Source organism: Silvibacterium sp. (assembly GCF_047605705.1).
In the GTDB taxonomy this organism is placed as follows: Bacteria; Acidobacteriota; Terriglobia; order Terriglobales; family Acidobacteriaceae; genus Silvibacterium.
Genome location: NZ_JASGFD010000023.1, coordinates 1 through 57,671, shown reverse-complemented (window position 1 = coordinate 57,671; position 57,671 = coordinate 1). Strand labels below are relative to the sequence as shown.

Annotated in this window: 36 protein-coding genes and 1 riboswitch (1 of these 37 running past the window's edge); of the genes, 19 read left to right on the top strand and 17 right to left on the bottom strand. The window is 63.4% G+C overall.

The window, feature by feature from the left end; genetic code table 11:
- A protein-coding gene (locus QM649_RS10315) for a hypothetical protein (RefSeq protein WP_415198954.1) crosses the window boundary here: on the bottom strand, positions 1-427 show its 5' portion. Its footprint begins 932 nt before the window's first position; only the first 427 of its 1,359 coding nucleotides appear in the window; the start codon lies at positions 425-427; its stop codon lies off the left edge, out of view.
- A 224-nt stretch (positions 428-651) separates the two neighbouring features.
- Between QM649_RS10315 and QM649_RS10310 the strand changes: the two genes are divergently transcribed.
- The 4 genes from QM649_RS10310 (at position 652) to QM649_RS10295 (ending at position 12,671) form a co-directional block, all read left to right on the top strand.
- Entirely contained in the window at positions 652-4,170 is a 3,519-nt protein-coding gene (locus QM649_RS10310; protein WP_415198953.1) for a carboxypeptidase regulatory-like domain-containing protein, read from the top strand.
- A 100-nt stretch (positions 4,171-4,270) separates the two neighbouring features.
- Positions 4,271-7,153 carry a glycosyl hydrolase gene (locus QM649_RS10305; protein WP_415198952.1) on the top strand — a complete coding sequence of 961 codons (2,883 nt, stop codon included), beginning with the start codon at positions 4,271-4,273 and terminating at the stop codon, positions 7,151-7,153.
- A 282-nt stretch (positions 7,154-7,435) separates the two neighbouring features.
- Complete coding sequence (locus QM649_RS10300; RefSeq protein WP_415198951.1) at positions 7,436-10,945, top strand: carboxypeptidase regulatory-like domain-containing protein; 3,510 nt, start codon at positions 7,436-7,438, stop codon at positions 10,943-10,945.
- Positions 10,946-11,075: 130 nt separating this feature from the next.
- A complete protein-coding gene (locus QM649_RS10295) occupies positions 11,076-12,671 on the top strand; it encodes a DUF5597 domain-containing protein (RefSeq protein WP_415198950.1) in 1,596 nt (531 codons plus the stop codon).
- Between the two features lie 54 nt (positions 12,672-12,725).
- Here the strand turns inward: QM649_RS10295 and QM649_RS10290 are convergent, their stop codons facing one another.
- The 7 genes from QM649_RS10290 to QM649_RS10260 all read right to left on the bottom strand — a co-directional run bounded on the left by QM649_RS10290 (position 12,726) and on the right by QM649_RS10260 (position 20,573).
- A complete protein-coding gene (locus tag QM649_RS10290; protein ID WP_415198949.1) occupies positions 12,726-13,343 on the bottom strand; it encodes a PepSY-associated TM helix domain-containing protein in 618 nt (205 codons plus the stop codon).
- Entirely contained in the window at positions 13,324-14,886 is a 1,563-nt protein-coding gene (locus QM649_RS10285; protein WP_415198948.1) for a DUF2271 domain-containing protein, read from the bottom strand. The genes QM649_RS10290 and QM649_RS10285 overlap by 20 nt, the downstream gene beginning before the upstream one ends.
- A gap of 38 nt (positions 14,887-14,924) precedes the next feature.
- Positions 14,925-15,797: an EF-hand domain-containing protein gene (locus QM649_RS10280; protein WP_415198947.1), complete on the bottom strand. Its 873-nt coding sequence runs from the start codon at positions 15,795-15,797 to the stop codon at positions 14,925-14,927.
- A 64-nt stretch (positions 15,798-15,861) separates the two neighbouring features.
- A complete protein-coding gene (locus QM649_RS10275; RefSeq protein WP_415198946.1) occupies positions 15,862-16,542 on the bottom strand; it encodes a Fe2+-dependent dioxygenase in 681 nt (226 codons plus the stop codon).
- A 162-nt stretch (positions 16,543-16,704) separates the two neighbouring features.
- The gene (locus tag QM649_RS10270) at positions 16,705-17,397 is read right to left on the bottom strand and encodes a tetratricopeptide repeat protein (RefSeq protein ID WP_415198945.1); all 693 of its coding nucleotides are present in this window, start codon (positions 17,395-17,397) and stop codon (positions 16,705-16,707) included.
- Positions 17,398-17,405: 8 nt separating this feature from the next.
- Positions 17,406-20,081, bottom strand: a complete 2,676-nt coding sequence (locus QM649_RS10265; protein ID WP_415198944.1) for a TonB-dependent receptor domain-containing protein — start codon at positions 20,079-20,081, stop codon at positions 17,406-17,408.
- A 231-nt stretch (positions 20,082-20,312) separates the two neighbouring features.
- Positions 20,313-20,573: a hypothetical protein gene (locus QM649_RS10260; RefSeq protein ID WP_415198943.1), complete on the bottom strand. Its 261-nt coding sequence runs from the start codon at positions 20,571-20,573 to the stop codon at positions 20,313-20,315.
- 501 nt (positions 20,574-21,074) lie between these two features.
- Between QM649_RS10260 and QM649_RS10255 the strand changes: the two genes are divergently transcribed.
- Positions 21,075-22,514: an arylsulfatase gene (locus QM649_RS10255; RefSeq protein WP_415198942.1), complete on the top strand. Its 1,440-nt coding sequence runs from the start codon at positions 21,075-21,077 to the stop codon at positions 22,512-22,514.
- A gap of 332 nt (positions 22,515-22,846) precedes the next feature.
- Here the strand turns inward: QM649_RS10255 and QM649_RS10250 are convergent, their stop codons facing one another.
- The gene (locus QM649_RS10250) at positions 22,847-23,689 is read right to left on the bottom strand and encodes a rhamnogalacturonan acetylesterase (protein WP_415198941.1); all 843 of its coding nucleotides are present in this window, start codon (positions 23,687-23,689) and stop codon (positions 22,847-22,849) included.
- Between the two features lie 423 nt (positions 23,690-24,112).
- Here QM649_RS10250 and QM649_RS10245 point away from each other — a divergent pair, with 423 nt between their 5' ends.
- The 4 genes from QM649_RS10245 (at position 24,113) to QM649_RS10230 (ending at position 31,868) form a co-directional block, all read left to right on the top strand.
- Positions 24,113-25,642 (top strand): sulfatase-like hydrolase/transferase, encoded by a 1,530-nt coding sequence (locus tag QM649_RS10245; RefSeq protein ID WP_415198940.1) that lies wholly within the window; start codon positions 24,113-24,115, stop codon positions 25,640-25,642.
- A gap of 78 nt (positions 25,643-25,720) precedes the next feature.
- Complete coding sequence (locus QM649_RS10240) at positions 25,721-28,999, top strand: carboxypeptidase regulatory-like domain-containing protein (RefSeq protein ID WP_415198939.1); 3,279 nt, start codon at positions 25,721-25,723, stop codon at positions 28,997-28,999.
- Positions 29,000-29,295: 296 nt separating this feature from the next.
- Positions 29,296-30,294, top strand: coding sequence for a formylglycine-generating enzyme family protein (locus QM649_RS10235; RefSeq protein ID WP_415198938.1), 999 nt, complete (start codon positions 29,296-29,298; stop codon positions 30,292-30,294).
- A gap of 337 nt (positions 30,295-30,631) precedes the next feature.
- A riboswitch (SAM-I-IV-variant riboswitch) is annotated at positions 30,632-30,739 on the top strand.
- Positions 30,740-30,794: 55 nt separating this feature from the next.
- Positions 30,795-31,868: a threonine aldolase family protein gene (locus tag QM649_RS10230; RefSeq protein ID WP_415198937.1), complete on the top strand. Its 1,074-nt coding sequence runs from the start codon at positions 30,795-30,797 to the stop codon at positions 31,866-31,868.
- 512 nt (positions 31,869-32,380) lie between these two features.
- Here QM649_RS10230 and QM649_RS10225 read toward each other — a convergent pair.
- The 3 genes from QM649_RS10225 to QM649_RS10215 all read right to left on the bottom strand — a co-directional run bounded on the left by QM649_RS10225 (position 32,381) and on the right by QM649_RS10215 (position 35,349).
- Complete coding sequence (locus QM649_RS10225) at positions 32,381-32,560, bottom strand: hypothetical protein (RefSeq protein ID WP_415198936.1); 180 nt, start codon at positions 32,558-32,560, stop codon at positions 32,381-32,383.
- Positions 32,557-33,717 carry a PepSY-associated TM helix domain-containing protein gene (locus QM649_RS10220; RefSeq protein ID WP_415198935.1) on the bottom strand — a complete coding sequence of 387 codons (1,161 nt, stop codon included), beginning with the start codon at positions 33,715-33,717 and terminating at the stop codon, positions 32,557-32,559. Before QM649_RS10220 ends, QM649_RS10225 begins: the two co-directional genes overlap by 4 nt.
- Before the next feature lie 615 nt (positions 33,718-34,332).
- Positions 34,333-35,349, bottom strand: a complete 1,017-nt coding sequence (locus QM649_RS10215) for a tetratricopeptide repeat protein (RefSeq protein ID WP_415198934.1) — start codon at positions 35,347-35,349, stop codon at positions 34,333-34,335.
- Positions 35,350-35,830: 481 nt separating this feature from the next.
- On the opposite strand from QM649_RS10215, the gene QM649_RS10210 reads away from it, so the two are divergent.
- Positions 35,831-39,709, top strand: coding sequence for a carboxypeptidase regulatory-like domain-containing protein (locus QM649_RS10210; RefSeq protein WP_415198933.1), 3,879 nt, complete (start codon positions 35,831-35,833; stop codon positions 39,707-39,709).
- 311 nt (positions 39,710-40,020) lie between these two features.
- On the opposite strand, the gene QM649_RS10205 is transcribed toward QM649_RS10210, so the two are convergent.
- Entirely contained in the window at positions 40,021-40,701 is a 681-nt protein-coding gene (locus QM649_RS10205; RefSeq protein WP_415198965.1) for a superoxide dismutase, read from the bottom strand.
- Positions 40,702-40,985: 284 nt separating this feature from the next.
- Here QM649_RS10205 and QM649_RS10200 point away from each other — a divergent pair, with 284 nt between their 5' ends.
- From QM649_RS10200 to QM649_RS10180, 5 genes are all read left to right on the top strand, one after another.
- Positions 40,986-43,241, top strand: a complete 2,256-nt coding sequence (locus QM649_RS10200) for a hypothetical protein (protein ID WP_415198932.1) — start codon at positions 40,986-40,988, stop codon at positions 43,239-43,241.
- A gap of 510 nt (positions 43,242-43,751) precedes the next feature.
- Positions 43,752-44,846 carry a Rieske 2Fe-2S domain-containing protein gene (locus QM649_RS10195; RefSeq protein WP_415198931.1) on the top strand — a complete coding sequence of 365 codons (1,095 nt, stop codon included), beginning with the start codon at positions 43,752-43,754 and terminating at the stop codon, positions 44,844-44,846.
- A 17-nt stretch (positions 44,847-44,863) separates the two neighbouring features.
- Positions 44,864-45,751 carry an ankyrin repeat domain-containing protein gene (locus QM649_RS10190; RefSeq protein WP_415198930.1) on the top strand — a complete coding sequence of 296 codons (888 nt, stop codon included), beginning with the start codon at positions 44,864-44,866 and terminating at the stop codon, positions 45,749-45,751.
- A gap of 738 nt (positions 45,752-46,489) precedes the next feature.
- On the top strand, positions 46,490-46,999 hold the full coding sequence (gene fldA, locus QM649_RS10185) for a flavodoxin FldA (protein WP_415198929.1): 510 nt from the start codon (positions 46,490-46,492) through the stop codon (positions 46,997-46,999).
- Between the two features lie 81 nt (positions 47,000-47,080).
- On the top strand, positions 47,081-47,665 hold the full coding sequence (locus tag QM649_RS10180) for a GNAT family N-acetyltransferase (RefSeq protein ID WP_415198928.1): 585 nt from the start codon (positions 47,081-47,083) through the stop codon (positions 47,663-47,665).
- Positions 47,666-47,989: 324 nt separating this feature from the next.
- On the opposite strand, the gene QM649_RS10175 is transcribed toward QM649_RS10180, so the two are convergent.
- On the bottom strand, positions 47,990-48,547 hold the full coding sequence (locus QM649_RS10175) for a carbonic anhydrase (RefSeq protein ID WP_415198927.1): 558 nt from the start codon (positions 48,545-48,547) through the stop codon (positions 47,990-47,992).
- A 217-nt stretch (positions 48,548-48,764) separates the two neighbouring features.
- Here QM649_RS10175 and QM649_RS10170 point away from each other — a divergent pair, with 217 nt between their 5' ends.
- The gene (locus QM649_RS10170) at positions 48,765-49,562 is read left to right on the top strand and encodes a helix-turn-helix domain-containing protein (RefSeq protein WP_415198926.1); all 798 of its coding nucleotides are present in this window, start codon (positions 48,765-48,767) and stop codon (positions 49,560-49,562) included.
- Between the two features lie 236 nt (positions 49,563-49,798).
- Positions 49,799-50,605 carry an alpha/beta fold hydrolase gene (locus QM649_RS10165; RefSeq protein ID WP_415198925.1) on the top strand — a complete coding sequence of 269 codons (807 nt, stop codon included), beginning with the start codon at positions 49,799-49,801 and terminating at the stop codon, positions 50,603-50,605.
- 245 nt (positions 50,606-50,850) lie between these two features.
- On the opposite strand, the gene QM649_RS10160 is transcribed toward QM649_RS10165, so the two are convergent.
- The gene (locus QM649_RS10160; RefSeq protein WP_415198924.1) at positions 50,851-52,461 is read right to left on the bottom strand and encodes an MFS transporter; all 1,611 of its coding nucleotides are present in this window, start codon (positions 52,459-52,461) and stop codon (positions 50,851-50,853) included.
- A 60-nt stretch (positions 52,462-52,521) separates the two neighbouring features.
- On the opposite strand from QM649_RS10160, the gene QM649_RS10155 reads away from it, so the two are divergent.
- Complete coding sequence (locus tag QM649_RS10155) at positions 52,522-53,352, top strand: AraC family transcriptional regulator (protein WP_415198923.1); 831 nt, start codon at positions 52,522-52,524, stop codon at positions 53,350-53,352.
- 109 nt (positions 53,353-53,461) lie between these two features.
- Complete coding sequence (locus QM649_RS10150; protein ID WP_415198922.1) at positions 53,462-54,139, top strand: type 1 glutamine amidotransferase; 678 nt, start codon at positions 53,462-53,464, stop codon at positions 54,137-54,139.
- Positions 54,140-54,661: 522 nt separating this feature from the next.
- On the opposite strand, the gene QM649_RS10145 is transcribed toward QM649_RS10150, so the two are convergent.
- Together QM649_RS10145 and QM649_RS10140 are read right to left on the bottom strand one after the other, a co-directional pair.
- A complete protein-coding gene (locus QM649_RS10145) occupies positions 54,662-57,127 on the bottom strand; it encodes an ABC transporter permease (protein ID WP_415198921.1) in 2,466 nt (821 codons plus the stop codon).
- A 166-nt stretch (positions 57,128-57,293) separates the two neighbouring features.
- A partial coding sequence (locus QM649_RS10140; RefSeq protein ID WP_415198920.1) for a LytR/AlgR family response regulator transcription factor occupies positions 57,294-57,671 on the bottom strand: 378 nt, incomplete at its 5' end.

Sequence of the window (57,671 nt, the reverse complement as noted above, 5' to 3'; positions counted from 1 at the left end):
TCGAAGCAGTCACGGCCGCTGCCGCATCTCGCCACTGAAAGACCGGCGTATAGCCGCCGCGAGGAATCGAGAAGATCAGCGTCTCGTCCGCGCCCTCTGTCTCGAAGTAGCGTTCGATGCGCTTGCGGAGCTCACTCGCGTTGACGCGAACAATATTGTCCTGGCTGCGGTCATAGTCCGGCGACCGGCCGAAGACGTGCACGCCGATCGCATGCTCGTGGATCTCCGCGCCGCTGGGATCGAGCGAGCCGTAACCCACATACTGGAGAAAATCGCGAAGCCGCGCCGAGCGGGAGAACTGCGAGCTGCGAGCCACGCGGTCGATCAGCGCGCGCCGCTGCTCTATCGATGGCGCCGCATGCGGAGACGAACCACCAGCAGAGGATATGCCGGCGACATCTTCTCCGAGATTGATAGCAGTAGCCACAGCGGAACCGAGAGTGCCGGAAGTGTAGCATCCGCAGAGGTCAGACCGCATCCACCGCGCAAAGAACCCTGACAAATCAAGGGTTAAATCAACTTCTAACGGTAAAGACCACCTGTAATCTTCCGGTAAATTCACTTGCTGGTCCACATTCGGCGCACGCAGCATGACCTCCGTTGTCAAAAAAGACCCGCTCCTTTGCAGCACTTTTTCGGAGGCATCATCGGATGAACAGACTTCAGGCCATCTGGCTGGCAGTCGCAATCACTCTCGTCGCTTTTCTCGGCCCGGCAACCGCCCGGGCGCAGAGCTATCTCGGATCGATCCGCGGCACTCTGACCGACGCAAGCGGAGCCGTTGTCCCCGGCGCGGAGATCGTCGCGGAAGAGACCACCACGCACTTCAAGACGACGGAGAAGTCGAACGGCGACGGCGCTTACACCTTCGCCTCGCTCAACCCCGGCACCTATACCGTCACCGTTACGGCAGGAGGCTTCCGCACCGCCGCCCAGACCGGCATCGTGCTCATCGCCGGCAACGTAGAGCAGGCGGACTTCAGGCTCATCCCCGGCGCGCAGACCGAGGTGGTGAAGGTGCAGGCCGAGCAGAACACCCTGATGGACACCGCCTCGCCGAACATCGCCACCACGCTCGATGCGAAAGAGGTCACCAGCCTGCCTAACAACGGCCGCAATCCGTTCGTAATGGCAACGCTTGCAGCCGGCGTGGATACCACCGAGTACACGCAGGCCAAGGCCAGCCAGTTCACCAATCCCTTCAGCGGCGTCGCCGTGCAGATCGAGAGCGAAGGCAGCAGCGGTCACAACCGTCTCACCCTCGACGGCATCCCGGACGATCCTGCCGAGCGTCTCTCCGGCGCTTCCTACACCGGCTTCGTGCCCTCGCCGGAAGCCGTGCAGGAGGTCAAGGTGCAAACCTCGATCTTCGACGCGCAGGTCGGCCACGGCAACGGCACGGTGACGAACACCATCATCCGCGGCGGCGGCAACGCCTATCACGGCGCGCTTTACTATGCCTTCCAGAACACCTACCTCAACGCGAACACCTACGAGAAGGTTCCGGACCAGGACGCCACCAACCCCGCGCTCCGCACTCCGCGTAACAACGATCAGCTCAGCCAGACCGGACTCGTCATCAACGGACCCGTGCGTATTCCGCATCTTTATGACGGCCGCGACAAGACCTTCTTCATGTTCGCCTTTGAGCGCTACGCCTCGCACACGGCCATCAACTACAGCTCGCGCGTGCCCACCTCGGCCGAGCGCGCCGGCGACTTCTCCGCGCTCTGCACCGGCGGCTTCGATGGCAACGGACTCTGCCAGTCCGGCGTGCAGCTCTACCAACCCAACTCGCCCGTGGATGCCAACGGCAACCGCACCGCCTACTATGCTGATAACAACATCGCCTCGGCCATCAATGCCTCTTCTGCCGCGCTGGTCGATTACTTCCCGCAGGCCAACGTCGTGAATGCCTCGGCGCTCACCGTGCCCAACTATATTTCGACGCAGACCTCCTACCCCAGCACCTACCCGTCCTTCATCGGCCGCGTCGATCAGTCGATCGGCTCGAAGAACAAGCTCTCTGCCATCCTCTTCCGCTCCGGCCTCACGCAGAACTACCCGCTGCAGGGATTCCCCAAGGGCATCGGCCCCAGCGGCTATGGCTATCACGTCTATCGCAACAATCGCGGCGGCAGCATCGACGATGTGCAGCAGTTCTCCAACTCGCTGGTGCTCGACTCGCGCCTCGGCGTCATGTGGCATCCCTTCGGCCTGGTCTATCCCGGCAATGAGAACTACGATCTCTCGCAGCTCGGCATCTCGTCGGCAGGCCTGCCTTACACCAGCTTCCCCGGCCTCACCTTCAACTCGGATAGCTATGCCGGCCTCGCCGGCGGCTCGGGTGGACAGATCAGCACCAACCTCACCGGCGCGCTCTCTGAGATCCTGACGCAGACCATCGCGCGCCACACGCTGCGCTATGGCTTTGACGGCGAGCTCATCCGCTACAACGTGCAGAACCCCGAGAGCGGCCTCGGCGCCTACGAGTTCGATCGCCGCTTTACGCAGCAGAACTCCGTCACCGTGAACGTCGGCGCGGATGCCAGCTCCGGCGATCCCTTCGCATCCTTCCTGCTCGGCTATGACTCTTCGATGTCCTACAACATCGAGGCCGCCTACGCGCTGCAGCAGATCTATACCGCGCCCTTTGTGCAGGACGACTGGCGCGTGACCGACAAGCTGACCGTGAATCTCGGCGCGCGCTGGGATTATGAGTCGCCCTTCACCGAGCGCTACAACAAGCAGGTCACCGGCTTCTGCTTCACCTGCTCCAGCCCGCTGCAGGCCGCGGTGCCCGACCTCACGCTCAACGGCGGCCTCGAGTTCACGAGTGCCTCCAATCGCCATCCATACCCATCGGACTGGAATAACTTCCAGCCGCGCATCGGCGCCGCCTATGCCGTCTCGCCGAAGACCACTGCCCGCGCAGGCTTCGGCATCATCTACTTCAATACGCTCGAGTCACCCATTGGCACCGGCTTCAGCCAGACCACCAGCTACAACAACTACGTGACCAGCGCGCCGCTCTATTCCATCAGCACCCCGTTCCCCTCGGGAGTGCAGCTGCCCACCGGCAGCTCGCTCGGACTCTCCACCGGCCTCGGCCAGAGCATCAGCTTCGTTGACCAGAACCACGTGCAGCCGAAGAGCGCGCAGTGGTCGGCCAGCGTGCAGCAGCAGATGCCTGGCGATTACGTCCTCCAGATCGCCTACGTCGGCACGCGCCCCACGCGTCTTGAGGTGAATCACAACATCAACTATCTGCCGCAGCAGTATTACGACAAGGGCGCAGCCGAGATCACCTATCTGAACGCGCAGGTAGCCAACCCAATGGCGGGAGCCTTCAGCGGCACCACGACGCTGAACAACGCAACCATCGCGCAGAACCTGCTGCTGCTGCCGTATCCGGAGTTCGGCTCGGTCACCGAGGACTACTCCTCCATCGGCAGTGCGCCCTACAACTCGCTGCAGGTCCAGGTGCAGCATTCCATGAAGAACCACTACACGCTGCAGGGCAACTTCACCTGGTCCAAGACCATGGACCACACCGCATACCTGAATGCCTTCGACACCAAGCTCGCGTCCATCGAAGACTCCACTCCGACGCTGGTCGGCAACATCTTCGCCACCGTCGAGCTGCCGCGCTTCGCGCACCACAACGTCTTCGAGCGCCTGCTTCTCGGCGGTTGGGACTTCAACAGCGTCGCCCGCTTCGAGAACGGTCCGCTCATCTCCGCGCCGGGCAGCGTCACCATCATCGGCAACACACGGCAGGCAAACCCCACCTACGGCCGCTACATCAACACCTGCTATGAGAACACCTCGGGCCAACTCGTCCAGTCGACGGCAAGCGCGCCTGCCTGCGACAGCCTCTCACCCACGCCCGCCTATCGCGAGCGGCTGGCCTATACTACGCAGTACAACAGTACGGAGCTCGGTGTCCGCGTGCGTGTGAAGCCGGTAGCCGATGCCTCGCTCTTCAAGCAGTTCCAGATCAAGCAGGGAACCACCTTCGAGATTCGCGGGGAGTTCTTCAACATCCTGAATACACCCATCTTCGGAGGTCCTGGCACGACCATCGGCAGCTCGACCTGGGGTGTGGTCACACTCACCCAGGCGAACGATCCGCGCATCGGCCAGCTCACCGCCCGTCTCAACTTCTGATTGCGTCTGCTGAGAGCGGCGGCGCTCTTTCCCGCGCCGCCGCATCCCTGTTCCTCTCTGTGCCGAATCGTTCCGGCGCAGGAATTCCGAAAGGATTGGCATGTCCCTTGGTCGGATGATCGTTGCCACGATCGTCTTTGCTCACTCGCTGTTCAGCACCGCGCAAACCACGGCCGCACCCGAACAGAACGACACCATCAGCAAGCTTCGCGCAGGCTTTCATCAGCCGCCGCAACAGGCGCGTCTGCGCTGCTACTGGTGGTGGCTCAACGGCAATACCGACAAGCCGACCATACTCCGTGACCTTGAAGAGATGAAGACCAAAGGCTTCGGCGGCGTCATCCTCGTCGACGCAGGCGGAGCTTCGCAGAACGGCAACAGCACCGTTCCGGCGGGGCCGAAGTTCGGCTCGCCCGCGTGGACAGATCTCTACGTCTACGCGCTCAGGGAGGCCGATCGCCTCGGTCTCGAGATCACGCTCAACATCCAGAGCGGATGGGATCTCGGAGGCCCCACCGTGACCGTGCAGGACGCCGCCAAATTACTTACCTTCGCAAGCGTTGATGTGCAGGGCGGTCCAGCGCAGGACGTGCGTCTGCCAGCTCCGCCATCGATGAACGGCTTCTACCGCGACATCGCCGTGCTCGCTTACCCGCTGCATCACGGCGCGGGGCCTGTCTCGGGTCATGGCCCATACGGACGCAGCCTCCTTCTGCGCTCGGCAGCATCGGAGTTCGGCATGAGCATGGAGGGCACGCCATTCCTGCTGGACGATGGCGCCAGCACTGCCTTCAGAAGCGATCCGAAGTACGCCGATGCCTCCGTCGATGAGGTGCGCGTACTGCCTCTCGGCAGCGACGGATCCGTGCATGCGCAGCTTCCTGCCGGCGCATGGGAGATCCTGCGCATCGGATACACAGACTCCGGCGCGAAGGTCTCCACGTCGAGCGATACCTGGAAGGGTCTCGCCATCGACGCTCTCAGCAGCCGCGCCTTCGATGATTACTGGGACCAGAACGTGAAACCGCTGTTGGTTGCCGCGAAGCCCTACTCCAGCCTCAAATATCTCGCGACAGACAGCTGGGAGACCGGCGGCATGAACTGGACCGAGGGCTTTCGCGAAGAGTTCCAGAAGAGCCGTGGCTACGATCCCGTACCGTATCTGCCCATCGTTGCGGGCCGCATTATCGGCGATCCGTCTATCTCCACGCGCTTCCTCACCGATCTGCGCCGCACCGTGGCCGATCTCATCGTGAAGAACTATTACGACCGCTTTGCCGCGCGCGCCGCCGAGTTCGGCCTCGGCGTGCAGGCGGAGAGCGGTGGTCCGCACGTGGCGCCGCTCGATGCGCTCGAAACCTTCCGCAAATCGGCTGTGCCGCAGACCGAGTTCTGGTCGCAGAGCGGCCATCGGCCCGAAGACAAGGGCCGCTACTTCGTGAAGGAGGCCTCCAGCGCCGCGGACATCTACGGCCAGCCCTACGTGGCCGCAGAGGGGGAAACCTCCATCGGTCCGCAATGGTCGGAGTCGCTCTCCGCGGACCTGAAACCGTCTTTCGACATGGCAGTCACCGAGGGCCTCAACCGCCTCGTCTGGCACGAGTTCACCTCGAGCCCCGCATCTGCGGGCATACCCGGCCAGGAGTACTTCGCTGGCACGCATCTGAACCCCAATGTCACGTGGTGGAATGTCGGTGGCCCGTTCTTCGATTACCTGAACCGCGTCCAGTTCATGATGCAGCAGGGCCACGCCGTTCACGACGTGCTGTATTTCTACGGTGGCCAGGCTCCGAACTTCGTCCGCCTCAAGGCCGACGATCCTGCCCACGCGCTGCCCGGGTATGACTACGACGTCACCGATGAAGATGCTCTGCTGCGCACTATCCGTATCGATGGCCCGGAGCTTGTGGGTCCCAGCCTCGCCGGGACAGGCGGTGTTCACTGGAGGGTGCTGGTCCTTCCCTCCACGCGCCGCGTCTCCCTCGCAGTGCTGCAGTTCGTGCAACGGTATCTCGAAGCTGGAGGTTCGGTCGTCTCTCTGCCGCCCACATCGGCAATTGGAAATGTGCCGCAGGCAGAAAAAGCGAAATTCGATCAGTTAGCGTTACAAATCTGGAGCAGCTGCCAAGATGGCGCGCACAGCTATGCGAGAGGCACGGTGTATTGCACCGCCGATGCGCATGCAGCGCTACGGCAGAAGAAGATCGTGCCCGATGTGGAGCTCGCATCCGGTGACGTCCGCATCGCTCCAGTCAGCAGCAACGCGATCGACTGGGCCCACCGCCAGGTCGACGGCGAAAGCATCTACTTCGTCCGCAGTGCGTATGGAGAACAAAAGCACTTCTCGCTTTACCTCCGTGCACAAGGCGAAGCCGAGCTATGGGACCCCGTCGCCGGCAGAGTCTATCGTGCCACGGCGGAAGCAGCTGGTGACCGCACGAGGGTCGACCTGCAGCTGCCGGCATTCGGCTCCGTGTTTCTTGTCTTCCCTGCAAAGAGTAGTGCCGCGCCCGCTCCGGTGAAGGTGCGCGAAGAGAAAGCCGAAGGCACGTGGCAGCTCAAGGTGCCGGGCAGTGAGCCCATCTCGCTCGACGAGCCCAGGCTCTGGAACGAGATCCAGGCCTTCCGCTACTTCTCCGGCACCGCAACCTATAAAGCGAAGCTCGCCACCCCGCATCTCGATCCGGGCGAGACCGCATGCCTGCACTTCCCGCAGATCCACGCCGTCGCCAACTTCCATGCGGACGATCGCGATACCTCCATCGTCTGGACCTATCCCTATGAATATTGTCTCCGCGATCTCAAGGGCAGCAGCATCACCCTCTCGATCGACGTGACGAACCTCTGGCACAACCGCCTCGTAGGCGACGAGGAGCATCCCGAAGGCAGGACCACGCACACCAATATCGTCCTCCCATCCGGAGATCGCACCCTCCTGCCCTCCGGCCTCACAGGACCAGCGGAGTGGTGGATCTACAAGTAGAGAGCGCAAAGTAGAGAGCGCGAGAGAGGCGGGCTTCGTCGTTGCCCGCCTTGACAACCCTTGATGGCGGATCATAGGATTCGGTCCGGCTTGTAATCGTATACATATGCGGTGCTGAAAATCTGATCCAGCAGGGCGCCGATTGAGGCGGGATATTGGCTATCGCTATGTATACGTTTTCTTATGCGATGTATGTATGCGAATACATCGATCCGGCCGCTCCGTTGTCTGGGCAGCCGGAGAAGTAAACAGGCAATCGCAGGTTTTTTCTGGAGCCCATCGATGTCGAGACGCATTTTCCTTCATCTCTTCTCAATCGCACTCGTCTTACTCTCCCTCTCATCTCCGCTCCTGGCGCAGGTTGACCAGGGAACTATTACAGGAACGGTAACGGACCAGACGGGCGCCGTCATTTCGGCGGCGGACGTCACCCTCACCAGCAAGGACACCGGCCTCGTGCTGAACGCGAAGAGCGATCAGAGCGGCGTGTATGTCTTCTCGCCGGTAAAAATTGGCAACTACGTCGTTAGCGCTGGCGCGCCCAACTTCCAGAAGGCGACCCTGAACGGCATCGTCCTCAACCTGGGCCAGCGCCTCGAGGCGAATATCACCCTGCAGCCGGGCTCTGCCACGCAGACGGTCACCGTCGATGCGGGCGCGGCGCAGCTGCTGCAGACCGAGGACTCGTCCACCGGCCAGGTCATCAGCGCGCAGCAGATCAACAACACGCCGCTCAACGGGCGCAACTACGTCTTCGTGGCGCAGCTTGCTGCCGGTGTCGCGCAGTCGAATGGCTCGCGTGGCGAAGGCAACGGCGACTTCAGCGCGAACGGCCTGCGCGCCGAGCAGAACAACTTCATCCTCGACGGTGTCGACAACAACTCGAACCTCATCGACTTCCTCAACGGCGCAACCTATGTCGTAAAGCCTCCGCCGGATGCTCTCGCCGAGTTCAAGGTGCAGACCAGCGATTACACCGCGGAGCTTGGCCACTCGGCCGGCGCGGTGCTCAACGCCTCCATCAAGAGCGGCACCAACTCGCTGCACGGCAACCTGTGGGAGTACTGGCGCAATGACATTCTTGACGCCAAGGACTACTTCTCCCAGACCAAGCCCGAGTTCCGCCAGAACCAGTTCGGAGGCACCATCGGCGGTCCCATCGTGCCGAACAAGCTCTTCTTCTTCGGAGACGTGGAAGCCACGCGCATCATCTTCGGTTCCACCGGCACCTACTCGGTGCCCACGGCGCTCATGCGTCAGGGCGACTTCAGCGAGCTGCTGAGCACCAGCCTTACCGGCAACAGCTCGCCGGTCACGCTCTACCAGCCCGGCACGGACGGCAGCACACTGCTCACCTGCAACGGCCGTCAGAACGTCTTCTGCGCAAACCAGATCAATGCCGTCGCGCAGAAGATCCTGAACATGTATCCCACGCCGAACGCCAACGGCGGCAAGACCTACAACAACTACGTCATCAACACGAACGACGTAAACAACACCGTGAGCTGGGACGGCCGCATCGACTGGAACGCGTCCGCCAAGGATCAGGCCTTCTTCCGCATGAGCAACTCGAACCTGCGCGGCAATTATCCTGCCCCGCTCGGTTCCATCCTCGATGGCGGCGGCTACGGCTCTGACGGCTCGGAAATCAACATGGGCCAGAACTACGTCTTCAGCGAGACGCACGTCTTCAATCCCAAGCTCGTGAATGAATTCCGCTTCGGCTACAACTGGGCGCGCGCGCAGTTCCTGCAGCAGAGCGCGAACACCGATATCGCCTCCGAGGTCGGTCTTGGCGGCATTCCTTACCAGGCCAACAACGGCGGCCTGCCGTCGACCACCGTCAGCGGCCTCACCAGCTTCGGCTCGCCCGGCTACTATCCTTCCATCGAGTACGAGAACGTCTTCCAGATCCTCGATAACGCCACCAAGGTCCTGGGCAATCACACCATCAAGGCCGGTGTCAGCATCCAGAGCGTGCGCGTGGCTGTGACGCAGCCTATCAACCCGCATGGCTCCTATGACTACAGCGGCTTCTTCACCTCGAACCCCGCGGCGAACTACACCGGCTACGGCGTAGCCGACTTCCTCGCCGACTCGATGTACAGCGCCTCCATCTCCAACTTCTTCAGCGTGCACGACATTCACTGGTACTACTCCGGCTATGGTCAGGATGACTGGAAGGTTCGCCCGAACCTCACGCTCAACCTCGGCCTGCGCTACGACTACTACCAGCCCTCGTATGAAGAGAACGACAACCAGGCCTACTGGAACATCGACTCCATCAACGGTCCGGCCTCGGGCACCGCGCAGTTCCTGCTGCCCAAGAACACCAAGGCCACCATCGCTCCGGCCTTCGACAGCCTCATCGCCGCGGACAACATCTCGCTGGTCTACAGCAAGAATCGTTCGCTCGCGCTTGGGCAGAAGCTGAACTTCAGCCCGCGTATCGGCTTCGCCTACACCGCGACGCCGAAGCTTGTGCTGCGCGGCGGCTACGGCATCTTCTTCGGCGGACTTGAGAGCGTGGGTGCTTCGCCGAATCCTTCGTACAACTATCCGTTCGCCTTCTCCTCGAACTTCACTTCGCCGGCCTGCTCCAACGGCGCCTGCTCCACGGACGGCATCAGCCTCGACACCGGCTTTGCCAATGCCATCGCTGCCGGCCTGCAGAACTATCTCTCTACGCCGGGTCTGGTCGGTGGACAGCTGCAGACCAAGACGCCGTACACCGAGCAGTTCAACTTCACCACGCAGTACGCCTTCACCCGCACCATGACGCTGACCACAGCGTATGTCGGCAACGTCTCGCGTCACCTGCAGGCGATCACCGATCAGAATGCGCCCTTCGGCCTCGTCGGTCCGTCCGACAGCTCGCAGGCCATCCGTCCGTTCTCGAGCTTCGGCGGCGCGCAGTACGATCTCTACGAGGGCGTAGGCAGCTACAACTCACTGCAGGTCTCGCTTGAGAAGCATCTCTCGCGCGGACTGCAGTTCCTCGCCGCGTACACCTACTCGCACGCGCTGGATGACACCGGCACCCCGCTCGACGGCGGCACCAACATCTATCGCAATGCAAACCTGTACTCCATCGGCAGCGAATTCACTAACTCGGACTGGGATGTGCGCCATCGCTTCACCCTCTCCGGCAACTACGCGCTGCCCTTCGGCCAGGGACAGCGGTTCCTCAATCACGGCGGCATCGTGAACCAGATCGTGGGTGGATGGTCGGCGGACGTTGCCTTCTACGCTCTCACCGGCAACCCCTTCACCGTCACTCCGGATAACACCGCGGCTGTGGGCGCGAATACTCGCCGCGCTATCCTCACCGGCGATCCCTTTGCCACCGGCGGCGCGGCCTCGGCCAGCAACCCAGGCACCAGCTGCGCGACCTCCACCAAGAGTGTCGCCAACTGGTACAACCCCTGCGCCTTTGCGAACCCGCTCTCCGGCACGCTCATCGCGAACACACAGACGACGGCAAACCCGACCGGCACGCCGATCACCAACCCCACGCTGGCTGAGGCTTACCTCGGCGGCGCCCGGAACCAGATCTACGGTCCCGGTTACCAGCGCGCGAACATGAGCTTCTTCAAGAACTTCCCCACCATCCGCGAGCAGTACCTCCAGTTCCGCGCGGATGTCTTTAACGTGTTCAACACTCCGGCCTTCGGTCAGCCCAGCGTCGAGACCAACGCATCCAGCGGCGGTGAGATCACCAGCACCCGCTCGCTCGGCAACTTCACTCCCAACCCGCGCTTCTTCCAGCTCGCGGCCAAGTACTACTTCTAGTACCACGCATCCGGGTGCCCCACGTCTCGCTTCTGAGACGTGGGGCACACCGGGGTTCAAAGTTCAAGGATCTGTTATCCCTCCATTTCGTTACACTGCGGTCGGGGTGACAAGGGATGGAAAGAATCGTATGAAACGCATCGCCGCCGCTCTCTCGCTCTCCGCACTTCTCGCTTCGCCTCTTGCGCTGCGCGCGCAGGATGGCCCGCGCATCGTCGAGAAAGATGGCCGGCATGCGCTCTTCGTGGATGGCAGGCCGTATCTCATGCTCGGCGGCCAGATCAACAACTCCAGCTCCTGGCCATCGACCATAAAGGATGTGTGGCCGACGATCGAGGGCATGCACGCCAACACCGTCGAAGCCCCCGTCTACTGGGAGCAGATGGAGCCCAGGCCCGGCCAGTTCGACTTCTCGCTCGTCGACATGCTCGTCAATCAGGCGCGCGAGCATCACGTGCATCTCATCCTGCTCTGGTTCGGTACGTGGAAGAACGGCGAGATGCATTACGTGCCCGACTGGGTGAAGACCGACTCCGCGCACTATCCACGCATGATCGACGAACGTGGCCAGCCCATCCAGGTTCTCTCCGCCAATTCACAGGCTAACCTCGACGCCGACCGCACGGCCTTTGTCGCGCTCACGCATCACCTGCACGATCTCGATGCCCAGCAGCACACCGTGCTCATGATCCAGGTGGAGAACGAGTCGGGCGCCATCGGCGCCATCCGTGACCACTCGCCCGAGGCGCAGAAGGAATTCGAAGGTCAGGTGCCGAAGGAGCTTCTCGCCGGCTTGCATAAGCAGCCCGGCACGTGGTCGCAGGTCTTCGGCCCCGATGCCGACGAGACCTTCCAGGCCTACTCGCAGTCCCGCTACATCAACACGATCGCCAAGGCGGGCAAGGCCGAGCTGCCCATCCCCATGTACTGCAACGTGTGGGTCCGCTATCCCAAGGGCTACGTCATCCGCGGCTATCAGGAGCCGGGCTTCGACTATCCCAGCGGCGGCCCGGTACAGACGATGATCGATCTCTGGAAGATCGAGGCCCCGGCGATCGACGTGCTCGCCCCCGACGTCTACAGCAACGATCGCGAATTCGTGAAAGAACTGCTCTCCACCTACGCGCGGCCCGATAACCCGCTGCTGGTTCCGGAGACCGGCCTCGGCGATGACTTCGCTCCCGGCTTCTTTTACGCGCTTGGCAAGGGAGCCATTGGCTTCTCGCCCTTCGGCACCGATCAGACCGCATGGACGCTGCATCCCGGCAAGCTGCCCGAGGCGCATGCGGAAAACTTCGCGCTCATCGAGCCGCTCGATCGCGTGCTTGCGAAGTTAAATTTCGAGGGCAAGGTGCAGACCGCCGTCGAGCAGGAAGGTCAGCCCGAGCAGACGCTCACCTTCGGCCGCTGGCAGGCACTGGTCGGCTTCGGCACTCGGCAGCGCGATGGAGCGCAGCACGCGCCCGGCACCAAGGACTACTCCGGTCGCGCCCTCGTGGCGCAGCTTGGCCCGAATGAGTTCCTCGTTACCGGCATCGAGGCGCGCGTCACCTTCTATCTCGCACCAGGACAGCAGGGCCATATGCAGATCCTGAAAGCGGAAGAGGGAACCTACGACGACGAAACCTGGACGCCCACACGCATCTGGAACGGAGACCAGACCGACCGCGGCCTGAACTTCAACCACGAGCACTACGCCGTGCGCATCAAGCTGGATACGTATTAGGACATATCGCCGGGTGCCCCATGTTTCGCGTCTGAGACATGGGAATCAACCCAGCTAAGGCACAAACAGCCTGTAAAGCAGCACCACGAGAGCCATTCCTCCCGCCGCCGCAAGCAGTCCGGTCGTGCGTCGCTTGTAGAGGAAGAAGATCAGCACCAGCCCGGTGAGCGAGACCAGCGTCAGCAGCACCGCTGACGCATCGATGCCCCACTTCCACGCCGTTCCCGTGTCGCGCCCCTTATGGAGGTCGTTCAGCACCGACCAGAAGCCGTTGCGCGTCTCCACCAGCATGTAGCGTCCGCTCGAGCGCAGAACCGTCGCGTCGGCAGAGTAGCCCGGCCCGCGGAGGGAGACCGTGATCTCGCTGTCGTCCACGCGCATGTCGCTGGGAGCGCCGCTTACGTGATCCACGCTGCGGAAGTGCTGCACCAGCGCAGCCTCATCCGGATTGCTTAATGTGTTCAGCGGCAGCGTGCCGCGGATCAGCCGCGTCTTCGCCGCCTTCGCGAACCATTCCTGGTGATTGAGCGTGAGCCCGGTCACCGCGAAGAACAGGATCACGGCGAAGCTCACCATCGAAAGATAGATATGCAGCCAGCGCGCAACCTTGGCGGTCTTCTGCCGCAGGGTCGCGCGCCGGCTCACAGCGCGATTAGCGCTTGTGGTAGTCAAGCGTGCTCGCTCCCAGTTCCTTCGCCGCGGGCAGGCTCGCCTGCTGCGCCGTTCCGTTGAAGTCGAGCGTATGCTTATGCAGGTCGTAGCCGCCGTTTTCGCGCGCGGCCTCAATGCAGATCGTGTACTTGCCCGCCTTCACCGGCTTGCCTTCGTTGTCCTTGCCGTCCCACACCAGCGTGTACTGGCCCGGCGCGCGCGTGGCAGACGACACCGTGCGCGAGATATCCGTGCCCTCGGTCAGGTTGCGGATCTGGTCATCGCGATACCACTGCTTCAGATCCGGCAGCCAGCGCGCATTCTGCGTCCACAACGCCAGCGTGCGCACCGGATACGCATCGCCGTCCTCCACCCACACCGCAACATACGGCCGGCGATAGCGCGCATCCTCGATGCGCGGCAGGTTGATGCCGATGGTCAACGCAAACGCCGCATCCCATGCGCCGCTCGCCGCCTGCGGGGTAGGCATGGCGAAGGCCGCGCGCTGCACGCCCGCTGGCCGCGGCCAGTCCTTGCTCAAGACCTGCTCGCCGTCCGCCAGCACCAGCATGTAATCCACGCCGGGCAAGGAAGCGGCGAGCTTGCGGCTCTCTTCGACTGGAAGAATCGAGAACGCTGTGGCCAGCGCGCCCGCCGTCACCGCATCCTTCGCCATCACCGTCGATGACAGCACATGGCTCGCAGGCCGCGCCGTCTTCGGATCGAAGAGGTGCGAATACTGCGGAGCCTGCGTCGTGAGCGCTGCGCCGATCTCAAAGCCGCGGCGGTACGATCCGCTGGTCGCCACCGCGCGATCGTGCACGACCACATAATCTATCGGACGATCATTCTCCGCGTCGGCCGTCGGGTCGGCAATCGCCACCATCTGTGTAAGGTTGCCCCGCACGATTACGTCACCGCCGACGTTACACATAACCCCCTTCGCGCCGGCATGCAGAGCCGCCTCCGCCGCACGCGAACTCACATAGCTCTTCGTAAAGGACGCCAGTGCCAGCGGCACATCGCTCAGCCGCGTGGCCGTATGATGTGCGGCATCGAGCGACCAGTGCGGCTGCTGGATAGCCTCCACCGTCATGGCAATCTCGACCTCGGTCGGCACGCGGCCTTCCGCCGTCGCACCGCGCCACAGCCGCGTCGCCGCTTCCACGGAAGGATCGAGTGCGCCGTTCGTACGCTCGCGCCAGCGGTCGAACTGCTGCAGCACATCGAACAGCTCCGGCGATACTGCCACCGGTTCCAGCTTCGTCTTCGCCCAGCGCGATACCTCGCTGTCCGCGCGCCACGTGCTCAGCACTGCGTCGTCGCGATCGAAGGACGCGAGCGCAGCGGCTTCGGCACGCCGCGCCGCAGCTTCGTTGGCCGCGCGCACCGTGATCTCCAGCGAGGTGCCCAGCACATGTTCATGATGAAAGTGCCACGTGCCGGTCTGCAAATCGTTTGCGGATGCAGGCGCGTACGCAGGCTGCGCCGAAGCGCTGATGGCCGCCGTCGCCAGGGGCACGGATGCGGCCATCTTCCAGAAGCGGGAAGAAGAATTATGCATAGGTCGATCGATCCTTTCGAGTCTGTATCCGTCCGCTCTTAGTTCTGCTGAGGACTCTGCGGCTGATTCTCATGCGGCTCGCCGCCTTCGCCCTGTCCGCGATGCTCTCCGCGCCCGCCGCCATTCGGCATCGAGGCAAACATCGCCAGCAGCTCATCCTTGTCGAGGAACCCATCGTGGTTCGTATCGGCCGCGTCGAAGCGCGCCTTCATACCGTCGGGCACCTCGTCGCGGCTCAGCTTGCCGTCGCCATTTGTGTCGAACTCGCCGAGGATGTGCGTCACGCGCTCCTGCGGGCTCGGCTGCCGCACCGCGATTTCGCTGCCGCTCAGGATTCCGTCGTGGTTCGCATCGAGCACCAGCAGGTGCGCCGTCGCTGCGGCAATCTCGTCGGCCGAAATCACGCCATCGTGATTCACATCCAGCGCATCGAGCAACGGATCCATGTGCATCGCGCGCGCCGCATCGCCCGTATCGCGTCCGTGCGGGCCATTCGTCTTCGCGGCCATCGCGCGGATCTCGTCCGGCGTCAGCTTGCCGTCGTGATTCGTGTCGCCACGCTCGAAGATCGACTGCATGCGGGCCGGCAGCTCATCCGGTGTCAGCACGCCGTCGCCGTTGCGATCGAACTTCATCAGCTGCGCCACCAGCTGGTCCGGATTCGCGCCCGCATCGGCGCGGCGCGGCGAAAGCTCATCGGGATATTCGAGCTTGCCGTCGCCATTTGTATCCAGCTTGAGCAGCGATTGCGGCGCCCCCTGCAGCTCCTGCGCGGAGAGCGTGCCGTCGTGGTCGAGATCCAGCGCCTGCAGCACCAGCCGAGGCCGCTGCTGCGGTCCGCCCTGCGCGTAAGCCGCGGTCGCAGCCAGGATCAGTCCGCAGTGAAAAAGAAGAGAAGCCTTGCGTGACACGGTAGAACCTCCACAATGGAAACCGATGGTTGTGTTGAAATAGACGGCGATTCGACGGCTGAGTCTAGACCGTGGCCCATTCGCGCAGAAGATTGTGATAGAGCCCGGTTAAATCCAGCAGCGAAGGATGCTCCGGCACATCGCGGCCAATTTTCTGGATCGCCACATCGAGGTTCAACAGCAGGCTGCGATGCGAGTCCTGCCGCACCATGCTCTGCAGCCAGAAGAAGGAAGACACGCGGCTGCCGCGCGTTACCGGCAGCACGCGATGCAGGCTCGTCGAAGGATAGAGCACCATGTGCCCCGCCGGCAGCTTCACCGAGTGCGCGCCATACATATCGTCGATGATCAGCTCGCCGCCGTCGTACTCCTCCGGGCTGCTCAGGAAGAGCGTCATCGAGAGATCGGTGCGGATCTGTTCGCCCGTCGCCGGAACGCGGCGAATCGAGTTGTCCACGTGATTGCCGAAGGAGTGACCGCCGTTATAGCGGTTGAAGAGCGGAGGAAAAATCTTCGCCGGCAGCGCCGCCGAGATGAACAGAGGATTCCGTTCGAGCGCCTGCACAATCCTGCGCCCCAGTGAAATCGCCACCGGGCTCGTTTCCGGCAGCTGTACATTGTCCTTCACCCGCGCCGACTGGTAGCCAGCCGTTACGCGCCCGTCTACCCAATCCGCCGCATCCAGCTCCTGGCGGAACTGCACGACCTCTTCCTGGCTCAGTACTTCAGGAATCTGAATCAACATCGTCTTACCTCAATCAGAAAATCGTTAACATGTGCTCGAGATGGAGCAGGCGGCCCATTCAAGCCTGCAGCTGGCTTGAGTGGGGAAGTACAGCTCTTTATGCAGGCCACTTCCAGCCGGGTACCCCATGTCTCGCTCTTGAGACATCGGGAGACAGATCCTTCACGCCGCAATCCCATCCGCAAACGCACGAATCTCGCGCTGTCCGTACTGCGCGAGGAAAGCCTTCATCTTTTTGAGGAACGCGGGCGTCGCCGTCTCCGGCACCCGGCGCAGCCAGTAGAGCGCGCCCACCAGGTCGCCTTCGGCAATCAGAAAACGCGCGTAGTTGAACTGCCCGCGAAAGTCTCCGCCCACGGCGGATTTGCGATAAAGTTCGCGCGCCATGGCGCGATCCTGCCGCACCACCCAGCCGTCCTCATAAAATCCGCCCAGCAGGTTGATCGACTTCACATGTTCAAGATCGGCTGCCCGGCGCAGCCAGTGGTACGCCTGTTCGCGATCCTGCGGCACGCCCTCGCCCAGCGTCAGCAGAGACGCGAGGTTGTACATGCCCCAGTCCAGCCCGCGCTCGGCGGCCACGCGAAACCACTTCGCCGCCAGCGTCGCATTGCGCGCAATGCCCCAGCCCTGCTCCAGGCACCGGCCCACCATGTTGATGGCCATCAGGTCGCCGCCCCGCGCCGCGCGCTCGAACCAGTGCAGCGCCGCCGCGGGATTGCGCTCCACGTGCTTTCCATCGAGCAGCATCTGCCCATAAATCACCTGTGCCTGGGACACGCCGCGAACCGCCGCGGCATGCACCAGGTCATAGGATTGCTCTTCTGTGAATACTTCTGTTTCTGCTTGTTGCATGGCGATGGCTAGAACTTCACGTTGAAGGCGAGCGTGCCCTGCCGGCCCGGCGCCATCAGTGCGTAGTGCGTCGCATAGGCCTGCTGGTAGTAGAGCTTGTCGCCCACGTTCTGCACGTTCAGCTGCAGGTTCAGGTGCTTGTTGAACTCGTAGTCGCCGTAGATATCCTCGCGGACATAGCCCGGCACCCACTTGTTGTTCGACTGGCTGCCCCACACCATCGTCATGCCATAGATGCCGCCGCCGGCGTGCAGCTTGCGCAGCACCTGGTAGTTGCTGGTGATGGCCACACCGTGCTTCGGCGTGTTCGGCATCGCATCGCCGTTGGCCAGCCCGCTCGCCGCGCCCGCGCCACCCGCGTTGGTCAGGATCGCATCGAGATACGTGTAGCCGCCCGTCAGCTCCCACTTGCGCGTGATGTTGCCGCTCAGTGTGAGCTCGCCGCCCAGCGTGCGATCCGTGCCGGCTGCGTCGATGGTGCCGTCCGCCTCCGTGATGCGCACGTTCTGAATATCCATGCGGAAGAGATCGGCATGCAGCAGCGCGTGTCCGTGCGCCACTTCGCGCTTCACACCCACTTCCTCTTCGCGGATCTTCTCCGGCTGCAGGTTCGCGTTGATCTGGCTGGTCAAGGCCGAGGTGTCCTGGCCCTGCGCCAGCGAGTTGCCGGTCGGGATCGCCGCCGTGCTCACCGTCGCGTAGAAGCTGGTCTCCGCGTCCGGCTTGTAGATCAGGCTGCCCAGGTAGTTCACCAGATTGTTGTCGACGAAATACTTCGCGCGTACTCCCGCAACTGCCGCGGCCTGGTACTGCGAGCTGTAATCGTCGTAGCGAATGCCGAGCGTGCTCTGGAAGTGCTTGTTGAAGACCACCGTATCGAAGGCATAGACCGACTTCTCCACCGACTTTGACTTGGTGGGGTTGTGGTTCAGCACGATCGTGCCGAAATCCCACCACGGATCACGCATGTTCGGCGCAAAGAGATACGTGCAGTTGTAGCCGGTCGCCGCGCCCACGCCGTTCGGGCAGGTCTCTGCGTTGTTCGAGAAGTTCTTGTCGTTGATCGTGTAAGAGTCGTTGTTGCCGCGCTCCTGCGAGAACTCAAAACCGGCCGCGTACGTGTGCTTGATCGATCCCGTCTTGAACTGGCCGGAGAGATCGGTTTGGTCGTCGGCCGTGAACGTCGTGCTCACGCGATCGTTCGGGCGGCGGAAGACGTAGCCGTAGTAGATGTTGCCCTGGCTGTCGTCCGGCAGCGTCCAGATGTAGTCCTGCGTGGTGGCCTCGTAGCGGAAGCTGTTGCGCAGCAGGCTGCTCGAGTGCCACAGGTCGCGCTCCACGCGTCCCGTGCCCGTCTTGTTCTTTTCCTTGTCGTGATCGCGATCGATCAGGCCATAGAAGAAGTTGCGATGCGGAATCTTCACCGGCTCGCCGTTGCCCGTCTGCAGAATGCGCGGACCGGGATCGACCGTCGGCACCGTCGTCGGGTTGTTGTACGGAATGCCCGAGTCCGGAATGTTGTTGCTGATCAGGTGGTAGTAGTCGAGATACGCACGCGTCGGTCCGCCCAGGCCGATCGCCAGGCTCGGCGCCACGCCCCAGCGATTGTCATGCACGCCGTCGCGGCCGGCCACGTCCTGGTTATGCCACACGCCCGCAAGGCGGCCCGTCACCAGGCGGCCCATCTTCAGGTTGCTGTCCACCGTGCCGCGCTCGTAGTCCGAGGTGCCGGGAACGAAGCTGCCTGCGATGAAGTTGTCGCGGCGCGGCAGCTTGCTGTTCATGTTGATGCTGCCGCCGGCCGTGCCGCGCCCGCCATAGGCGCCGCCCGGGCCCTCGGCCACTTCAATGCTGTCCACGTCGAAGATCTCGCGCGACTGTGCCGCAATGTCCTGGATGCCGTCGATGTACGTGCTCGCCTGCGTGTCCATGCCGCGGATGAACGGACGGTCGCCCAATGGCGTGCCGCCTTCTCCCGCGCCGAAGGTGATGCCCGGCACCGTGCGCAGCGCGTCCATCAGCGTGGTCGACGCCGTGTTCTGCAGTGTCTGCTGGTCGATCACCGTGATCGTCTGCGGCAGATCCTGCAGCGGCGCCGTGTACTTGATCGACGAGGCAGCCTGGCCGTTCACCTGCACCGAGGTGGCGTCGCTGCCGAGATAGAGGTTGATGCGCCCCTCGTCCCGCATGCGCGCCGAAACACCGGTGCCCGCCAGAGCCCGCGTCAGCGCCTCCTGCAGCGTGAACACGCCGGTCACACCCGGCGACTGGATCTGGTTGATCGACTCCTTGGCCACCGAGAAGGGAATACCCGTCTCCTTTTCGATCGCCGCCAGCACATCCTTCAGCGGGCCCGGCTGAACCTGGAAGTGGTGTACTGTCTCGCCCGGCTTAGCCTGCCCGTTCGCATCCGGCGCCGGAGCCTTGCCCGCCTCGGGCGCATCCTTCATCTCGTTCACGGCTGCTGCCGCGTCCGTACTATGCGCCGCAAGACCGGCCAGCGCCAGCGCCGCCACGGCAAACAGCGAGCTCCGCTTCGAGCGTGTCTGCGCTCCGGACTCCGCACGTCCTTCGCTCTCTTCCATGCGGACGGTCGCGCCGCGCCACACGGGAAAATCCTTGCCATCGATAGAAGAGCTACAGATGCCTTCGGTCAAACTCCTGCTGCCTGGTGCCTTTGTCACGATCGGTCTCCTGAATACTGGTACTGCCTGAACAACGGTGAAAAGAACGGTTCATCCGATCTGCCGGCTTATGAGCCGTACATCTCGACAGGCGAAGCCTTCCGTGCCTCCAGAGCGTGACCCTGGACGATATGCGACCATTGTGGTCCTATTTTGAGGCGCAAAAAGGAGCCGGAACTGCCAGCGGCAGCTTCTGCCTCGCCCGGGTGTCTGGGTGTCTGGGTGATTGGCTTACGTTGCAATATCCGACATCTTCAGTCGGATATTTGAAGAGATCATACAACAAAACCCGTGGGGATCGTTATCACGGATGGAAGCGCTGTTTTTCGAGTATTTGTCGCAGTTCGCGGCTTGCGCACTGTCGGCAGCTTCAAAATAAGACAACTTTAGTCCGATATCAAGCAAAAAATCCGCTGCCTCGTTTGTCCATGCCTGCGCGCTCTGTGTGGCGACCGCTTGCGCATGGCAAAGAACACACGCAGCTGCACGCACACTCTGTGCTCTCTCTGGTGAAAGGATGCGATACAGCACAATGCGGCAACCAAAACACTGTCATTCCGACCGGAGCGAAGCGGAGTGGAGGAACCTGCGGTTCTCCTCGAACCAGCGAGGATAGGGGTGCTCCATTCAAGCTTCGCCTGGTGGGTGCTACGCATCTCTCAGCTATCGAAAACACTGTCATTCCGACCGGAGCGAAGTGGAGTGGAGGAACCTGCGGTTCTCCTCAATCCGCGAGGATGCACGCGAGCCCTCGCAAACGCACGCATGCTAACCTGAAACCGTGAAGCCTTTCCGCCAGATCGCCTGTTGTACTGCCTGTTGCGGCTGTGTCCAGTCGTGTCTGGCAGGGGAGTGCGCGCAAGGCTGACGCGGAGATTCCGCGGTTCATCCATCCACCCATCGCCGGATCCCGGCCGATGGGTTTTTCTATTTGCGGTCCTGCCCCACGCGGTACCGAAACATGCGAACCACGCAAGCGGGAGCTGAATCAAATTGCAATTGAATCGGTTACAAATATCCCGGCGATCCTTTCTCGCCTCCTCTGCCGCGGCCTGCATCGCCGGCCTGGCGCAGGCAAAAACCGGGGGCCGGAAGAAGCGTCCCAATATCGTCTTTATCCTCGCCGACGACATGGGCTATGCCGACACCAGCGTCTACGGCCAGAAGAAATTCCGCACGCCGAATATCGACAAGCTCGCCGCCGATGGCCTGCGCTTCATCGATGCCTATGCCGGCGCTCCCGTCTGCGCGCCCTCGCGCAGCGCGCTGATGACCGGGCAGAACACCGGCCACACTCGCGTCCGCGACAATTTTGCGCTCGCCGCCGGCCACGTCGGTTACAAAGGCAAGCAGGAGATTCGCCGCGCCAGCCTCACCACCGAAGACAAGACGGTTGCCGATTATCTGAAGGCCGCGGGCTATCGCACCGGCCTCGCCGGAAAATGGCACCTTGACGGTTACGATCCCGCCGCGGTACCCAACCGCCATGGCTTCGACTGGTTCCGCGGATGGCTCACGCAGACCGGCACCACGCAGGGCTACTATCCCACGCAGTGGTACCACAACGAGGAGCTGATCGATGTGCCCGAGAACGCGAACGACAAACGCGGTCTCTACGAAACCTTTCTCGTCACCGACGACTCGCTCGACTTTCTCCGCGAGAGCGCGAAGGACGACAAGCCGTTCTTCCTCTACGTCGCTTACTCCGCGCCGCACAGCCCGTATCAGGCGCCCGACTTCGGCTCCTACGCAAACGAGCCGTGGGATGACGACGAGAAGACCTACGCCGCGATGATTGAGTATCTCGACCAGGGCGTGGGCAAGCTGGTGAGCTCGCTCAAGGAGCTCGGTCTCGAAGAGGATACGGTCGTCTTCTTCGCCTCCGACAACGGCCCGCGCTCCGAGCCAACACCGCAGCAGACCAAGGTCGTGAACTTCTTCGACTCGCACGGCATCCTTCAGGGCTACAAGCGCGATATGTACGAGGGCGGCATCCGCGATCCGCTCATCGTGCGCTGGCCCGGCAAGGTCGCCGCAGGCAGCACGACAGTGAGCCCGACTTACTTCCCGGACTTCCTGCCGACGGCGCTTGCGCTCGCAGGCGCGCCGCCCGAGGCTACCGATGGCGTGAGCATCGTGCCCGTGCTGCGCAACCCGAAGAGCACGGCGCTCGACGATCGCCTCATGTACTGGGAGTTCTACGAGCCCGTCTACCGCCAGGCTGCGCGCTGGGGCAAGTGGAAGGCCGTGCGCCTCAAGCGGGATGCGCCGCTCGAGCTCTACGACCTCTCCGTCGATCCCTCGGAGGAGCACAACATCGCAGCCCAGCATCCCGACATCGTGAAGCGCCTCGATGACTACACGCGCCAGTCGCACCACGAGTCGCCGGAGTATCCCGGCACGCTCGAGCCGACAGCCTCGGGACAGCCATAATGCTGCACGTGTGAAGCAAAAGGAAGCGGGGAGGCATAAACCTCCCCGCTCTTTTTTGGGCAAAAGCAAGAAAACGGGTGGCCCATTCAAGCCCGCAGTTGGCTTGGGCAACCATCGGGATCCTGCGAACCCACGTCTCAAAGTCGAGACGTGGGGCACCCGGGTTCTTTCCTTAACAAACACAAACTGTCATCCCGACCGAAGCGAACGAAGTGAGCGCAGCGGAGGGACCTGCGTTTCTCTCTCGATCCGTGAGGATGATGCTCCCCCACTCAAGCCAACAACGGGCTTGAATGGGCCACCATCAACGGTGTTTCTATCTGAGCCCTGACTCACTGCACCACGAGCGCCTTCGGCGCCGCATGCACCTGCCGTCCGCTTGCGGAGTAGAGCTTTTTCGCGTGCCACGGATGCAGCCCCTTCAGGCACGCCACCACGCCTTCGGCATTCAGCATGCCGCCCTGCGCATTGTTGTGCGTGTGGTCGTTGGGGAAGAGCGGCGCCAGCTGCTGCTGGCCGATCTTCTCGAGCCGGTCGGCCATCAGGTCGGTGAGATCGAGAAACGGGATGTGCTCCTGTGCGGCGATCTGCCGGTCCCACTGGTTGAAGTCGCCCATCACGCGTTCGATGTGGCCGTCGGTCCAGATGTTCCGCACCGTCACGCCCACCAGCACAGGATGCGCGCCGCGGCTCTTCGCATCGTCCACCATGCGCCGCACATACCAGCCGTAGGTGTGCACCGTCTCCTGCGTATGATCGGCAAGCTCCACCGTCTGCGTCTCGTCGCCAAGCCCCGGCAGCGATCCGCGATACTTCGGCGCGCCCGCGGGTCCGCCGTCGTTGTGTCCGAAGGCGATCAGCACCCAGTCGCCGCTGTGCAGGCCGTCGAGCACATGCTGCCACAGCTGTTCGTGATAAAAAGTGCGGCTGCTGCTGCCGGCCTTGGCGTGGTTCTCCACCTTCACCTGCTGCGCGTCGAAGAGCGAAGGAAGCGACTGTCCCCATCCGCCATTCCACTGGTTGTTGGCTGTCGAGTCGCCGGCCACCCACAGCGTGCGCGGCGTGGTGTTGTGGTCTTCGGCCAGCGCGGTTTTGTGCATCGCGATGAGGACGAGCAACAGCGCCGGCATCATCAGCAGGCGGGAGAGGATGATCGAGCGGGAGCGGGAAATCATCAGGAAATACGCTGCCTTTCTGCATTGCAAACGAGGAATCAGGCGGTCATCCGGCGAGGAACCGGGTTGTCAGTGAGCCTCTCACACCGCGAAAGCCCAGCGCAAACAGGAGCGCTTCCGTTGCCGTCAGGGCACAGCGACCCGCGCCAATCGCGCCGTGGTATCGATTCCGCGTTGACGCTGCGGCGGCAGGGATAGTAAAAGCGAAGTATGGCCTGCTGCTCCTGTTCCGGTTGTTGTTGTCGCGTCCCCACGCACGCGGGTATCCGATAGAGCGCCGTCTTTTGCCATCTGGCTGTTCGATCCGTGTCGTGATCACCCGTTCTCCGCTCAGCGCAGACGGGTTTTCTTTTTGCACGCATGGAGTCATCCCGCACCGTTAGCCGCAAGGGAGCCGGCACGCTCTCTTTGCATGAGGTCCGCATGAATCGTCGTCACTTCCTCGGCATGGCGTCGTCTGCCGTCGCCGCAGGCACGCTCGCCAGCTCTCCTCTCGCCGCAGCGCAGACAGGCACGCAGAAGTCCGGAGCCGGCAACGCCGGCAGCCGTCCCAACTTCCTCTTCTTCATCGCCGACGACCTCATGTTTCGCACCATCGGCACCCTCAACAATCCCGAGGTGCACACGCCGAATATCGATCGCCTCCTCGCACGCGGATGCGCCTTCACCCACTGCTTCCATCAGGGCTCATGGACGGGCGCCGTCTGCGTGGCCAGCCGCACCATGCTGAACACCGGCCTCACCACCTTCAAGGCGCACGCCATCACCAATGAGAATCAGGCGGGCGACGTGGCCACCTGGGGACAGACGCTTCGCGGCGGAGGCTACGACACCTACATCACCGGCAAGTGGCATCTCGATGCGGTCTTCCTGCAGCGCTCCTTTGCCGAGCAGGGTCCGGTCGGCCCCGGCTACCTGCCGTCGACCAACGACATGTACAACCGCCCCGCGCCCGGCAATCACTGGGACCCGGCGAACGAACAGCTCAAGGGCCACTGGCTCATGACCAGCCTCGTCGAGAATGAGAAGCCCGGCAAAATCGAGCACTCCAGCTCCGTCTATGCCGATGCTGCCGTCGAGCACCTCACCACGAAGGTTGCCCATCGCGACACGCCCTTCTTCATGTATGTCGGCTTCAACGCGCCGCACGATCCCCGCCAGGCCCCGCAGGAATTCCTTGATATGTATCCCACGGACAAGATCGCGATTCCGCCGAACTTCGTCCCCGAGCATCCCTTCGACCAGGGCGAGCACAAGACCCGCGACGAGCTCCTCGCGCCCTTCCCGCGCACGCCTTTCGATGTGCAGACGCACCGCCGTGAGTATTACGCCATCATCACGCACATGGATCGCCAGATCGGCCGCATCCTCGACGCGCTCGAAGCCTCGGGCAAGGCCGACAACACCTACGTCATCCTTACCGCGGACCACGGCCTCGCCGTGGGCGAGCACGGCCTGATGGGCAAGCAAAATCAGTATGAGTGCAGCATGCGCATGCCGCTCATCCTCGCCGGTCCCGGCATCCCCAAAGGCAAGCGCGTCGACGAGATGGTTTACCAGCACTCGATGTTCGCCACCACCTGCGAGCTGGCCGGCGTTCCGGTGCCCGAGACGGTCGGCTTTCCCAGCCTCGTGCCCATGATTCATGGCGAGCCCGAGCCCATCTACGATGCGATGTTCGGCTGGCTCGAGACCCTGCAGCGCAGCGTTCGCACCAAGACGCACAAGCTCATCTACTACACCAAAATCCAGCGCTACCAGCTCTTCAACCTGGAACAGGATCCGTGGGAGATGCACGATCTCAGCAACGATCCGCAGCACGACGCGCTCAAGCTGCAGCTCGTCGCCCGTCTCCGCGCCATGCAGCAGGAGCTGGGAGACCCCATCACCGTTCCCGATCCGCCGAAGCAGTCCGCCGCGCTCGCGAGTGCGCAGGAGGCCTGTTGTGCGTAGGCCTGCATCCTTCTTCCCAGACCGGGCACACCAGTGCCCGGCTGCCAGCCAACCCCCGTTTCCACTTTGTGAGGCTTTATGTCCCAGTTTTCCCGCAGCCGCGCTTTCGCCGCCGTTGCTCTTGCAGCGCTTGCCGTCCCTTCCCTGAAGATCGCTTTCGCGCAGACCTCCACCGGCAGCCTGAGCATCGTCGTCACGGACTCCACCGGAGCCACTCTCCCGCACGCCCAGGTCTCCATCGTCGGTACTGACACCGGCGCCGTCGTCCGCTCCCTTGAGTCCAACGATCACGGCATCGCCGAAGTCCCCTCCCTTCAGCCCGGCCGCTACAACGCCGACATCACCGCATCCGGCTTCGAGTCCGTCCATCGCGATGCCGTCGTCGTCTCCACCGGCGAAGCGGTAAGCCTCACCATTGCGCTGCCCGTTGGCCACTCCGAGCAGGTTGTCACCGTCAGCGGCGATGCCCCACTGCTTGAGACCAAGTCGGACACCATCGCGCAGGTCGTCTCCTCGCGCACGCTCACCGATCTGCCTATCCAGGGCCGCAACTACCTTACCGCCGGTGACTACATCCCCGGCACCACGCCGGAGGCCGCGGGCCGCGATCTCACCTTCGTCGCCTATGGCAACTCCGGTCTGCAGAACGCCTTCCTGCTCGACGGCGCGCGCAATGTGAACGACCTTCGCGGCCTTGATAACGATGCGCGCGACATGGTTCGCCCGCCCATCGACGCACTGCAGGAGTTCACCGTCCAAACCAGCAACTTCTCCGCCGAGTTCGGAGCCTCGGCCGGCGCGGTCGTGAATGCGATCACCAAGTCCGGCACGAATGAGCTGCACGGTTCGGCCTACGAGTTCATCCAGAACAACGAGCTGAACGCGATCAACTACTTCGCTACCTCGAATCCTCTGCTCGTGCTCAACCAGTACGGCGGCTCGCTCGGCGGCCCCATCCGCAAGGATCACGCGTGGCTCTTCGGTGCGTACGAGGGCTATCACGACCGCGTCGAGTCCACCTCCAGCACCACCGTGCCCACCGCGCTGCAGCGTGCCGGAGACTTCGGCACCACCGCCATCTACGACCCCAGCACCACCGCGGGCACAGGCACCACCGCCACCCGCACCGAGTTCACGAATAACACCATCCCCACCGAGCGCATCAACAGCATCGGACAGGAGTTGGTGGACTGGTATCCGCTGCCCAATGACGGCAGCAGCCTCTATCGCCGCAACGTGCCCGAGCGCGTAGACAAGCGCAATGGCGTGGTGCGCGGCGATGTGCAGCTGGGCGCGAATGACAGCGCCTTCGCCCGCTACTCGCGCGTGAATGCCGTCACCTCGCAGGATGCGACGCTGCCCGCGCCGGGACAGGACCCCGGCCAGCAGAACATCGACTCCTCCGGCGTCGGCATCGGCTACACCCGCATCTTCAGCCCCACGCTCGTCAACGATTTCCGCTTCTCGTGGACTTCAATCGCGATCAACTCGGACAGCACCGTCGCCCGCGATCCCATCATCACCGGCAGTCTCGACTCGCAGGTCGACAGCGGCACGCCCTTCTTCTCCGTCTCCAATTACGCGGAGCTCGGCTCCATGGCCGGTTGCTGCGGCAACGCCCCGCTGCGCAAGTCCTCCGGCGTGTGGGACTGGTCGGATAACATCTCGAAGTCCAGCGGCCGTCACGTTCTCAAGACCGGCGGCGAGTTCATGCTCATCCGTCCCACTACCTTTGCCGCTTCGAACGGCCGCAGCACTTTCGGCTTCGATGGCGTCTTTACGCAGAACCCCGGCGCACGCAGCACCACCGGCAATGCCGTGGCCGACCTGCTTCTCGGCGACTCCGACACGCTCACTACCGGCACTGTCGCCGACGCTGTCGAGCGCGGCTGGTTCATTGGCGGCTATGTTGCCGATCAGTGGTCGGTCACGCCCGCGCTCACGCTGAATCTCGGCGTGCGCTATGAATACGCCGCGCCGTATATCGAAACTTCAAACCACATGGGCGACTTCATCCTCGATAAGGACAGCCCGCTCTACGGTCAGCTCATCTTCTCCGGAGACAGCCGCCTGCCGCGCGGCCTCATCCACGGAGACACCAACAACATCGCTCCGCGCATCGGCTTCGCCTATCGCGTGCCGAAGATCAAGGACATGACCGTCCGCTCTTCCTACGGCATCTTCTACGCGCAGGATGAAGGCACCGGCGTCACCAATCGCATGACGGACAACCCGCCCTTCTACGGCTACGGCGCGGAGACCATCAGCAGCGATCAGCTCAATCCCTCCACCGGCTTCGAGCTGAGCTCGACGGCCTCCATCGCCCGTCCCACCGCTGTTTCCGCATCGGACTTCACGCTCGTGCCCAGCGCCACCTCCACGCTCGTCAGCTGGCCGCTGCACTTCCAGATGCCCTACGTAGAGGAGTGGAGCCTGAGCGTGCAGAAGCTGCTGCCCTGGGGCATGCTCCTTGAGGCGAACTACGTCGGCAACCGCGGCGTGCAGCTCGTCGGCCTCGGTGCGGGCAACCAACCCACCGTGCTCAACTCCACCACCGTCGCCTCGCGTCGTCCTCTCGCGGCCATCACCGATGCGCCGATCAAGACCGTCGGCAACTGGAATGCGAGCAACTACAACGGCTTCTCCGCCAAGCTTGAGAAGCGCTTCTCGCACGGCATCGGCTTCCTCAACTCCTTCACCTACGGACACGCCTTCGACATCATCAATCCCGCAATGGATCTCTGCGATACCTGCGGCGCGGGCGACACCATCCAGAACAACTACGACAAGAACGCGAACTACGGCTCGTCGGATAACGATGTGCGCCTGCGCTACGTGCTCACCGGCATCTGGGAGCTGCCCTTCGGCCGCGGCCGCGCTTATCTCAATCACTCCCGCGTCGTCTCGGCCGTTGTCGGCGGATGGGCGCTCTCGCCTGTCTACAGCTACCAGACGGGCCTGCCCTTCACGCCCAGCATGAGCTATGACGCCGCCAACGCCGGCACGCTCACGCGGCCTACGCAGCTCTGCGACGGCAACAAGAACGCGCCCCACACCACGGCGGAGTGGTTCAACACCGCGTGCTACGTCAACACCACCTCCTACACCTTCGGCAACGCAGCCCGCAACGGCCTGCGTGCGCCCGGCACCGATCAGCTCAACCTCAGCCTGCAGCGCAATTTCCCCATCACGCGCTGGCATGAATCGAATCTCAACATCCGCCTCGATGCCTTCGACGCGCTGAATCACCCCATCTTCAGCGCTCCGGACGGAGAAGTCGGCGATGCCACCTACGGCCAGATCACCTCGGCCTCCAACCCGCGCCAGCTCCAGGTCGCGGCCCGCTACACCTTCTGATGTCAAAAGACGTGAAGTGGAGGAGCCTGCAGTTCTCTCATCGCAGGAACAAACCACGGGTGCCCCATTCAAGCCCGCATTTGGCTTGAGTGGGGAAGCACCGCATCCTCGCTCGTTGAAAGAGAACTGCAGGTTCCTCCACTGCGCGAGACGAAAAGCGTCTCGCTTCGGTCGAAATGACACTTGTTTGTATGCTTTCCTTTGAGCCTGCATCGCGACCAAAGGGAGCGGAGGCCGAAGACGGATCGCCCTGCGCGCAGCAGCTATGAGGCTTATCATCAACACAAGGGAAGCACATGAGTGAAGAGAAACCCAGCTGCTGCACACCCGGCCGAGCCTCCACCCTCATCACGCTCGCGCCTGCGCCCGCTTCTGCGGCACAGGTGCCGGACAGCGCGCCGATGATCGCGCTCCCCGGTGGTCGCTTCCTCATGGGCACGGACTATCCTCACGGCTTTCCCAATGATGGTGAAGGTCCGGTCCGTCCCGTCGAGCTGTCGCCCTTCGCAATCGACACCACGCCGGTTACAAATGCGCAGTTCGCGCGCTTCGTCGAAGCCACCGGCTACGTCACCGAGGCCGAGCGCTACAACTGGTCCTTCGTCTTCTGGCTGCACCTGCCCCGCGAGCGGTTCCACGACCTCGTCGCCGACACCGCGGCTGCCGCGCCCTGGTGGTGCCAGGTCTTCGGCGCATCCTGGCGAGCGCCCGAAGGCCCTGGCTCGAATATTGATGAACGTATGAACCATCCCGTCGTGCATGTCGCGTGGACCGACGCGCAGGCCTTCGCCGCCTGGGCAGGGAAGCGGCTGCCGACCGAAGCGGAGTGGGAGTACGCCGCGCGCGGCGGCCTCGAGCAGAAGCTCTTTCCCTGGGGAGACGAGCTCACGCCCGACGGCAAACATCTTTGCAACGTATGGCAGGGCCAGTTCCCCAACCACAACACCGCCGAGGATGGCTACAGCAGCACCAGCCCCGTCGACGCCTTCCCGCCCAACGGCTACGGCTTGTACTCCTCGGCCGGCAACGTGTGGGAGTGGTGCGCGGACTGGTTCAGCCCGGCCACTGCAAGCGAGCAGGCCGCGCATCCATCGCCGAACCCGACGGGCCCTGCAAATGGCGAAGCAAAGGTGATGAAGGGCGGATCGTTCCTCTGCCACGCCTCTTATTGCAATCGCTACAGAGTCGCCGCCCGGACCTCGAACACACCCGACAGCTCGACCTCGAACATCGGCTTCCGCTGCTGCGCGCAGGGCGATCCGCCTTCGGCCTCCGCTCCCTCTGGTCGCGACTGAAGTGTGACGGCGCTCCATGCAGGCTTGCTCGCATCATTCTTGATTTGTCATTCCGGCCGAAGCGACCGCAGGGAGCGTAGTGGAGGAACCTGCGGTTCGCTTCAAGCTGCGAGGATGAGGGTGCCCCGTCCAAGCTAAGCTTGGGCGGGAGAGTACGAACTCTTTGTGCGGAGCTTTTGGGGAGTCCTCTAGCCAGGCCAGCAGAAGCTTCAGTGAACGACCTTCGCATTCCGCAAGAAGCCAGAGCCAGCTCGCGACCAAAGGGAGCGGAGGCCGAAGGCGAATCGTGCTGCGCGCAGCAGCCCATTGCAATCGCTTCCAGCCATAAATTATCCTGAAGCTACATCAAGAGTTGAGCCTGTGCGCTCAACGCCAACCTGCTCCCCGGGCAAGGTGGCGTCCTCGCTGAGGGATGTGGCCAGTTCTGGCAATCATCGGGTCCTCACGGCACATAGGTTCATCCAATGGTGGAATGACGCTCGAAAGGTGCGTTTCCCAGCATGTCCGATCACTCCCAGCAATTCGCCAGCGATAACTATGCCGGTATCTGTCCCGAGGCCTGGCAGGCCATGCAGGAGGCCAATCACGGCCATGAACCTGCTTACGGTGGCGATCTCTGGACCGCCCGCGCCGCCGATGCCTTCCGGGCCTTGTTCGAAACCGACTGCGAAGTCTTCTTCGCCTTCAACGGCACGGCCGCCAATTCGCTCGCGCTCGCCGCGCTCTGCCAGAGCTACCACTCTGTCATCTGCTCCGATGCCGCCCACGTCGAAACCGACGAATGCGGCGCGCCCGAGTTCTTCTCGAACGGCTCGAAGCTTCTGACCTCGCCCTCGATCGACGGCAAGCTCACGCCGGAAGACATCCGTTCGCTGGCCACGCGCCGCAACGACATCCATTTCCCCAAGCCGCGCGTCGTCACCATCACGCAGCCTACCGAGACCGGCCAGGTCTACACCGTCGACGAGGTCAAGGCCATCGCCGAGGCATGCCGCGAGCACAACCTGCGCCTGCACATGGATGGAGCCCGCTTCGCCAACGCCTGCGCCGCGCTCGGCTGCTCGCCTGCCGACATCACCTGGAAGGCCGGCGTCGACGTGCTCTGCTTCGGCGGCACCAAGAACGGCATGGCCGTTGGTGAAGCCATCATCTTCTTCAAGCCCGAGCAGGCCGAAGACTTCGACTACCGCTGCAAGCAGGCCGGCCAGCTCGCCTCGAAGATGCGCTATCTCTCCGCGCCCTGGGCGCGCATGCTCTCGGACGGCTCGTGGCTGCGCAACGGCGCCCACGCCAACGCCTGCGCCCGCCGCCTCGCCGAGCAGATCGCCGGCGTCCCCGGCCTCGATGTCTACTTCAAGGTCCAGGCCAACGCCGTCTTCGTGAAGCTCTCGGAAGCATCCGAGAAAGCCTTGCGTGCACGCGGCTGGCGCTTCTACACCTTCATCGGAGGCTCGGCCCGCTTCATGTTCGCGTGGGACTCGCAGTTCGAGCGCGTCGACGAGCTCGCCGCCGACCTCCGCGCCATCGCCGCCGAACACAGCGACCCACAGCTGCTCACCTCCACGCTCGGCTAAGCAACAAGCCCCGTGTCCAATGCGGACACGGGGCGTGCTGTTTCTCAAACCTACAAATGGTCATTCCGACCGAAGCGAACCGGGGTCCCCGACGCGCCTGCCGTTGGCGCGATGGGGTGAGAAGCGCAGCGGAGGAACCTGCAGTTCTCTTCAAGCAGCAAGGATAAGGGTGCCCCGTCCAAGCTCTGCTTGGGCGGGAGAACACGAACATGCATTCTCCCCATGGCCTAGGCAAGCCTGAAGTTGGCCTGAGTGGGAAGCCCGGGTGCCCCACGTCTCGCCTCTGAGACGTGGGAAATCACAGCCTTCAAATCGTGCCAAAAGAGTGGACAACATCCACCCCTGTCATTCGACCGGATCAGATAGGAGTGGAGGAACCCGCGGTTCGTCCGTGCCGGGAAGATGCGGGTCGGAGAGCACGGATACTTCTCCGCTCTCCATGATTGTCGATCTCATCCCCGCGCGCGGCTTCGCCAAAAGACTCGCGCGCGGGGATCCTTGCATAGGTGAAGTTATTGCCGAGGCTTCAGCAGGTAGAAGGCAATCGCCGCGACCGGAATCGCCAGCAGCACCCACGAAAATTTGTCCCACAGCCCATCGCCCAGCAATGCGGAGAGCAGTCCCACCGCGGTGATCGCGGCCAGCACTGCGGGAATTCTGTATACCTCGGATAATTTCGCCGCGTGCTTCATGCGTGTGCCTCCTGCAGCTGCTCCTGTTCCGCCAGATGGTTCAGCGCGCGCTCCAGCGGAGCCTTGCGCTTCGAGAGCCAAAGGTACACACCGCTCGCCAGCACCACAATGAGCGCCACGTCGAACAGTCCCCACAGGATCTTCAGCGGCATGCCGCCGTAATCGCCGAAGTGCAGTGGCCGCGAGAGCTCGAGCGCTCGCAGATACCACGGCAGTCCACCGGTCGTCGTCACCACACCGGTCTCCACATCCACCAGCGTCGGCGTCTCCATCCGCGAGGTCAGCGGCGTCTTGCCCTGCGACCAGACCACGTAATGCCGCGGGCTGCCGAAAACCTTGTTGGGAAACAGCACGGAGGTGGCTCGCATCGTCGGCAGCGCTGCGCGCACTTCCTCCACCGAATCCTCTGCCGACCGGAAGTGCATCGGCACGGGCTTGCCGTGGTACGGCTTCAGGATCTGCGGCATGATCTGCGCGCGCCACAGTCCGAAGAGCGGCGTCGACAGTGCATTCATCACGCCCGTCGCGCCCACCACGAAGGCCCACGTCAGCGTTACGATGCCGAGCAGGTTATGCAGGTCGAACCAGCGCGTCCGCCGGGCTGCGTCTCTCCGATAGGTGCCGAAGTCCAGCCGTCGCATGAACGGCCCATACACCAGCGCGCCAGATAGCAGCGAGATCACGAAGGTCAGCGCCATCACGCCCATCGTCAGCTCGCCCGGCAGCCCCAGAAAGATCTCGGCATGGGCCTGAAGCAGAAAGCTCAGCAGCTCGAAGTGATCCTGCGGTGTCTCCAGCAGCCTGCCCGTGTGCGCGTCGAAGATCATCGTCCTGACGTCGTGATCCTTCGGCTGATCCACCGGGCTCATGCTCACAAAGACGCGCGGCTCATCGTCATCCCAGAAAACCGAGAACGGATGCAGAGCAGGGAACCGAGCCTGGGCCGCCGCCACCATCGGGTCTATCTTCGCCAGCGGCGTTCCGTCCGGAACATCGGCGGCCTTCACATGCGGCTCCAGCAGGTTATCCAGCTCATCGTGGAAGACGAGCGGCAGTCCCGTCACGCAGGCCATCAGCAGCAGCGCCGTGCAGATCAGGCTCGTCCACTTATGCACCCGGTACCAGGTCCTGACCGTCTTCGCCCGCAGCTGCGCCATCGCCTCTTCGCCTCGTCTCCGGTCGCAGCTACCCAGGCAAGGGCAGACCTTACATATGCGACCAATCCAGTCCGATTAGAATAGCGGAGCGCTCCAGCCGTATGCGCCGCGTATCGTGCCAGCGCATTACGCGCATCCGGCCACGGCAGGCGTCAGATCCGGCGTCGCGAACGAAGCTTTGGTTTGCCTGCGGCGGAGAACGATGCCGGGTGGCCCATTCAAGCCCGTAGTTGCTTGAATGGGGAAGCACGCATCTCTCCCGCATCGCTGTCATTCCGACCGAAGCGGCCACAGGCCGCGCAGTGGAGGAACCTGCGGTTCTCCCCTAAAGCGAGAATGAGGGTGTCCCGTTCAGGCTAAGCTTGGGCGGGAGATACAGATCCCTTTGTGTCCTCTGCGGTGAATGGGTTTGTTTGTCCCCACGGAAGCCAAAACCAGGCTTGCATGGGCCACCCGTCCGTATCCTCGCCTTGCGAAGAGAACCGCAGGTTCCTCCACTCCGCGAGACGAAAGACGTCTCGCTCCGGTCGGAATGACAGAGCTTCTATCTGAGCCCTGAATCGGGACCAGCGGGAGCGGAGGCCGAAGGCCCGGGACGGCGAGTCCCGCCCTGAGTCAGTAGTCGGTCTTGCTATGCGTGCCGTAGAGCGACTGGCTCAGGGCGAATTCCGCCCGCGCCTTGTCCTTCTCGCCGGCGTTCCAGTAGGCGCGGCCCAGCTCGAAGTGGACCTGCGCGTTCTTCGGGTCCAGCGTCTCGGCTGTCTCCAGCTCCTTTGTCGCCTCCGGACGCTTCCCGCTGGCGAGCAGCGCCCTCCCTGTTTTTTCGTGCGGCTCCGCCATCTGCGGGGAAATCGCCTCGGCCTTCTGCAGGAACGGGATCGCCTCGTCATAGCGCTGCTCATCCACCAGCAGGCTGCCCAGGTTCAGGTATGGCCACGGATCCTGTTCGGATGCGGCCATAGCACCGGCGCTTTCCGGAGTGTTCTTCGAATCCTGTCCGGCCGACTCCACCGCCTGGCGCATCGCGGCCTCGGCCTCCGGCAGGCGATGCAGCGCCTCGAACGTCAGCCCCAGGTTCTCCTCCACCTTCGCATCGGCCGGAGACAGCTTCAGCGCGGCAAGAAAGGCGTCCGCCGCCTCCTGGTAGTGATCCTGCGTGTAGAGGCAGCGCCCCAGGCTGTAGAGCACCGCCGCATCCTTCGGGTCGAGGCCCAGCGCCACCTTCAGCCAGTGCACCGCGTCTTCGTAATCGCCCAGCTGCACGTAATCGAGCGCCACAGAACGCAGCTCCTCGGCCGTCGGCCTCCGGTGCCCGGCCGCCTGCGTGTATACGGTCAGCGATTCCTTCGGCTTACGCTCCTCGCGCAGCACCAGCGCCAGCCGGTAGAGCAGCTCCGCGGAATCCGGCGTCCTGCCCAGCTGGACACGCAGCTCCGCCTCGGCCGCGGGCAGCTCCGCGGCAGGTTCGGCTTCGGATGCGTCCGGGGAGAGCGCGGGCGCCGCCTGCGCGGCCATCGTCCGGGAGGACGCAGCCTGCCCCGGCTGCGCCATCGCCGCGCCGCCGCGGGCCGTCGTCCACGCCAGAAGGAGACACCCGCACGCCAGAAGGAAATACCCGCCAATCCTCGTCATCGCCGGAGAAAGCCACCGGAAAAGCCGCACTCCCGGTCGCGGCACCATCCTCGCAGGCCGAAGCCGCCGCCGTCCACCGGCCGGGGACGGCAGCCCACTGGCGCTCTCGGAATGCGGTTTTCCAGGGATGGGATGGCGGTCGAAGCAGTTGGCTGCGGCCTACAGTAAACGATTCCGTGTCAAGCTTTTCCGGCACGCTTTCGGCGCGCAAGCGGCAGACAATCGCAACCCCCGCGCCGGGCAAAAGACATTCCTTGTCATGTTCAGGGAAGCGTTTGCATGATTTTGTAACAAAAAAAGTTACACAGGAAATCCGTTGACAGTTATGTTTGCGCTCCCTTACCTTGCTCCTCGCTCTGAATCGAGAATCTTTTTCGTTTCGATGGAGAAAACGATTTCTATAACAAGGCCCAACGGAGCCCCAGCCCAATCACTCAGGGAGACTCCCAGGCTGCACGACTTTTTTAGGAGGAAGCTTCCCATGAAGCGAACAACACAGCAGTTCCGTCAGTACCTGCTCCTGTGTCTCGCCGCTCTATTCCTGCTCATCGCTGCGCCCGCGTTTGCGCAGTCCACGCAGGGCGAGCTTGTCGGCACCATCAAGGACACATCCGGAGCGGTCATTCCCGGCGCCAAGATCATCGCCGTCGGTGTCGATACCGGCGTCAGCAACCTGGCCACATCTACCAGCTCGGGCGCCTATCACTTCCCATCGCTGGCCATCGGCCGCTACACGGTCACGGTGACATCCCCCGGCTTTGCTACCTCAAAGAGCGAGGGCGTGGTCATTACCATCAACTCCTCCACGGCGCTGAATGTCGTTCTCAATGCCGGCGGCACGAATGAGACGGTCACCGTCGACGCCAGCGCGCCCACCATCGAGACCGAATCCTCAGACATCAGCGGCACCATCTCCCAGCAGCAGATCACCGACCTTCCGCTCGCGGTCGCCGCCGGTGTTGGCGGCCTGCGTTCGCCGGAAGCCTTCGCCTTCCTCGTTCCCGGCGTCACCGGCGTCGGCACCGCGACTGACGGCAACACCTCGAACGGCGTCTGGTACATGCGCGTCGCCGGCGGCCAGGCCTATGGCTCGGAGACGCTGCTCGACGGCGCCAGCATCGAGCGCAGCGAGAACGGCTCGTCCTTCGACGAAACCTCGCCCTCCATCGAGGCTCTGCAGGAGTTCAAGGTCACCACCTCGATCCCCAAGGCCGAGTTCGGCCGCAGCACCATCGGCATCGAGAGCTTCGCCACCAAGTCCGGTTCGAACAGCATTCACGGTACCGGCTTCACCATCGTGAAGAACGCCGCCCTCGATGCGAACAACTGGTTCAACAACGGCTACAAGCAGACCCTCTGCGGCGGCGACGCAACCGGTTGCGCCTACGATCGCCCGGCAGACAGCAAGTACGACTTCGGTGGAACCCTCGGCGGCCCGGTCGTCATTCCCAGCCCCTTCCATCCTGAACACGCCCTTTACAACGGCAAGGACAAGACCTTCTTCTTCTTCGCCTGGGAGCAGTACCGCCTGACGCTGGGCGGCAACGCCGTCTCCACCGTGCCCACCGAGGCCGAGCGGAACGGTGACTTCACCGCTCTTCTGGGCGCGGCATCGAACGTGGTGAATCCCTGCACCGGCCAGTATGTGAAGCAGAACGAAATCTTCGATCCTGCCACGGCTGCGGGCAGCGCAGGCGGCACTCCATGCCGTCAGCCCTTCGCCACCGACAACGTCATTCCGTCCAGCCGCTTCAGTCCGGCCGCCCGCGCCATGATGGCCACGCTGCCCGAGCCCAACCGGCCGTATGAGGCCACCACGCCGCAGGGCGGCACCGGCAACTACGTCTACAACTACATCCAGCCCACTGAGAACACCACGTACAGCATCCGCATCGACGAGGCGCTGAACGAGAAGAACAAGATCTTCGGCTCCTACAGCTCGCGCGACAACTGGCGCATCAACGGCGATCCGAACATGCCGTTGCCGTACCAGAACTCCGGCTACCTGCAGGATTTTGAAACGCACTACATCCGCCTCGGCTGGGATCACACCTTCACGCCCACCGTCCTCAACAGCCTGGCCATCGGCTACAACCGCACCAACAGCATCAACTACGCCCCGCAGATCGGCTCCACGAATACGCTCACCGCCGACGGCGCGCCCAACTATTACTCGCAGTCCTTCCCCACGGTGTACTTCGACACCTATGACGGCTACTCCTCCTGGGGCATCGGCAACAACGGCGACAACATCGACAACGGACTCCGCTTCAGCGACAGCGTGACCTGGCAGAAGGGCCGCCACAGCTTCAAGTTCGGCTTCGACTGGCGCCACCAGCAGTACTCCACCATCCTCAAGAACATTCCGCAGCTGAACTTCTGGCGCTATGAGACGGACTTCGGTACCGGCTCCTCCGCGCCTACCGAAATCAGCGGCAACGCCTTCGCCGGCTTCCTGCTCGGCGATGTCGATTACTCCGCCCAGACCGTCTACAACCATGATTCGCGCTGGAACTCGCACTACGTCGCCGGTTATGTCGAGGATGACGTCAAGGTCAGCTCGGCGCTGACCCTCAACCTCGGCCTGCGCTATGACATCGATACGCCGCGCAAGGAAGCTGACAACTACACCTCGGCCTTCAGCTTCACCGCTCCGGATTCGGAAGCCGGTGGCCTGCCGGGCGCGCTCGTCTTCGGACGCAACTGCAACTGCAACACCGCATGGGCCGACACCTGGTACAAAGACATCGCGCCCCGCGTCGGCTTCGCCTACGTGCTGCCCAACACCAACGGCAAGGCTGTGCTGCGCGGCGGCGGCGGTCTCATCTACGCGCCGCTGCTCTACGGCGATTTCGGTTCGGCCATGGCGCAGGGCTACACCGTCACCCGCTACGCCTATTCGCTCGCCACGGCCGGCAATGCCGCCACGGCTGCCAACTTCACACCGGCCTTCCAGCTCGACTCCGGTTACAGCGGCTTCGCTGCATCCAACTTCGCGCCGAACACCAGCCCCACGCAGGACGATGCCGGACCTGGCGATCCGCAGGCCGTTGCCGGTGAAGTCATCAAGCCGTCCTTCGGCCGTCCCGGCATGATCAGCACCTGGAGCCTCCAGCTGCAGGATGAAGTCGCGCCCGATCTCATCTTCACCCTCGGCTACATGGGGCAGAGCGGCCAGAACCTCCGTTCCGGCTATCTCAGCAACGCCAACAACATCGACACCAAGTACTTCAACCTCGGCGATCACCTCGATAACCAGGGCAACTACATCGCTACCAGCGGCGGATCGACCAGCGCCAACGGCACCACCTACAACTCGCCGTATTCCACCTTCCTCGGCTATCTCGGCCAGTCGCTGCGTCCTTATCCGCAGTACGACTACATCGCCGACGACTGCTGCCTTGAAAACCTCGGCCACTCCTCGTACGAGGCGATGGTCACCTCGCTCGAACGCCGCTTCCGCAACGGCGTGAACCTGCAGATCTCCTACACCTGGTCGAAGAACGAGAACGATGCGGACTCGGCCATCGCGTGGGATTACGTCGGCTATCGCTCCCAGTCGCAGAACTCCTCGAACCTGAAGCTGGAGAAGGCGGTGAGCGAACAGAACACACCGCAGCAGCTCTCCGCCAGCTACCTCTACCAGTTGCCCTTCGGCAAGGATCGAAAGTTCCTCAATCACAGCAAGCTGGTCGACTACACCATCGGCGGATGGGAGATCGGCGGCATCCAGCGCTACCAGAGCGGCAACCCGATCGATTTCGGTTGCGGCACCGCGGCGCCCTACTACCAGAACTGCTTCCGCTTCACGCGCGGACCGGCGGCGGCCAACAACGACTTCGCCAGTGCGGCCTACAAGAAGAACAAGAACAAGCCCAGCTACTTCAACGGCCAGTCGTGGTTCAAGCCCGCCTATCGTCCGGCGCAGCAGAACAGCACCACCGACGCCGGCGTTTCGATGTCCGATGCGGCCTTCATCGATGAGAACCGCGAAGGCTACTCCACCTACAACACCGGCAACAACCAGTGGGTGCGTCCGCTCTCCGCGGATTGCGCCACCGGCGCCGACCAGTGCTCCTATGCTCCGTATGTCTTCGGCAGCGGCATTCCGCGTGTGACCGAAGCCATCACCGGACCCCTCTTCAAGTCGGAAGACTTCAGCCTGCTGAAGACCTTCCCCATCCACGACAAGCTGAACTTCGTCTTCAAGGTGGAAGCCATCGACGCCTTCAACCGCCACCGCATGGCCATCCCCGATACCGAGCCCGGCGACTCGACCGGCTCCACCGGCTTCGGTATCCCGACGGCTGTCGACTACGGTCCGCGTAACCTGCAGGTCACCGGCCGTATCAACTTCTAGCCTGTCATCAAGGGTGCCCCACGTCTCGCTTCTGAGACGTGGGAGAACGCAAGAGCTGCTCTCTCAACGGCCCGCTCTCCCGCGCTTGGAGAACGGGCCATTCTTTTTGTAGAGATGTCCTGCGCAAGCCCGGTGCAGGACACACCGGGATGAAGAAAACCCTGTCATTCCGACCGGAGCGAGACGGCTTTTCGTCTCGCGCAGTGGAGGAAGCTGCGGTTCTCTTTCCAATCATCGAGGATGCAGTTTCGCAGGATTTCCGTCACCGGTCCATCGCGAACACTGGATGGGCCCTATCCCCTATACCCTGTTTACAAGCCCACCTTGCACGGCACGTCGGGATTGCACGCCGCCTTCTGTCCCACGTAGATCTCGCTCACGCGCTCCCAGTTCACCACGTTGAAGAAGGCCGACACATACTCCGGCCGGCGATTCTGGTACTTCAGGTAGTACGCATGCTCCCACACGTCGATGCCGATTACCGGTGTCCGTCCCTGCGTCAGAGGACAGTCCTGGTTGCCCGAGTTCTCGACGTGCAGCTTCGCCTGCTTGTCCAGCGTGAGCCACGCCCATCCGCTGCCGAACTGCGCCGCCGCGGCCTTGGCAAACTGATCGTGAAAGCCCTGGAAGTTGCCGAACTCCGCATTGATGTCCTGCGCCAGCACGCCCGTCGGCGCCGATCCGCCCTTGGTCGAAAGAATCTGCCAGAAGAACGAGTGATTCCAGTGGCCGCCGCCCTGGTTGCGCACCGCTGTCCGGATATCCTCGGGCACCGTGTCCAGGTTCTTCAGCAGATCGTCCACTGGCTTCGCGGCCAGATCCGGATGTCCGGCCACCGCCGCGTTCAGTTTTTCGACATACGCCGCGTGGTGCTTGTCGTGGTGAATGTGCATCGTCTCCGCGTCGATATACGGCTCGAGCGCGTCATACGCATACGGGAGCGGCGGCAGCTTGTAGGGTCCTGTCACCGCAGCAGGCGCCGGGCCAGTCATCGCAGCGCCCGCCTGTGGCGCACTCGTCCGACCGGAAACCTCAGCCTCGGCCACGCCCCATCCGCTGCTCAGCTTGTTTCCCGTCACCGTCACCCCGGCCGTCAGGCCGAGCACCTTCAGCAGCATGCGTCGATTCATCGGTAGTCTCCTCATGGCGCAGGCGCGTGGTCGCACGCATCCCCGCCAGCTAGCAGTGTACCCGCGCCGCATTTCCGTCCCGTTGTGACGCTCACCCGCTGCGTCCGTGGTCTCTGCCTTATCGAACCCAAATCTATACTCGGACCATGGACCAAACCGCTGCCGCACGCACCGTCTGGTTCCGCCGGTGTGCGATCTTTCTCTGCGTCCTGACCCTGCTTTACGCCGCCGTCGCCGGCCTCAAAACCGTAGTCGATTTCGATCTTGGCTGGCAGATTGCCCTTGGCCGTTCTCTCGTCAAGCATCACGCCGCGGCGCGAACGGTCTTCTCCGCCTACACGCTGCCCGCCGGCGCCGTCTGGATCTATCCGCAGCTCTCCTGCCTGCTCTTCTATGCGATCTTCCAGGCCAGCGGATACACCGGCATCTCGATCCTCTGCTGCGCCGCCACCGTCTTCTGTGCCTTCTGCCTCGCGTGGAGGCGCGGCCTCCTCGCGCAACTCGTTGCACTGATCGCCGTCGCCGTACTCGCCAGCGAGATCATGCCCCGCGCAAGCCTCTTCTCCATGCTGCTCATCGCAGCCATGGGCCGGATGCTCGCCGCGTACCAGCAGGGAAGGCGTGTGCCGTTGTGGATGCTGCCCCTGCTCATGATCCTCTGGGTCAATCTGCATCTGGGCTTCCTCGCCGGTGTCGCGCTGCTGTTCGCCTATGCGTTCATCGAACTCGGTGAATGCCTCTCCGCCAAGCGCCGCGCCGCTGCACGCAATCGCCTGCGAGCCGCCGCTCCCTGGCTGCTGCTCTGCCTGCCCGCTATCCTCGTCAATCCCTTCGGCATCGGCGTACTTCGGGATATCGCGCGGCAGCAGGGCGCCGTAGCCTGGCAGACCGTGCTGCTGGAAGAGTGGCAGCCGTTGCAGCTTCACCTCATGCCCGTGCAGCTCGGCTGGCGGAATACGCAGTCGTCCCTCTGGTGGCTCCTGCTGTTTGCCTGCGTGCTCTTTGCCGGGCTGCTCTGGAAGCGCCGCTTCGCGCCTGCGCTGGTGATCGCCGCAGCCTGCGCCGCCGTCTTCCGGCATCACCGCATGGAAGGCCCGGCGATCCTGGTGCTCTGCCTGATCGCAGGCCCCGCTCTGGACGCGGTTGAGAGGCAGCTGCGTGATCGCCCCGGCAAACCCGAGTCTAAGCCAGCGTGGAAGCCGGTCCTCGTAGTCTGTGTCGCGCTCGCGACGCTCTTCGCCTCGGTGCGCATGGCCGATGCCCTCACGAATCGCGCGTCTCTACGCGAGGTGCAGCTCACGCGCTTCGGCACCGGGCCGTCATGGTTCCTGCCGCTGCGCGCAGCGCAGTTCCTGCGGCAGAAGCAGGCCATGCTGCAGGGGAATCTCTTCGCGCCGTTCAGTCTCGGCAGCTTCCTCGTGCAGCAGCAGATTCCTGTCTTCGCCGACGGCCGTTCCGTGCCCTTCGGGCAGTCGCTTCTGGAGCAGCAGCAGCAACTCGCCTCCACGCCGCTCGACGATCCCGCGTGGCAGCAGGCAGCAGATCGCTATCGCATCTCCGCCGTGCTCTTCCCGCTCGCGCACGTCGATGCCCTGAACGCGGTCCCGCTTCAACAGGACTGCGCCAGCACGCAGTGGGCGCCCGTATTCTTCGACGACGCGTCGATCCTCTTTCTGCGGCGCACCGCGGACAACGCCGGGCTCATTGCGCAGTCCGGGCTCGACTGCCGCACCTACATGCTGCCTGCGTCTGCCGATGCGTCGCCTCTCGATCGCTATGAGCATGCAGTGAATGCGGCAGGCATCTACCTGGCTCTCAATCGCGCTGCCGACGCCACGGCCGCGATCGCGCAGGCGCAGTCCATCACGCAGCAGGACGATCCTTCGCTCCTGCTGCTGGAGGCGCAGGTCGCGGCCTCCGCGGATCCGCTCGCCGCCGAAGCGGCTCTGCGCCGTGCCGCGGAGATCCAGCCCTCCGATGGCGTCTGGTTCGACCTCGCCATGCTTCTCGCCGCGCAGCAGCGCTATCCCGAGGCGGAAGAGGCGATGGCGCACAGCCTCTCGCTTTCCCTGCGGCCCTGGGAGCGCGATGAGACGCTCGCCGTCCTCGAGTTGCGCGCCGAGCAGCCGGAGCCCGCGCTCCAGTCTCTCGATAGGGCCGAGCGCGCCAGCCCTTACGGCGGACAGCAAACTCCGGCCGCGCATGCGTTTCGTGCCGCGCTTGCCACGGACCGCGCCAGGGCCGCGCTCCTCGAGCACGACGTCCCGGCGGCGCTCGCATCCATGCGGCTCGCCGTCCGCGAGGATCCCGGCAACCTCCCGCGCCGCAGCTTCCTGGCGCGCATCTGCACAGAAGGCCACCAGCCCTGCACCGCGCAGGAGGCACAACCGCCAGCCCCGTAAACCGGGTTCGTTCCATGCTCCAGCCTTGTCATTCCCATCTCGGGTGGCCCATTCAAGCCGCAGTTGGCTTGAGTGGGGAAGCACCAATCTCTACCCACGACTGTCATTCCGACCGGAGCGAAGCCCAAAGGGCGAAGCAAAGTGGAGGAACCTGCAGTTCTCTTTTTACAAACGAGGATGCGGGAGGAACAGACCCTCTGTGTTCTCCGTGGTGAAAGAGCTTTATCTGTTCCCCACTCAAGCCAAAAGAAGGCTTGCATGGGCCCCCGTCGGCATCCTGCGAAACTGCATCCTCGATAATTGGAAAGAGAACTGCAGGTTCCTCCACTGCGCGAGACGAAAAGCCATCTCGCTCCGGTCGGAATGACAGGTCTTTCTATCTGAGCCCTGATCGCGACCAACGGGAGCGGAGGCCGAAGGCGGCTCGCCCTGCGCGTAGCAGGCGGATCGCCCTGCGCGCAGCAGTGAAAGCGCTGGACGGCCAATCCCGGCCGCCGCGATAATGGCCGCATGGCGAACGTCCTCCCGATCGTGCCCGCCTCCTCCGCGCCAACCCAGCCTGAGCTCCCGCGCGACTGCACTTTTTCGGAGTCCGACTGGCGCGCCCTCGCGCCGCACTGGTATCCCGTCGCGTTCTCGCATGAGCTGCCGCACGCATCGCCGCACGATCCTCACGCGAAGCGCACACCCCTCTCTGCGCGGTTGTTAGACGAGCGCGTTGTCGTCTATCGCCTGCGGGACGGCTCCATCGCCGCTGCCCGCGATCTCTGCTTCCACCGTGGCGCGCCGCTCTCGCTCGGCCATGTCGAAGGCGACGAGATCGTCTGCCGCTATCACGGTCTCCGCTATGCGCCCGACGGCCGATGTACCTGCATTCCTGCGCATCCCGGCGGAGCCATCTCGCCGCGCCTGCGCATCGAGATGCTCCGTGCCCGCGAGGCGTACGGCCTCATCTGGGTCCAGCTCGTCGCGGACGACGCATCGCAGCTCCCCGAGCTCGCCGAGTGGTCCGATCCCGATTACCTCCAGGTGCTGCCCGACAGCGTGAGCATGAACGCCGCCGCCGGCCGCCAGGTCGAAGGCTTTCTCGACGTCGCGCACTTCGCCTTCGTCCACCTCGGCACTTTCGGCGAGGCCAACAATCCCGAGGTGCCCGACTACACCGTCACCTCCACGCCGCGCGGCTTCGTCGCCGACTACATCTCCTCGGTGAGCAATTACGCCAATGGTTTCAAGCACCTCGATCCGCCCGGCTTCCTCTGGCGGCGGCGCTTCGAGACCTACCTGCCCTTCACCGCCAAGCTCACCGTCTTCTTTCCCAACGGGCAACTTCATATCCTCAACGCGGCCTCGCCTGTCTCCGCAAGAAAGACGAAACTCTTCGTCCCCATTTGTCGTAACTTCGACAAGGACGCGCCGCTGCAGGCGACGCTCGACTTCAACCATCAGGTCTTCGCTGAGGATCAGGCCATCGTTGAGCAGCAATACCCTGAAGACCTGCCGCTCGACCTCCACGCCGAGGCGCATTTCCCCGCGGACCGCAGCTCCATCGCCTACCGCCGGGGATTGGCCGCGATAGGGCTGGGCCGGGCGTTCACCGCCTGAGCTGACGAGGCATCTTCATGCCAGATCCCATCAAGCCAGCTACCACGAAACCGGCCAGCGCCGACTCCCTCGATCCTCCGCCCCCGCTGCACGAGCGCATCCGCAATCCCGCCTTCCGCCACGCCGTCGCCCTCATGGACGCAGGCGACGCCGAGGCCCTTCGCCCGTATCTCCGCGCCCTTCCCGATCTCGCGCGCGAGCGCATCGCCCTCGATGGCCCTCCCTACTTCCGGAATCCCACGCTGCTTGCCTTTATTGCCGAGAATCCAATCCGCTGCGGAACCCTCCCGCCCAACATCGTCGAGATCGCGGAAGTCCTGCTCCATGCCGGTGCTGCCAAGGACCAGGAGGCGCTGAGCGAGGTGCTCGCGCTTATCGCCTCGGGCCGCGTCGCGCGCGAATGCAGCGTGCAGCTGCCGCTCATCGATCTCCTCTGCAGGCATGAAGCCGATCCCGATGCGGCCATGCTCCCCGCGCTCGTGCACGCCGAGTTCGAAGCCGCGCATGCCCTCATCCGCAACGGAGCTGCCGTCGACATCGTCGTGGCCGCCGCCCTCGGACAGGCGAACGACGTGCCCATCATGCTTACCGCGGCCAGCAGCGAGGAGCGGCGGCAGGCCCTCGCCCTCGCCGCGCAGTTCGGACATACAAGGATCGTCGCCCTGCTGCTCGACGCCGGCGAAGACCCTGGCGGATGGAACCCCGAGGGCACGCACGCGCACTCGACCCCGCTCCACCAGGCCGCGCTGGCCGGCCACATGGAGGTGGTCACTCTGCTGGTCGAACGTGGAGCAAGGCTCGACCGCAAGGACACGCTCTGGCAGGGCACACCCGAGGACTGGGCCAGGCACGCAGGGAAGACAAAGATCGCAAACTACCTGCGCACACAGCGAGAACACGGCTAGCAGGAATGCGTTGTCATTCCTCCACTGCGCGAGCGAGGGTGCGGGTGCCCCACGTTTCGCGTCTGAGACGTGGGTTCGCAGAATACCCGGGTGGCCCATTCAAGCCCGCAGTTGGCTTGAGTGGGGAAGCACGGAACCTCTTCCCACCAGCGCTGTCATTCCGACCGAAGTGGAGGAACCTGTAGTTCTCTTTCAGTAAGCGAGGATCAGGGTGCCCCGTCCAAGCTTCGCTTGGGCGGGAGGAACAGAACCCTCTCTGTCCTCCGTAATGAAAGAGTGAAAGAGATGTTTGCCCCGCAAGCCAAAAGAAGGCTTGAATGGGCCGCTGTCCAAGCTGGTGCTCCACGTCTCGCCTCTGAAACACGGAATGCAGCCACAAAGACCCGAAGTTGGCGCGCACAGGCAAGCACGGTTACACTAATGGCGACCGATATGGTCGCATTTCGGCGCGCCTGCATCGCTACGGCGCGTTCCTGGCATGCACGGACCCCGGCGGCAGTCTTTTGGCGAAGCGCCGCAGGACGTCCGGAGATCGATAACGACGAGGTTGGCAGAGACCCTGCCGCATCGGTTTGCGATGGTCCCGGGTGCTCCTCTGAACGCAGGTTCAGAGGAGCGGAGGGATCGCTGTGCCGCGAACCGATGCGCAGCGGGCCGCTGCTTTCCTCTTTGCCTGCGGCGTGGAATCCATCGAGCGTCGTGTCTCGATGGGCTCACCGCTTCGCGAGTGAGGGAAACATGAAAGTGACAGTCATCTACGGCACCGACTACGGCAACACGCGCATCGTGGCCGAACAGATCGCGTCCCGCATCGGCGGCAGAGTCGTCGAGATCGCCTCGGCCACCAGCGCGGACTTTGAGGATTGCGACCTGCTGATTCTCGGCACGCCCACCAGCGGCTGCGGCGACCTGCAGGCCGACTGGGACGGCCGCCTGCGCAGCCTCGCGACCATGAAGCTCTCCGGCAAGAGGATCGCGCTCTTCGGCCTCGGCGATCAGCGCACTTACTGCGATACCTTTGCCGACGCCGTGGGCGTGCTCTATGACGAGGTCACGCGGCACGGCGTCGAGGTGATCGGAGCCACGGCGACTGAAGGCTACGAATTCGATCGCTCGCTCGCCGTGCGCGACGGCATCTTCGTCGGCCTCGTGCTCGATGAAGACAACCAGCAGGAGGAGACCGAAGCCCGCATCCACGCGTGGGTCGACGCGCTGAAGGCGCATCCCGTCCAGTCCGCTGTAGCATGATGCTGCAAACGGCTTGCGCCACGATGAGCCAATGAGCAGCGGACCAGGGCCCGCTGCTCATTGGCAGAGTTCACTGCACACATGGCCGGATTAATACCTGAGTGGAAAAGGCCGATCGAACATATGCGAAATGCGATCGATCCTGGTCGCGCTGGAGGCAGCGTGAGTCTTATCCGTCGTGCCGTGCAGGACGATCTCACAGCCATCATGAGGATCGAGGCCATCCCTGCGTACTACACGCTCGTCGGTTCATGGTCAGAGGCAGAACATCGGCAGGCTCTCAGCAGTCCGGATGCTGCGTACTGGGTCAGCACGCAGCAGTCTGGTGAGATAGAAGGTTTCTGCATCGCGCTTGGCTTGCGTACGGAGCATCGATCCGTTGAGTTGAAGCGAATTGCCGTGGCTGTTCCAGGCGTGGGGATCGGGAGAAGACTGCTCTCGACTGTTTGCCATGCTCTGTTCACGGAGTACCAGATGCACAGGGTCTGGCTGGATGTCTTCGAGCGAAATGATCGCGCGAGACATGTCTATCATTCTGTCGGCTTTCGTGAAGACGGACTCTTGCGCGAGGCTGTCTACCGGGATGGCGCCTATCACTCCCTCATCCTGATGTCTGTTCTGGATCGCGAATTTGGGCCCCTTTCAGATGCTTCCCACAGCACTTAGCGTGTATCGACATATTCTGAATGGCTGCTTTTTGCAGGATCTTTCAAAAGAGCTTGTCATTCCGACCGAAACGAGACAGTTTCTTGTCTCGCGCAGTGGAGGAACCTGCAGCTTCGCCCGCACATTCGAGGATGTTCGGAAGCCGGCAGCCGCACCGCAGGTTCCTCCAACTTGATCCCTGCGGTCGCTTCCGTCGGAATGACAGCTTCGAGGTTAGAAACAGGGCGGTCAAACGAATATGTCGATACGAGCCGGCAGTCTCGCATCCCCCTGCGCTTTTCCCCCCACGGACAGCGGCGCAAACGCGCCGGCTGTCCGTGTACTTCAGGCAGCTACCGGCGATGGCGCGACCACCGTCTTCACCAGCCCCGTGGCCACGTCATAGACGAGGCCCGAGAGCAGCCAGTCCGGCGGGAGCCCGGGTGTCTCGCGAAGCGCGGCCACATCGGCCGCCACCGCGGCATGCGGATCGGTGACAGCCTTTGCCTCGAGCTCCGTCTGCTGCACTTCGAAGTAGTCGGTCAGCATGGCGGAGTCGTTCGCCAGGCGCGTGATGCCGCAGTCGGTGTGCTGGAGAACGACGATGTGAAATTCCCCACCGCCTCCCGGGACCTTGCCCGCGACCTGCCCGATCCTGCCGAGCATTCCCAGCTGCGCCAGCAGCCCGGGTGTCACGCGGCCGCCGATGTTGCGCATCACTACAGCCTCCCCGGGCTGGATGCCAAGCACGTGCGCGGGGTCGACACGCATGTCCGCGCAGCCAAGGATGATCGCCTTCACGTGGGGAAGAGCATCCGGCAGCGATGGTGAGTGTTGGTCCGCCGCAGACTGCTGTGCGGCGAACTGCTGATTGCGTTCCAGAAGCGTATGGAATGTGTTCATGTCTCGACTCCTGTTGAAGGCTCGTTGCCTGCCATGCGATCAGGTGCTTCGCCATGGCGCGGGATCGTTCCGATCTCAAGCGCAGGCGATCTCTGATCGCCGCTGAGTCATCATCGATCGCATGCTGCGATCCATCAATTACGTGGGAGGTAATTGAATCGATGAAATGCGAGCGGAATAATGACGAAGTAGCAGGAATCGGAAGGAGGCCATTCGCGTGAAGAGTGAAGTCACAGCATCGGAGCCGCATGTTTCCTCGGTAGGCGATCTGTTGCGCTACTGGCGCGGACAGCGTGGCTGGAGTCAGCTCGATCTCGCCTTCGAGGGAGGAACCTCGCAGCGTCACCTGAGCTTTGTCGAAAGCGGCCGCAGCGTGCCCAGCCGCAGCCTGCTCGTCACGCTCTCCGATGCGTTAAACGTGCCGCTTCGCGAGCGCAATGCGCTGCTGCTCGCCGCGGGCTATGCCCCTGTGTACGCGGAGACGGCGCTCGATGACGCGACCATGAAGGTGGTCTCCGGCGCCATCGACCAGATGCTGCGCAACCACGAGCCTCATCCCGCGCTCCTGATGGATCGCTACTGGAATGTTCTCCGCACCAACACCGCGGCCACGCGCCTCTTCGGATCGCTGATCGATCTCGAGGCCTTTGCCCGGCCGCGCAATCTCCTCGAGCTGACCTTCGATCCCGCCGGTCTGCGTCCGCACATCGAAGACTGGGAGAACTTCGCAGCGGGAATTCTGCAGCGCGTGCGTCGCGAAGCCATAGGGCTCGTCATCGACCCCAGGCTGCAATTGCTTCTGGATAAGCTCAGGCGTTATCCCGGCGCCAACCATCTGCCGGTGAGCACCAGTCCCGATGGCCCCATCCTGCCGATCACCTTTCTCCGGGGCGAAGAGCGCCTCTCGTATTTCTCGCTGGTCACGACCATCGGCACGCCGCAAACCGTTACGGCGCAGGAGCTGCGCCTGGAATGCATGTTCCCGCTCGACCCGCCGCCACGGCCTCGTCCTTGAGGGGAACGCCGGGTTGTATCGGCAGCTTCCACAGGGCTGCTGTGGACAAATTGTTGAACAGGAACCCTGTCATTCCGGCCGAAGCGAGATGGTTTTATCGTCTCGCGCAGTGGAGACACCTGCAGTCTGGCTGGCACCTCGAGTAGGTTGCGAAGCCAGCTCTCGGAAGACAACCATCCATGCCTTGCAACACGGCTGAGGCTGCGTGCGCGCATCGCTCTGCCCGGGAGCCCCCAATGAAGCTGACAGTGAACGATGTCTCACTCTACGTCGAACAGGCCGGATCGTCCGCCCAGCCCAGCCTCGTCTTTCTGCACTACTGGGGCGGAACGCACCGGACCTGGTCGCAGGTCATCGCGGCGCTCGGAGAGGACTTCCACACCGTCGCCTTCGACTCTCCCGGCTGGGGGCAGTCCGGCGCTTCGCCGCGCGGTTATACGATTCATGCACAGGCCGAGCTGACGCAGGCCCTGCTCGACACGCTTGGTCTCGAACGCTACATCCTCGTAGGCCATTCCATGGGAGGAAAGGTGGCGCAGCTCGTCGCGTCGCGCCGTCCCCGGGGACTCGCCGGGCTGGTGCTCGTGGCCCCGGCAACGCCTGTGCCTTCCCTCATGCCCGAGGAGGCGAAACAACAGCAGCTGCACGCCTATGACAACCGGGAGACGGCGCTTCAGAGCATCCGCGTTCTGACCGCGCGCATGCCCGGGGCGCAGACGGTGGCGCAGATTGTGGAAGACAGCCTGAGCGCCATCGCAGAGGCGAAGCTGGTGTGGCCAACGATCGGCATGGCGGAAGATATCTCCGCCGAAGTAGGCCGGATCAGTGCGCCGACGCTGCTGCTTGCCGGCGAACTCGACCAGGTGGATTCGATCGAACAGCATCGTCGCGAGGTGATTGCGAGAATCCCCGATGCCGCGCTGCGGATCATTCCTGGAGCCGGCCATCTTCTTCCCATCGATGCCCCGGTCGTCGTCGCACAGGAGATCGCTTCCTTCGCGAAGGCGGTGGATCTTGCGCAGAGAGTCGCGGCGGAGAAATAAGCAAGTGCCGGGTGCCCCACCTCTCGCCTCTGAGAGGTGGGTTCGCAGCATCCTCACGGTGGTCCATGCAAGCCTGCAGTTGGCTTGAGTGGGGGACGTACAAACCCCATTGAGCACAGAAGGGTTCGTGCCTTCCCGCCCAGGCGGAGCTTGGACGGGGCACCCTCATTCTTCGCCAGAGGAGAGAACCGCAGGTCCCTCCACTGTGCTGACTTCGGTCGGGATGACGGTCCAGAAGATACACCCTAGCCCCTGCGCTTCTTGACTGCGAACAGCAGGGCAAACGGCGCGACTGTCAGCGAAATCCCCATCAGCAGGTGGAAGCAGTCGATGTAACAGAGCATCTCGGCCTGCCGTCCCAGCTCCGCATACATGGCGCCCATCGCGCGCATCGCGGCCTGCGCCGGAGCATCGCCTCCGGCCGTGGCCATGCGCGCGCTCTGGCTCCGCATCGCATCGAGAACAGGCAGCGAAGTCGCTGTCACATGCGCCGCGAGATAGTTCGCATGCACCTGCGCGCGCCGCACCAGGATCGTGTTCACTACCGAGATCCCAATCGCCGAGCCGAGATTGCGCGAGAGCCCGAAGAGCGACGCGGCCGCATCGTTCTTGCCCGTGGCCAGCCGCGAGAAGGCCAGTACGCTCAGCGGCGTGAGGAACAGCCCCACGGCCACGCTCTCGAGGATGCGCAGCCGCACGATCGTCGCGTAGTCGACACCCAGCTCAAGCCCGCTCAGCCGCCAGAAGGCGTAGCTCGTCAGCATGAGGCCGCCGAAGATCAGCGCCCGCGCATCCACGCGCTTCATCAGCCACGTCGTCAGCGGCAGAAAGATTAACAGGGAAAGCGATCCCGGCGAGAGCACCAGTCCGCTGTCTGTCGCCGTGTAGCCCAGCATGTCATGCGTGAAGTCGGGCAGCAGCGCCGTGCTCGCGTAGCGCGCGAAGTAGGTGCAGAAGACCATCGCGTTGGCCAGCGCGAAGTTCCGCTCGCGCAGCATGCGCAGCTGCAGCACCGGAGCCTTGGCGCGAAGGAGCTCGTGGTAGACGAGCCACGCGAGCGCGACGACGGAGACGATGGCCGCAACGGTGATGGCGCGGGAGCCGAACCAGTCGAGCCGCTCGCCGCGGTCGAGTACGAACTCGAGGCAGCCGAGGCCGAGGGCAATGCCCGCGATCCCTCCCCAGTCTGTGGTGTGAGCAGGAGTGTGAGTGCCTATCGCTGAAGCCTGTGCTGCATTGGGTAGAGCCTTGCCATCTCGAGCAGGAGTCTGAGCGCCTTTTGCGGAAGTGTGTGCTGCATTGTGGACACGGTCCGCATCCGGCTGCAGTGCGCGATTCAGCAGATATGCCGCCACGCCGCACGGCACATTCAGAAAGAAGATCCATCGCCAGCCCCAGTTGTCGCTGAGCCATCCGCCCAGCACCGGACCCAGCGTGGGCGCCAGAACAATCACCACCGAGTAGAGCGTGAAGGCCGCGGCCAGCCGCTCTTTCGGAAACGTATCTGCGAGGATCGCCTGCGTCGTCGGCTGCAGTCCGCCGCCGCCCAGCCCCTGCACAATGCGGAAGAGAATCAGCAGCCCCAGCGTGGGTGCGATCCCGCACAGCAGCGAGCTCGCCGTGAACATCGCCACCGAGAGCAGGTAGAACCGCTTGCGCCCCAGCCGTCCGCTGAGCCATCCGCTCATCGGCAGCACGACGGCGTTGGCGACCAGGTAGGAGGTCAGCACCCACACCGCCTCGTCCTCCGATGCCGAGAGACTTCCCGCCATATAGGGCAGCGCCACGTTGGCAATCGAGGTATCCAGCACCTCCATGAAGGGTGCGAGGATCACCGCACCTGCAATCAGCCACAACCGGTTTCTATCTTCGCTCGCCGCCCTCATATACTTAGCCTGGAGCGGCAGGTTTTCGCTATGAAGACAGAAACCATCGATTTACGGACAGACGCCGATCTTGCGCAGTGCCTCCGCCTGCGCCGGCCAGTAGCGGTGCTCGCCTTCGACTACGCCGCCGGCGAACGCGTTCCCGCGCACCAGCACACCAAGGCCCAGCTCATCTATGCGGTCGAAGGCTCGATGATCGTAACCACCGCGGAAGGCCATTGGGCGCTGCTGCCCACGCGCGCCATCTGGGTGCCGGCGCATACGCGCCACGGCATCCGCATGCGCGGCCCCGCTGGAGCAAAGGTCCGCATGCGCACCGTCTTCTTCGACGATTCCGTGCCGCCGCCCGCATCCCGCTGCGCCGTCATCCGCGTTTCGCCGCTGCTGCGCGAGCTGATAGTCGCGCAGTCGCAGGAGCCGCGCCTCTACCGCCCGCAAAGCCGCGCTGCGCAAATCGCCTCGCTGCTCGTGGCCGAGCTGCGCATCTGGCAGGTGCTGCCGCTTTACCTGCCGCAGCCGCGCGAGCCACGCCTCCGCCGCGTCTGCCATGCGCTCCAGCAGAATCCATCGCTCCACGGCTCGATGGACCACTGGGCCGCGCGCGAAGGCATCAGCAGCCGCACGCTCGCGCGTCTCTTCCGCGCCGAACTCGGGATGAGCTTCGACGACTGGCGCTCGCAGCTGCTGCTCCTCGAAGCGCAAATCCGCCTCGCGCAGGGGCAGTCGAGCCAGCGCATCGCCCGCGCTCTCGGCTACGCCAGGCCCGCTGCTTTCTCAGCCATGTTCCGCCGCGCCACCGGCCACTCGCCCAGCGGTGAGAAGCGCTCAATGCACGCGCAGGAGGCAGCGTCCAGGAAATAGAGACGCTGACGGTGGCCCATGCAAGCCTGAAGTTGGCTTGAGTGGGATCCGGATCTCAAGCCCCCGGATGAAACAATAGCCAAGGAATCCTTTTCAGGAGAAACGCAACATGCCGAAGCGCTGGGCCATCCTGCAGCACGTGGAGTTCGAAGGGCCGGGCCTGCTGCTCGCCGAAATCGAGCGCCGGGGCTTGATCGCGGAGATCGTTCGCCTCGACCGCAACGAGCCGCTCCCCGCTGCGAGCGCTCTCGACGGCCTCATCGTCATGGGCGGCCCTATGGGCGTCTACGAGCAGGAGCGCTATCCGCACATCGCATCGGAGATCGCGCTGCTGCGCGAGGTCATCGCAGCAAACAAGCCCGTGCTCGGCGTCTGCCTGGGATCGCAGTTGCTCGCCGCCGCTCTCGGCGCGCGCGTTTACCCCGGAGCTCCCGGGCAGGAGATCGGTTTCGACGCAGTCCAGCTCACCGCAGAAGGCGCGCAGGACGCCGTCTTTGCCTCTGCGCCCTCACCGTTGCCTGTCTTCCACTGGCATGGCGACACCTTCGATCTGCCCGCCGGAGCCACGCTCCTCGCCTCGTCGGATCTCTATCCGCACCAGGCTTTTCGCTATGGATCGAATGTCTATGGCCTGCAGTTTCACGTCGAGCCATCCGCCACTACGTGGACCGATTGGCAGCCTCACCTCGCCGCGGACCGATTCCCGCGTTCAGAGCAGCAGCGGCTCCTCGAAGGCACAGGTCGAGCCCTCATCCAGCGGCTCTTCGATGTGTTCGCAGAGCGATAAGCTCATCTTCGCCTTGAAGGGAACGAGGCCCCTAGTGACTACCGGGTGGCCCATACAAGCCCGAAGTCGGCTTGTGTGGGGAAGCACAGCTCTGCGTCGAACCGTTCTTCTTCGCAGCGGAACAAACAAGGGTGCCCCGTCCAAGCTCCGCTTTGGCGGGAAGTACGAACCATCCGTCCGCAGGGATGAATGAAGTTCGTACGTCCCCCACTCAAGCCAAAAGAAGGCTTGAATGGGCCACCGTGAGCATCCTGCGAATGCACATCCCCGCAGCTCTGCGCCGAACCGTTCTTCTTCGCCTTGGAACGAACAAGGGTGCCCCGTCCAAGCTCCGCTTGGGCGGGAAGTACGAACCACCCGACTGCAGGGATGAATGAAGTTCGTACGTCCCCCGCTCAAGCCAAAAGAAGGCTTGAATGGGCCACCGGTCGAATCGGAATCGCGACCAAAGGGAGCGGGTGCCGAAGGCGACTCGCCCTGCGCGCAGCAGCCGAAGGCGTATCGCCCTGCGTGGAGCAGCGGTTAGTCGTTGCGGAGAGACTGCATTGGGTCCACGCGTGTGGCTCGGAATGCGGGCAGGCTCATGGCGCAGAGCGAGACGGCTGTGAGCAGCAACGCCGAGACGATGTAGACCGAAACGTCGAAGGGATGAATCGGCACGAGCGATCTGGAGGCGAGCCGCGCCAGTCCCCATGCGGCAGGCATCGCCAGGATCACGCCGCCGATCAGCCCCGCTGCAATCAGCACGGCTCCGCGTCCGATCACGCTGCCGAAGATCACCTCGCGGCTGGCTCCGAGCACGATCTGAATACCGAATTCGCGCGTGCGCCGCTGCACCACAAAGTTGAGCACGGCGAAGAGCCCTGTCATCGCCAGCACGACGGCAACCGCCGCCATTGCGACGATAACCTTGGCCGTGGCCGCCATCGCGGTCGAGTCATCCTGCAGGCTCTTCGCCACCGACTCGGGAATATCCGGCTGGCTGGGGTCGAGCGTGCGGATCGCCTGGCGGATGGACTCGGCGACCGGAGCCGGATCGCCGGTGTAGCGCACGTAGAGGATGCCCGCAATCGAGTTCGCATTGCGCAGCGTGTAAAGGCGCGGCTCGTCGAGCGAGCCGAAGCGCTCCGAGCGCACATCCTGCACCACGCCGATGATGGTGAGCGGACGATTGTCTCCGACGATCACGATCTTTCCGATCGGATCGGCGTCACCCCAGCGCGCCTGCGCGAAGGATCGCGTCACCACTGCGACCCTGGTATCGCCTTTTGCCGGGAGATCCTGATCCGCAAAGGTGCGGCCGCGCAGCAGCGGAATGCCGAAGGTGGAAAAAAAGTTCGTCGACACCTCATCGATGCCCGCATCGCGGCCCTGTCCTTTCGCCTGCTGCGAGGTGCGCACCTCGTCCTGCGGCGGCTGGCCGAAGAGATAGGTGTTGGTGTAAGCAAGCCCCTGCACGCCGGGAATGCGTGAGATCTTCGCATCGAGGCTGCGATAGAACTCCTGCGCCGAGGCCTGTGTATACGGCGGCAGCTGGATATCGAGCGGCACCATCATCAGGCTGCGCATGGCGAAGCCCGTATCGATGTTCATCACGGTCGAAGGCAGCCGCGCAAAGAGCACCGCCGCGGCGATCAGCACAAAGCTCATCGCAATCTGCGCGAAGATCAACACGCTGGTGCTGCGCGAGCGCGATGTCACCGAGCCCTCGCGGCCCTTGAGCGCGGTCACCAGGTCCAGCTTGAAGGACTCGAGCAACGGAGCGATGGCCGAAGCGAGCGTTGCGACCGCCACCAGTGCTGCGAGATAAACGAAGACACGCCAGTCCGGATGAAGCGCCGGCATGATGCCCTTCTCGAGCGGATCGATGACGCCCAGAATCACCTGGGGCAGCCGCGCCGCGAGAAAGACGCTGATGAGCCCGGCGGTCGTGGCGACCAGGAAGCTCTCCATCGCCAGCATGCGCATCAGCCGCGCACGCCCGGCGCCCAGCGCCAGCCGCACGGCAAGCTCACCGCGCCGCATCAGCACCCGCGACAGGAAGAGCATCGTAATATTCGTGCACGCCAGCAGCAGCACCAGCGAAAGCGGACCCAGCATCAGCACCATCAGGCCAAGGAGGACCGTGTGCCGCTCCGGTGTCGCAATGAACGATCCGTTGGTCGCGATCACGGTCGTCCTGCGAGCCTGCAGGTGCGCCTCCGCGCCGCTGTAGAGATGGTCCCGGTTCTCGAGGATCGTCTGCAGCTCCGCGCCTGACTGTGTGCGTGTGTAACCCTTCGCCAGCCGTCCGACTACCGTGAGCCATGGCCATGGCTCCTGGAAGGCGCTGTTGCCGTGGTTGAAAATCGGCTGCAGCGTGTAGGGAACCCAGATGGTCGTCGCCAGGTGATTCACATGATCCGCAGATGCCACGCCGATCACCGTCAGCGCCTGGCCATTGATGCGGACCGTTTTGCCCACAATGTGCGGATCGGCCTGGAAGCTGATCTTCCATTGCGGCTCGCCCAGCACCACCACGCGCGCGCTGGTTCCGGCGGCGCACTCCGAGGCATCGAAGAAGCGGCCCATCTCCGGCTCGCCCACGCCCATTACGCGCAGATAGTTGCAGGTCACCAGCTGCATCGAGGTCTTCCTGCGCGAGTCGTCCAGTGTTGCCGACATGACTTCATACGCAGCAGCCTCGCTCAGCGAGCGGCTCTGCTTCCGCACCGCGTCGAAGTCGTCGCTGTTCATGGAAGTGGAGAGCGACGAGCCCGTGTACCAGCCCTCGTAGTGCGGATACATCTGCACAAATGTCGAAGGGTTCTCCCGCACCGGCGAAGCCAGCATCATCTGGTTGAGGATGGTGAACACGGCCGTGTTCAATCCGATGCCGACCGAGAGCGCCAGCACCGCGATCAACGTGAGCAGTGGCGTGCGGCGTGCGGAACGAAGCGCGTAGAGCAGGTCCTGGCGATCTACAAGCGACGAGAGCGATGAGAACATAGGGGCTCCGAAGAACGATCGACCATAAGCATGGCAGAGGTTCTCTTCCCCGGCAACGAGGTTTCGCGGGAAAAATTACTTAACATCGTAAAAGCGTAGAGGGATGACTGCCGCGGAGTGTCCGGAGTGTTCACTTTCGGCCATCGGAGTGTCCGCTTTCGATCATTCAGGCCGGCCACTGTCTTCCAGCGGCAATCAGCGTCTGCCAGCCGCTGCGGCTCATGCGCAGCCGCTCGCCGTTGTGCAGCACCACTGCGCCTTCGTTGCGGCCTTCGCGCAGAATCTCGCGCACGCGCTCCACGTTCACGATGATCGAGCGATGGATGCGCACGAAGCTGCGCGGATCGAGCATGCTTGCCAGCTGCTTGATCGTCTCCCGCAGCATCAGCCGCCGCGCGCCCACGTGCAGGCAGCAGTAGTAGTCCGCGGCCTCGATCCAGTCGATCTCGTTCACGGCTACAAACGTATCGCGTGAGCCGTTCGGCACCAGCAATCGTGTGGGATACTCCCTGCGCGCCGGCGCCGGCTCGCCTTCTGTCTCAAG

Bases quoted from the DNA above. Each gene is read 5' to 3' on its own strand.
- QM649_RS10310 (WP_415198953.1), top strand. From the start codon at position 652: ATGAACAGACTTCAGGCCATCTGGCTGGCAGTCGCAATCACTCTCGTC.
- QM649_RS10305 (WP_415198952.1), top strand. From the start codon at position 4,271: ATGTCCCTTGGTCGGATGATCGTTGCCACGATCGTCTTTGCTCACTCG.
- QM649_RS10300 (WP_415198951.1), top strand. From the start codon at position 7,436: ATGTCGAGACGCATTTTCCTTCATCTCTTCTCAATCGCACTCGTCTTA.
- QM649_RS10295 (WP_415198950.1), top strand. From the start codon at position 11,076: ATGAAACGCATCGCCGCCGCTCTCTCGCTCTCCGCACTTCTCGCTTCG.
- QM649_RS10285 (WP_415198948.1), bottom strand. From the start codon at position 14,886: ATGCATAATTCTTCTTCCCGCTTCTGGAAGATGGCCGCATCCGTGCCC.
- QM649_RS10275 (WP_415198946.1), bottom strand. From the start codon at position 16,542: ATGTTGATTCAGATTCCTGAAGTACTGAGCCAGGAAGAGGTCGTGCAG.
- QM649_RS10270 (WP_415198945.1), bottom strand. From the start codon at position 17,397: ATGCAACAAGCAGAAACAGAAGTATTCACAGAAGAGCAATCCTATGAC.
- QM649_RS10250 (WP_415198941.1), bottom strand. From the start codon at position 23,689: ATGATTTCCCGCTCCCGCTCGATCATCCTCTCCCGCCTGCTGATGATG.
- QM649_RS10245 (WP_415198940.1), top strand. From the start codon at position 24,113: ATGAATCGTCGTCACTTCCTCGGCATGGCGTCGTCTGCCGTCGCCGCA.
- QM649_RS10240 (WP_415198939.1), top strand. From the start codon at position 25,721: ATGTCCCAGTTTTCCCGCAGCCGCGCTTTCGCCGCCGTTGCTCTTGCA.
- QM649_RS10235 (WP_415198938.1), top strand. From the start codon at position 29,296: ATGAGTGAAGAGAAACCCAGCTGCTGCACACCCGGCCGAGCCTCCACC.
- QM649_RS10230 (WP_415198937.1), top strand. From the start codon at position 30,795: ATGTCCGATCACTCCCAGCAATTCGCCAGCGATAACTATGCCGGTATC.
- QM649_RS10225 (WP_415198936.1), bottom strand. From the start codon at position 32,560: ATGAAGCACGCGGCGAAATTATCCGAGGTATACAGAATTCCCGCAGTG.
- QM649_RS10220 (WP_415198935.1), bottom strand. From the start codon at position 33,717: ATGGCGCAGCTGCGGGCGAAGACGGTCAGGACCTGGTACCGGGTGCAT.
- QM649_RS10215 (WP_415198934.1), bottom strand. From the start codon at position 35,349: ATGACGAGGATTGGCGGGTATTTCCTTCTGGCGTGCGGGTGTCTCCTT.
- QM649_RS10210 (WP_415198933.1), top strand. From the start codon at position 35,831: ATGAAGCGAACAACACAGCAGTTCCGTCAGTACCTGCTCCTGTGTCTC.
- QM649_RS10205 (WP_415198965.1), bottom strand. From the start codon at position 40,701: ATGACTGGCCCGGCGCCTGCTGCGGTGACAGGACCCTACAAGCTGCCG.
- QM649_RS10200 (WP_415198932.1), top strand. From the start codon at position 40,986: ATGGACCAAACCGCTGCCGCACGCACCGTCTGGTTCCGCCGGTGTGCG.
- QM649_RS10195 (WP_415198931.1), top strand. From the start codon at position 43,752: ATGGCGAACGTCCTCCCGATCGTGCCCGCCTCCTCCGCGCCAACCCAG.
- QM649_RS10190 (WP_415198930.1), top strand. From the start codon at position 44,864: ATGCCAGATCCCATCAAGCCAGCTACCACGAAACCGGCCAGCGCCGAC.
- fldA (WP_415198929.1), top strand. From the start codon at position 46,490: ATGAAAGTGACAGTCATCTACGGCACCGACTACGGCAACACGCGCATC.
- QM649_RS10180 (WP_415198928.1), top strand. From the start codon at position 47,081: ATGGCCGGATTAATACCTGAGTGGAAAAGGCCGATCGAACATATGCGA.
- QM649_RS10175 (WP_415198927.1), bottom strand. From the start codon at position 48,547: ATGAACACATTCCATACGCTTCTGGAACGCAATCAGCAGTTCGCCGCA.
- QM649_RS10165 (WP_415198925.1), top strand. From the start codon at position 49,799: ATGAAGCTGACAGTGAACGATGTCTCACTCTACGTCGAACAGGCCGGA.
- QM649_RS10155 (WP_415198923.1), top strand. From the start codon at position 52,522: ATGAAGACAGAAACCATCGATTTACGGACAGACGCCGATCTTGCGCAG.
- QM649_RS10150 (WP_415198922.1), top strand. From the start codon at position 53,462: ATGCCGAAGCGCTGGGCCATCCTGCAGCACGTGGAGTTCGAAGGGCCG.
- QM649_RS10145 (WP_415198921.1), bottom strand. From the start codon at position 57,127: ATGTTCTCATCGCTCTCGTCGCTTGTAGATCGCCAGGACCTGCTCTAC.